At 57.2% G+C, this 54,045-nt stretch carries 64 protein-coding genes, 1 tRNA gene, 1 pseudogene and 1 riboswitch (1 of these 67 only partly in view); of the genes and pseudogenes, 35 read left to right on the top strand and 31 right to left on the bottom strand.

All coding sequences use genetic code 11. The annotated features are described in order from the left end of the window. The 3 genes from ABJO75_RS27230 to ABJO75_RS27220 all read right to left on the bottom strand — a co-directional run. Positions 1-68: the start of a Lin0512 family protein gene (locus tag ABJO75_RS27230; protein WP_348127965.1), read on the bottom strand. It extends 283 nt beyond the left edge of the window; the window shows 68 of its 351 coding nt (coding positions 1-68); it begins with the start codon at positions 66-68; its stop codon lies off the left edge, out of view. Positions 69-162: 94 nt separating this feature from the next. Beyond that, positions 163-2,688, bottom strand: coding sequence for an ATP-binding protein (locus ABJO75_RS27225; protein WP_348127962.1), 2,526 nt, complete (start codon positions 2,686-2,688; stop codon positions 163-165). Positions 2,689-2,730: 42 nt separating this feature from the next. Further along, positions 2,731-3,249 (bottom strand): oxidoreductase, encoded by a 519-nt coding sequence (locus ABJO75_RS27220; protein WP_348127960.1) that lies wholly within the window; start codon positions 3,247-3,249, stop codon positions 2,731-2,733. A gap of 286 nt (positions 3,250-3,535) precedes the next feature. Between ABJO75_RS27220 and ABJO75_RS27215 the strand changes: the two genes are divergently transcribed. Together ABJO75_RS27215 and ABJO75_RS27210 are read left to right on the top strand one after the other, a co-directional pair. Continuing rightward, positions 3,536-4,150 (top strand): response regulator transcription factor, encoded by a 615-nt coding sequence (locus ABJO75_RS27215; RefSeq protein ID WP_348127957.1) that lies wholly within the window; start codon positions 3,536-3,538, stop codon positions 4,148-4,150. A 118-nt stretch (positions 4,151-4,268) separates the two neighbouring features. Then, positions 4,269-5,297 carry an aldose epimerase family protein gene (locus tag ABJO75_RS27210; RefSeq protein WP_348127954.1) on the top strand — a complete coding sequence of 343 codons (1,029 nt, stop codon included), beginning with the start codon at positions 4,269-4,271 and terminating at the stop codon, positions 5,295-5,297. A gap of 165 nt (positions 5,298-5,462) precedes the next feature. Here the strand turns inward: ABJO75_RS27210 and ABJO75_RS27205 are convergent, their stop codons facing one another. The 7 genes from ABJO75_RS27205 to ABJO75_RS27175 form a co-directional block, all read right to left on the bottom strand. Next, positions 5,463-6,869: an efflux transporter outer membrane subunit gene (locus ABJO75_RS27205; RefSeq protein WP_348127951.1), complete on the bottom strand. Its 1,407-nt coding sequence runs from the start codon at positions 6,867-6,869 to the stop codon at positions 5,463-5,465. Between the two features lie 19 nt (positions 6,870-6,888). Beyond that, positions 6,889-8,034 carry an HlyD family secretion protein gene (locus ABJO75_RS27200; RefSeq protein ID WP_348127948.1) on the bottom strand — a complete coding sequence of 382 codons (1,146 nt, stop codon included), beginning with the start codon at positions 8,032-8,034 and terminating at the stop codon, positions 6,889-6,891. A 2-nt stretch (positions 8,035-8,036) separates the two neighbouring features. Beyond that, entirely contained in the window at positions 8,037-8,429 is a 393-nt protein-coding gene (locus ABJO75_RS27195) for a hypothetical protein (RefSeq protein ID WP_348127946.1), read from the bottom strand. Between the two features lie 464 nt (positions 8,430-8,893). Then, positions 8,894-8,970: transfer RNA gene (locus tag ABJO75_RS27190), tRNA-Met, on the bottom strand. 87 nt (positions 8,971-9,057) lie between these two features. Then, the gene (locus ABJO75_RS27185) at positions 9,058-9,864 is read right to left on the bottom strand and encodes a mechanosensitive ion channel domain-containing protein (protein ID WP_348127944.1); all 807 of its coding nucleotides are present in this window, start codon (positions 9,862-9,864) and stop codon (positions 9,058-9,060) included. 93 nt (positions 9,865-9,957) lie between these two features. Continuing rightward, complete coding sequence (gene mscL / locus ABJO75_RS27180; RefSeq protein ID WP_348127942.1) at positions 9,958-10,383, bottom strand: large conductance mechanosensitive channel protein MscL; 426 nt, start codon at positions 10,381-10,383, stop codon at positions 9,958-9,960. Positions 10,384-10,548: 165 nt separating this feature from the next. Beyond that, a complete protein-coding gene (locus ABJO75_RS27175) occupies positions 10,549-10,998 on the bottom strand; it encodes a YtoQ family protein (RefSeq protein ID WP_348127939.1) in 450 nt (149 codons plus the stop codon). Positions 10,999-11,253: 255 nt separating this feature from the next. Further along, a riboswitch (TPP riboswitch) is annotated at positions 11,254-11,353 on the top strand. A 55-nt stretch (positions 11,354-11,408) separates the two neighbouring features. On the opposite strand from ABJO75_RS27175, the gene thiD reads away from it, so the two are divergent. The 11 genes from thiD to ABJO75_RS27120 are packed head-to-tail and all read left to right on the top strand — an operon-like array spanning position 11,409 to position 19,510. Beyond that, the gene (gene thiD / locus ABJO75_RS27170; RefSeq protein ID WP_348127936.1) at positions 11,409-12,218 is read left to right on the top strand and encodes a bifunctional hydroxymethylpyrimidine kinase/phosphomethylpyrimidine kinase; all 810 of its coding nucleotides are present in this window, start codon (positions 11,409-11,411) and stop codon (positions 12,216-12,218) included. Further along, on the top strand, positions 12,215-13,210 hold the full coding sequence (locus tag ABJO75_RS27165; protein WP_348127934.1) for an FAD-dependent oxidoreductase: 996 nt from the start codon (positions 12,215-12,217) through the stop codon (positions 13,208-13,210). Before thiD ends, ABJO75_RS27165 begins: the two co-directional genes overlap by 4 nt. After that, positions 13,194-13,391 (top strand): sulfur carrier protein ThiS, encoded by a 198-nt coding sequence (gene thiS, locus ABJO75_RS27160; protein ID WP_348127932.1) that lies wholly within the window; start codon positions 13,194-13,196, stop codon positions 13,389-13,391. The genes ABJO75_RS27165 and thiS overlap by 17 nt, the downstream gene beginning before the upstream one ends. Positions 13,392-13,394: 3 nt before the next feature. Next, positions 13,395-14,168 carry a thiazole synthase gene (locus ABJO75_RS27155; RefSeq protein WP_348127930.1) on the top strand — a complete coding sequence of 258 codons (774 nt, stop codon included), beginning with the start codon at positions 13,395-13,397 and terminating at the stop codon, positions 14,166-14,168. Then, positions 14,165-14,761, top strand: a complete 597-nt coding sequence (locus ABJO75_RS27150) for a thiamine phosphate synthase (protein ID WP_348127927.1) — start codon at positions 14,165-14,167, stop codon at positions 14,759-14,761. The genes ABJO75_RS27155 and ABJO75_RS27150 overlap by 4 nt, the downstream gene beginning before the upstream one ends. After that, a complete protein-coding gene (locus ABJO75_RS27145) occupies positions 14,758-15,753 on the top strand; it encodes a HesA/MoeB/ThiF family protein (protein ID WP_348127924.1) in 996 nt (331 codons plus the stop codon). The genes ABJO75_RS27150 and ABJO75_RS27145 overlap by 4 nt, the downstream gene beginning before the upstream one ends. After that, on the top strand, positions 15,750-16,688 hold the full coding sequence (locus tag ABJO75_RS27140; protein WP_348127921.1) for an ABC transporter substrate-binding protein: 939 nt from the start codon (positions 15,750-15,752) through the stop codon (positions 16,686-16,688). Before ABJO75_RS27145 ends, ABJO75_RS27140 begins: the two co-directional genes overlap by 4 nt. Then, positions 16,685-17,365 carry a thiaminase II gene (tenA, locus tag ABJO75_RS27135; protein WP_348127919.1) on the top strand — a complete coding sequence of 227 codons (681 nt, stop codon included), beginning with the start codon at positions 16,685-16,687 and terminating at the stop codon, positions 17,363-17,365. The genes ABJO75_RS27140 and tenA overlap by 4 nt, the downstream gene beginning before the upstream one ends. Then, entirely contained in the window at positions 17,365-18,096 is a 732-nt protein-coding gene (locus tag ABJO75_RS27130; protein WP_348127916.1) for an ABC transporter ATP-binding protein, read from the top strand. Before tenA ends, ABJO75_RS27130 begins: the two co-directional genes overlap by 1 nt. Next, on the top strand, positions 18,087-18,836 hold the full coding sequence (locus ABJO75_RS27125; protein ID WP_348127915.1) for an ABC transporter permease: 750 nt from the start codon (positions 18,087-18,089) through the stop codon (positions 18,834-18,836). Before ABJO75_RS27130 ends, ABJO75_RS27125 begins: the two co-directional genes overlap by 10 nt. An 11-nt stretch (positions 18,837-18,847) precedes the next feature. Next, the gene (locus ABJO75_RS27120; RefSeq protein ID WP_348127912.1) at positions 18,848-19,510 is read left to right on the top strand and encodes a TenA family protein; all 663 of its coding nucleotides are present in this window, start codon (positions 18,848-18,850) and stop codon (positions 19,508-19,510) included. An 82-nt stretch (positions 19,511-19,592) separates the two neighbouring features. Here ABJO75_RS27120 and ABJO75_RS27115 read toward each other — a convergent pair whose 3' ends face one another. The 5 genes from ABJO75_RS27115 to ABJO75_RS27095 form a co-directional block, all read right to left on the bottom strand. Then, positions 19,593-20,279, bottom strand: coding sequence for a D-lyxose/D-mannose family sugar isomerase (locus ABJO75_RS27115; RefSeq protein ID WP_348127909.1), 687 nt, complete (start codon positions 20,277-20,279; stop codon positions 19,593-19,595). Continuing rightward, complete coding sequence (locus tag ABJO75_RS27110; RefSeq protein WP_348127906.1) at positions 20,276-20,518, bottom strand: hypothetical protein; 243 nt, start codon at positions 20,516-20,518, stop codon at positions 20,276-20,278. Before ABJO75_RS27110 ends, ABJO75_RS27115 begins: the two co-directional genes overlap by 4 nt. 138 nt (positions 20,519-20,656) lie before the next feature. Continuing rightward, on the bottom strand, positions 20,657-21,235 hold the full coding sequence (locus ABJO75_RS27105) for an ABC transporter permease subunit (protein ID WP_348128163.1): 579 nt from the start codon (positions 21,233-21,235) through the stop codon (positions 20,657-20,659). A 5-nt stretch (positions 21,236-21,240) separates the two neighbouring features. Then, entirely contained in the window at positions 21,241-21,597 is a 357-nt protein-coding gene (locus ABJO75_RS27100) for a hypothetical protein (protein WP_348127903.1), read from the bottom strand. Further along, on the bottom strand, positions 21,594-21,833 hold the full coding sequence (locus ABJO75_RS27095; protein WP_348127900.1) for a hypothetical protein: 240 nt from the start codon (positions 21,831-21,833) through the stop codon (positions 21,594-21,596). The genes ABJO75_RS27100 and ABJO75_RS27095 overlap by 4 nt, the downstream gene beginning before the upstream one ends. A gap of 565 nt (positions 21,834-22,398) precedes the next feature. Between ABJO75_RS27095 and ABJO75_RS27090 the strand changes: the two genes are divergently transcribed. From ABJO75_RS27090 to ABJO75_RS27075, 4 genes are all read left to right on the top strand, one after another. Continuing rightward, the gene (locus tag ABJO75_RS27090; RefSeq protein ID WP_348127897.1) at positions 22,399-22,635 is read left to right on the top strand and encodes a hypothetical protein; all 237 of its coding nucleotides are present in this window, start codon (positions 22,399-22,401) and stop codon (positions 22,633-22,635) included. Positions 22,636-22,933: 298 nt separating this feature from the next. After that, on the top strand, positions 22,934-25,621 hold the full coding sequence (locus ABJO75_RS27085) for an AsmA family protein (protein ID WP_348127894.1): 2,688 nt from the start codon (positions 22,934-22,936) through the stop codon (positions 25,619-25,621). Positions 25,622-25,657: 36 nt separating this feature from the next. Beyond that, the gene (locus tag ABJO75_RS27080; protein ID WP_348127891.1) at positions 25,658-26,755 is read left to right on the top strand and encodes an AI-2E family transporter; all 1,098 of its coding nucleotides are present in this window, start codon (positions 25,658-25,660) and stop codon (positions 26,753-26,755) included. Positions 26,756-26,993: 238 nt separating this feature from the next. Continuing rightward, positions 26,994-27,209, top strand: coding sequence for a hypothetical protein (locus ABJO75_RS27075; RefSeq protein ID WP_348127888.1), 216 nt, complete (start codon positions 26,994-26,996; stop codon positions 27,207-27,209). Between the two features lie 109 nt (positions 27,210-27,318). Here ABJO75_RS27075 and ABJO75_RS27070 read toward each other — a convergent pair whose 3' ends face one another. Beyond that, positions 27,319-27,654: a hypothetical protein gene (locus ABJO75_RS27070; protein WP_348127885.1), complete on the bottom strand. Its 336-nt coding sequence runs from the start codon at positions 27,652-27,654 to the stop codon at positions 27,319-27,321. Between the two features lie 302 nt (positions 27,655-27,956). On the opposite strand from ABJO75_RS27070, the gene ABJO75_RS27065 reads away from it, so the two are divergent. The 10 genes from ABJO75_RS27065 to ABJO75_RS27020 all read left to right on the top strand — a co-directional run bounded on the left by ABJO75_RS27065 (position 27,957) and on the right by ABJO75_RS27020 (position 36,156). Further along, positions 27,957-28,892 (top strand): helix-turn-helix domain-containing protein, encoded by a 936-nt coding sequence (locus tag ABJO75_RS27065; RefSeq protein WP_348127882.1) that lies wholly within the window; start codon positions 27,957-27,959, stop codon positions 28,890-28,892. 230 nt (positions 28,893-29,122) lie between these two features. Next, positions 29,123-30,832 (top strand): AMP-binding protein, encoded by a 1,710-nt coding sequence (locus ABJO75_RS27060; RefSeq protein ID WP_348127879.1) that lies wholly within the window; start codon positions 29,123-29,125, stop codon positions 30,830-30,832. A 552-nt stretch (positions 30,833-31,384) separates the two neighbouring features. Beyond that, positions 31,385-32,521 (top strand): amine dehydrogenase large subunit, encoded by a 1,137-nt coding sequence (locus tag ABJO75_RS27055; protein WP_348127876.1) that lies wholly within the window; start codon positions 31,385-31,387, stop codon positions 32,519-32,521. Continuing rightward, the gene (locus tag ABJO75_RS27050) at positions 32,505-33,053 is read left to right on the top strand and encodes a MauE/DoxX family redox-associated membrane protein (RefSeq protein WP_348127873.1); all 549 of its coding nucleotides are present in this window, start codon (positions 32,505-32,507) and stop codon (positions 33,051-33,053) included. The genes ABJO75_RS27055 and ABJO75_RS27050 overlap by 17 nt, the downstream gene beginning before the upstream one ends. 1 nt (position 33,054) lies before the next feature. After that, a complete protein-coding gene (locus tag ABJO75_RS27045) occupies positions 33,055-33,645 on the top strand; it encodes a redoxin domain-containing protein (RefSeq protein ID WP_348127870.1) in 591 nt (196 codons plus the stop codon). 30 nt (positions 33,646-33,675) lie between these two features. After that, the gene (locus tag ABJO75_RS27040; RefSeq protein WP_348127868.1) at positions 33,676-34,203 is read left to right on the top strand and encodes a methylamine dehydrogenase light chain; all 528 of its coding nucleotides are present in this window, start codon (positions 33,676-33,678) and stop codon (positions 34,201-34,203) included. Further along, positions 34,200-34,646, top strand: a complete 447-nt coding sequence (locus tag ABJO75_RS27035) for a cytochrome c (protein ID WP_348127865.1) — start codon at positions 34,200-34,202, stop codon at positions 34,644-34,646. The genes ABJO75_RS27040 and ABJO75_RS27035 overlap by 4 nt, the downstream gene beginning before the upstream one ends. Before the next feature lie 7 nt (positions 34,647-34,653). After that, positions 34,654-35,097: a cytochrome c gene (locus ABJO75_RS27030; protein ID WP_348127862.1), complete on the top strand. Its 444-nt coding sequence runs from the start codon at positions 34,654-34,656 to the stop codon at positions 35,095-35,097. Positions 35,098-35,161: 64 nt separating this feature from the next. After that, positions 35,162-35,791, top strand: a complete 630-nt coding sequence (locus ABJO75_RS27025) for a hypothetical protein (RefSeq protein WP_348127859.1) — start codon at positions 35,162-35,164, stop codon at positions 35,789-35,791. Then, complete coding sequence (locus ABJO75_RS27020; protein ID WP_348127857.1) at positions 35,788-36,156, top strand: cytochrome c3 family protein; 369 nt, start codon at positions 35,788-35,790, stop codon at positions 36,154-36,156. Before ABJO75_RS27025 ends, ABJO75_RS27020 begins: the two co-directional genes overlap by 4 nt. Positions 36,157-36,248: 92 nt before the next feature. Here the strand turns inward: ABJO75_RS27020 and ABJO75_RS27015 are convergent. The 10 genes and pseudogenes from ABJO75_RS27015 to ABJO75_RS26970 form a co-directional block, all read right to left on the bottom strand. Then, positions 36,249-36,473, bottom strand: a pseudogene (locus ABJO75_RS27015) (glycine betaine ABC transporter substrate-binding protein); the annotation flags it as partial. A 66-nt stretch (positions 36,474-36,539) separates the two neighbouring features. Beyond that, positions 36,540-36,779 (bottom strand): hypothetical protein, encoded by a 240-nt coding sequence (locus ABJO75_RS27010; RefSeq protein WP_348127854.1) that lies wholly within the window; start codon positions 36,777-36,779, stop codon positions 36,540-36,542. A 192-nt stretch (positions 36,780-36,971) separates the two neighbouring features. Next, positions 36,972-37,838: an ABC transporter permease subunit gene (locus ABJO75_RS27005; RefSeq protein ID WP_348127851.1), complete on the bottom strand. Its 867-nt coding sequence runs from the start codon at positions 37,836-37,838 to the stop codon at positions 36,972-36,974. A 144-nt stretch (positions 37,839-37,982) separates the two neighbouring features. Further along, on the bottom strand, positions 37,983-38,420 hold the full coding sequence (locus ABJO75_RS27000) for a hypothetical protein (RefSeq protein ID WP_348127848.1): 438 nt from the start codon (positions 38,418-38,420) through the stop codon (positions 37,983-37,985). A 95-nt stretch (positions 38,421-38,515) separates the two neighbouring features. Continuing rightward, complete coding sequence (locus ABJO75_RS26995) at positions 38,516-38,929, bottom strand: hypothetical protein (protein ID WP_348127845.1); 414 nt, start codon at positions 38,927-38,929, stop codon at positions 38,516-38,518. A gap of 44 nt (positions 38,930-38,973) precedes the next feature. Next, entirely contained in the window at positions 38,974-39,396 is a 423-nt protein-coding gene (locus ABJO75_RS26990; RefSeq protein WP_348127842.1) for an ATP-binding cassette domain-containing protein, read from the bottom strand. Positions 39,397-39,580: 184 nt separating this feature from the next. Beyond that, positions 39,581-40,057 carry a glycine cleavage T C-terminal barrel domain-containing protein gene (locus tag ABJO75_RS26985; RefSeq protein ID WP_348127840.1) on the bottom strand — a complete coding sequence of 159 codons (477 nt, stop codon included), beginning with the start codon at positions 40,055-40,057 and terminating at the stop codon, positions 39,581-39,583. 34 nt (positions 40,058-40,091) lie between these two features. Then, entirely contained in the window at positions 40,092-40,568 is a 477-nt protein-coding gene (locus tag ABJO75_RS26980) for a hypothetical protein (RefSeq protein ID WP_348127837.1), read from the bottom strand. 122 nt (positions 40,569-40,690) lie between these two features. After that, positions 40,691-40,858, bottom strand: a complete 168-nt coding sequence (locus tag ABJO75_RS26975; protein WP_348127834.1) for a hypothetical protein — start codon at positions 40,856-40,858, stop codon at positions 40,691-40,693. Between the two features lie 186 nt (positions 40,859-41,044). Then, positions 41,045-41,299, bottom strand: a complete 255-nt coding sequence (locus tag ABJO75_RS26970) for a DUF1989 domain-containing protein (protein ID WP_348127831.1) — start codon at positions 41,297-41,299, stop codon at positions 41,045-41,047. On the opposite strand from ABJO75_RS26970, the gene ABJO75_RS26965 reads away from it, so the two are divergent. Next, positions 41,244-41,957 (top strand): substrate-binding domain-containing protein, encoded by a 714-nt coding sequence (locus ABJO75_RS26965; RefSeq protein WP_348128160.1) that lies wholly within the window; start codon positions 41,244-41,246, stop codon positions 41,955-41,957. The two genes, ABJO75_RS26970 and ABJO75_RS26965, sit on opposite strands and share 56 nt — an antisense overlap. Positions 41,958-41,974: 17 nt before the next feature. On the opposite strand, the gene ABJO75_RS26960 is transcribed toward ABJO75_RS26965, so the two are convergent. Genes ABJO75_RS26960 through ABJO75_RS26950 form a run of 3 tightly spaced genes read right to left on the bottom strand, consistent with a single transcriptional unit; the run spans position 41,975 to position 44,877 of the window. Next, complete coding sequence (locus ABJO75_RS26960) at positions 41,975-43,285, bottom strand: TRAP transporter large permease (protein ID WP_348127828.1); 1,311 nt, start codon at positions 43,283-43,285, stop codon at positions 41,975-41,977. Continuing rightward, the gene (locus ABJO75_RS26955) at positions 43,282-43,824 is read right to left on the bottom strand and encodes a TRAP transporter small permease subunit (protein ID WP_348127825.1); all 543 of its coding nucleotides are present in this window, start codon (positions 43,822-43,824) and stop codon (positions 43,282-43,284) included. Before ABJO75_RS26955 ends, ABJO75_RS26960 begins: the two co-directional genes overlap by 4 nt. 36 nt (positions 43,825-43,860) lie before the next feature. Further along, positions 43,861-44,877 (bottom strand): TRAP transporter substrate-binding protein, encoded by a 1,017-nt coding sequence (locus tag ABJO75_RS26950; RefSeq protein ID WP_348127822.1) that lies wholly within the window; start codon positions 44,875-44,877, stop codon positions 43,861-43,863. A 319-nt stretch (positions 44,878-45,196) separates the two neighbouring features. Here ABJO75_RS26950 and ABJO75_RS26945 point away from each other — a divergent pair, with 319 nt between their 5' ends. The 7 genes from ABJO75_RS26945 (at position 45,197) to ABJO75_RS26915 (ending at position 51,617) form a co-directional block, all read left to right on the top strand. Further along, on the top strand, positions 45,197-45,886 hold the full coding sequence (locus ABJO75_RS26945) for a GntR family transcriptional regulator (protein WP_348127819.1): 690 nt from the start codon (positions 45,197-45,199) through the stop codon (positions 45,884-45,886). A gap of 121 nt (positions 45,887-46,007) precedes the next feature. After that, positions 46,008-46,751, top strand: a complete 744-nt coding sequence (locus tag ABJO75_RS26940; protein ID WP_348127816.1) for an SDR family oxidoreductase — start codon at positions 46,008-46,010, stop codon at positions 46,749-46,751. A 113-nt stretch (positions 46,752-46,864) separates the two neighbouring features. After that, positions 46,865-47,851, top strand: coding sequence for a tripartite tricarboxylate transporter substrate binding protein (locus tag ABJO75_RS26935; RefSeq protein ID WP_348127814.1), 987 nt, complete (start codon positions 46,865-46,867; stop codon positions 47,849-47,851). Positions 47,852-47,946: 95 nt separating this feature from the next. After that, a complete protein-coding gene (locus ABJO75_RS26930; RefSeq protein ID WP_348127811.1) occupies positions 47,947-48,420 on the top strand; it encodes a tripartite tricarboxylate transporter TctB family protein in 474 nt (157 codons plus the stop codon). Between the two features lie 6 nt (positions 48,421-48,426). After that, the gene (locus ABJO75_RS26925; protein ID WP_348127809.1) at positions 48,427-49,935 is read left to right on the top strand and encodes a tripartite tricarboxylate transporter permease; all 1,509 of its coding nucleotides are present in this window, start codon (positions 48,427-48,429) and stop codon (positions 49,933-49,935) included. 108 nt (positions 49,936-50,043) lie between these two features. Continuing rightward, positions 50,044-51,006, top strand: a complete 963-nt coding sequence (locus ABJO75_RS26920; protein WP_348127806.1) for a DUF1403 family protein — start codon at positions 50,044-50,046, stop codon at positions 51,004-51,006. Beyond that, the gene (locus tag ABJO75_RS26915; RefSeq protein WP_348127804.1) at positions 51,003-51,617 is read left to right on the top strand and encodes an SMC-Scp complex subunit ScpB; all 615 of its coding nucleotides are present in this window, start codon (positions 51,003-51,005) and stop codon (positions 51,615-51,617) included. Before ABJO75_RS26920 ends, ABJO75_RS26915 begins: the two co-directional genes overlap by 4 nt. 156 nt (positions 51,618-51,773) lie before the next feature. On the opposite strand, the gene ABJO75_RS26910 is transcribed toward ABJO75_RS26915, so the two are convergent. Further along, entirely contained in the window at positions 51,774-53,258 is a 1,485-nt protein-coding gene (locus tag ABJO75_RS26910) for an inorganic phosphate transporter (RefSeq protein WP_348127801.1), read from the bottom strand. 66 nt (positions 53,259-53,324) lie between these two features. After that, entirely contained in the window at positions 53,325-53,801 is a 477-nt protein-coding gene (locus ABJO75_RS26905; RefSeq protein WP_348127798.1) for an NUDIX hydrolase, read from the bottom strand. Positions 53,802-54,045 lie beyond the last annotated feature (244 nt).

Here is a 54,045-nt window from a genome sequence, read left to right as displayed (position 1 = left end):
GCCGCTTCGGTGTAGTCGCCACGCCGTAGCGAGGTACCCATTCCGAATTCAGTCAGCATCCGCTTCATCCCGCTCTCCTATCAATTTCCAAGTGACTTGTTGCAACCGTAAAGATCGCGCGCAAGCCTGCATTGCAGGTAGATCAAAGTGCGCTGCGCTGCGTCAGGGCTGCAGGGACAATTTGGTTTTTTCCCAGATCAGCCCCAATTCAGATAGATGTACCGCCATCGCGGCAGGATCGTCACCCTTTGCGGCGGACTGTATCGCTCTGAGGTTTTGCTGCATCGCGGTCGCTCCAAATATCGCGGCGCTTCCGGCGACCTGATGGCAGCGGCGTTCGATCTGAGCATTGCTCAGTTTGCCGTTCTTTGAAAGCTCTGCAATCAGAACCTTGCTCTCGGTGATGAATTTTCCAACCAGCTTTTCATAGGCCTCTTCACCAAAGGTCACACGCGTCTGGTGGTGATGATCTGCATCCGACCAAGGGGCATTTTCTGTGCGCTCGGCGACCGAATATCGCCCCGTGATCTCGGCCAGTGCTGAATCAGACAAGGGTTTGGTCAGGACACCATCCATCCCATCCTTGAGGAACGCTGCCTGCTCTTCGGCCATGGCATTCGCGGTGATCGCCACGATCGGTGTTTCCGCAGACTTGCCACCACCGTTTCGAATGGCTCGTGTCGCGGCGCGACCGTCCATGACCGGCATGCTGATATCCATGAGGATCAGGTCAAACCGTGTCTTATCCGCCAGTGTGGCACCCGCCCTACCGTCATGCGCTTCGGTGATCTTATGTCCGGCAGCTTGCAGCATTTCGCAGGCGACCACACGATTGATTTCGTTGTCCTCGACCACCAGAATGTTTAGCCCAATGGTGCTGGTTGGCAGGTCATTCGTCTGTTCTCGCGTCGTGGATTCAGCGATTGGATCAGTAGATCGTACCGGGATCCGGACCCAGAACGCCGCGCCCAAACCATCGGGTTCATCAAGCCCGATATCGCCGCCCATCGCGGTTGCAAAGCGTTTGGCAATGCTGAGCCCCAGACCGGTCCCGCCAAATTCCCGATCATAGGCGGTGTTGCCGGTCACGAAATCGTCGAATACCGTCGCGCGCAGCTCTGATGCGATCCCGATCCCGGTGTCCCGAACACGAAACAATACCTCGTGCCCTCCCTCATCGGTGTGCAAGGTCTCTGCCGTGATCGACACATGACCGTCATGGGTGAATTTCACCGCATTCGCGATCAGGTTCTGCAAAATGTGCAGCAAGCGGTCGGGATCGGATTCGACCCAGGGCATCGGTTCGCCGATCCATCGCCAACTCAATGTAGTGCCCTTTGTGGCGGCGATCGCCGACTGGCTGTCGATCAGATCCCTGACCAGTCGATCCAGATGTGTCGGGACATGATCGACACGCAGATGCCCGGTATCGTATCGCGTGATATCCAGTACATCCGAGACGTGCCGCAAAAGCAGTTCTCCTGATTTCTCCATGTTCTCGGCAATACGCTTTTGCCGACCATCCAGCTTTGTCGCATGCAACAGCGATAGGTTTCCCAATAACCCGTTCAGCGGCGTGCGGATCTCATGACTCATTGTGGCAAGGAACTCGGTCTTGGTGCGTTCCCCCGCAAGAGCCTGATCGCGTGCTTGAACCAGTTCAGTCTCCGCGCGGACCTGCGCCGAAATTTCCCGCAGGAAGATGATAAAGATGTGGCCGTCCTCGGTATGCGCCACCTGTACCGCAACTTCTGCCGGAAACCGATCTCCATTGCGGCGCATGCCCTGCAGCTCCATACGTCCACGACTCGCGAAACGTGGATTTTCACCTTCACGATAGCGTCTTAGCTGGTCAAGAAATCCGCTGCGAAGTTCCGGCGGGCAAGTGGTTTTCAAGAGATTCTTACCGATGACACCGGCAGCGGGATGATCAAATATGATCTCTGCAGCCCGGTTGAATTCGAGAATTCCTCCCTTGGCATCACATACAATTACCGCGTCAAGTGACGTGGAAATGATGGTGTTCAATCGGTTTGCCGTTTGCACCATGGCCTTCTGGCGCAATACTTTCTGCTTATTCAGGCGAAACAGATGAACGACAGACAACGCCAGTGCAACGATCAAACCGATGGCCACCACGGCCAAACGAAACAATGTAACCGCAACGTCCTTTCTCCGTTCTTCGGCAGTTTTCGAGAATTCAGAAAGACCCGCACTCGCGAGCTTACGCATGTTCTGGCGAATGTTTCGCGCGTCGGCAGAAATCACGGCCAAGGATGCGCGCAACGTTTCGTCATCTCCATCGATTAATGGAACCGTACGGTCAAGAAACCCCTGCGCGGCCTTGAGCGCAGTGCGATAGTCCTCGCTTTCAACTAAAGCCGAGGCTGACGGTGCTTCTTTGAGCGTCGCCATCCTGCTGTAAAAGATGTCGAATCGACGCGTCAGATCGTTCAGATCTGATGTTTCATGCAACCGAGTCCGATCAACCTCGACGAGCATGCCCAAATACTCGACTTCGCTCTGTGTGACCGTCCACTGCAAGTTGTCGGAGTTGGCTGTTTCAAGGAGTCGGAGGTCTCTCACCACGCGAATGGACATCAACGCGATGATGCATAAAGCAACAAGACCGGCCATGATCCCGAAGGTCAGACCGGCCCTGAAGCGTCCGTGAGTGGTGTTGGACAAGGGTAAATTCCGTTAGATGATGCCAATGCGATGCGGGCCGCTTTACTGGACTACCTCGATTCTGTCGAGTTGCCAGATACTGCGTGTGTAAATCTGCTCCGACTTGTACGCGACGTCAGTGTCAAATGGGTAGACGATCCAAAGGGGTCCCTTGTTTCGCAAGGGCATCTGCTCTCCATTCAACTCATAGGCGATAATTGGGCCGCCTTCGACGGCATCCGTTACCGGAATTTCGACCACATAATCATTGATTGCCTTAGCGCGGAGCGTGCCCGAACTGACGCCAAGCGCCTTGGTTAGAGCGGCAAGAGATACGCCCCTCAGATGCTGTATCCCATCGGTCCAAATCGTCGTAGTCTCGATCACGGTGCTGTCAATTGCCTCAAGCATGGCGAGGTCAAATTGTGCGGTTTCGCCCGCATTGGTTTTAGAGATTGCTCCGGAAACCGTCAGCAGCACGGTGCCTTTGGGTTTCTCGAGACCGTTTGCGTTGGCTCCGGCCGTGGCAATGATCACACCCACCAGAAAGGCCGTGATGGCTTTCCAGAATTGATGGATCATGCTGTGTCTCCTCAAATGGTTCGGAACATTATCGCCCGGAACGGATTGAGTTTGCACGAAAGATAATGGATAGAGAACTACCCCTTGGGATAGGTTTTTAGCGAACCATCTTGGCGACTGGCAGGAAATCGCGCGTCAGTCTCAATGGGTTTACCAAGTGTGCTTCACGAGATCAGCTTCACGCAACAGAACGGCAATGGCCTAAACGGAAGAGTTTGATGTGGATTTGCCACAAAATTGACAGCTTCAATATCTAGCAAGGGTTCGAACCAAGGGAGACAACGCAATGCGGGTTCTGATTGCGGATGATCACGAACTGATGCGCGACGCACTCGTTCTGTTCCTGCAGAACGCGGGTGGTATTGATGCCAATACCGCCGGTACCGTCGACGAAGCCTGCGACCGCATTGAAAAGGACGAGCCGTACGATCTCATTATGCTTGATTTCAATATGCCCGGAATGAACGGCCTGGCCGGCCTGACGCGCACCATGAAGATGGGTAGTGGTCAGCGCGTGGCATTGATATCGGGCGAGGCGACACGCGAAATCGCGGAGCAAGCGCTTGGTGTCGGCGCGGCCGGATTCATCTCCAAATCCATGCCTGCGAAATCGATGGTGAACGCCGTGCGTTTCATGGCAATCGGCGAACAATATGCCCCGGTCGAATTCATGACCACACCCGACGTTCCGTCTAGCAACCCACTCGCGGACAAGCTGTCCCGACGGGAAATGCAGATGCTCAAGGGGTTGACCGAAGGCAAGACCAACAAGGAAATTGCCCGGACCCTGAATATTCAGGAACCCACGGTAAAGCTGCACATGAAGAACCTTTATCGAAAAATCGGTGCCGCCAACCGAACACGTGCGGCGTTGATTGCACGCGAAGCAGGGCTGTGCTGACACGCTTGGCGTTCGGTCAGGATTCAGGGCACCGTGGGACGACCGCCGAGATCACCCTTGGCCATGGTTTACAGACCCTGACCGGGATATTATTGCAGCCGTATCTGACGATCACAGATTGCTTGAAGAACACGCAGATGCACCTGCAAGCCTCGCTTCAATGATGACGGTGGGGCGCACTCTGGACGGTGCTGAGGTCCGGCAGTTAACCCTTCGAGGCGGCGGTCTGACGGCAACTGTCTTGACCTATGGTGCGACCTTACAATCCCTGCGATGTGACGGTCTGCCCCGTTCTCTGGTTCTCGGCAGCCCCGACTTTGCGGCCTATCTGGTCGATATGCAGCACTTTGGGGCGATCGTCGGTCCAGTCGCGAACCGTATCGCAGGCGGCCGCTTTGAGTTGGACGGCACGATACACGAGCTTGACCGGAACGAGCACGGGAAAAATACCCTGCATGGCGGATCTACGGGTTTTCACACACGTGTCTGGGAAGTGTCCGATCACGGCCATGCGCATTGCACTCTGACGATCGTACAAAACAACGGGTTGGGCGGCTTTCCCGGTGATCTAGACGTGAAGGTACGCTACCGCCTTGAAGATGATCGGACGCTGCGCATCGACATCACGGGCGAGGCAAAATCGGTCGCGCTGTTCAATCCAGCGTTCCACGGCTACTGGAATCTTGATGGCAGCACCGATCTGTCTGGCCACGCTCTCGAAATCGCGGCGGACAATTACTTACCTCTGGACAGTGACCAAATTCCCAAAGGTACGCCACAGCCCGTTCATGGCACGCCGTTTGACTATCGCCGCCCGCGCGTTCCAGATTCCACGCTTGACCATAATTTCTGCCTTTCCGCCCGGCGTGGCCCTCTGCGCGAGGTTGCGCGGGTTACTGCATCTGGCCACCGTCTTACACTGGAAACGACAGAGCCGGGACTACAGGTCTATGCTGCGGGTCAAACCAATTCTGGCGACTGGCGTGGTCATGGTGGCGTTCCATACGGACTCAATGCCGGGATCGCTCTGGAACCGCAGCATTGGCCGAACGCCCCGAACCGACCTGACTTTACCTCTGCTCGGATCGATGCAGGGCAACGCATCACTCAGACCTCACGCTTTCGCATAGCCATGCGTGACAGTTGATACGAGGTTGCAGCGTTAAGAAGGATTGATGGGTGATGTACCGAGTCGAATCGTCATGATTGCGCTCATCTCCTCCATTCCCCGTCGCGTCGATTTGGCCCATCGGAGAAATCTGAAGCTCGGGCTGCAAACGAGTCAGCGCCTGCACTGAGCAGTCGCCAGCGCTCAGATACTTTCGCCCAATGCCATGTAAAGCAGAACCCGGTTGTTGAGCAGAGCCGCCTCGGTCTCGATCACATTCACCTGACGTTCAAGCTGGAACTGTTGCAGGATCAGCAGGCCGGTCATGTCGATCGTGCCCTGCACATACCGATCATTTGCGAATTCCAGTGCTTCGTTTGCGTCTTTCAGCGACTCGCGCCAGTTTGCCAATTCGGATCGAAGCGTCTTTTCATTCGCCAGTGCGGTTTCGACCTCGTTGAAGGCCTCAAGCACCGTCTGCCCATATTCCGCGACCGCCGCCGACTGTTTTGCCGACATCCTCACCACGTCGGCCTGCAATGCACCGCCGGCGAAAATGGGTTGGAGCAAATTGACGCCGATCCGCAGGAATTCAGGACCGGTGCCCAGCAGCGCCAGTTCAGGGTCGAGCAATTTACCACCAGCAGCGCTAAGCGAAATGCCCGGCAACCGGGCGAGCTTTGCGGTTTCCGATTTATAGAATGCGGCGATCACCTTGTTGCGGGCGGCGATCACATCTGGCCGGCGATCAAGCAGCGAGAGCGGCAGGCCTGAGGCAGGCAAGCTTGACGGCATCCTGGGAAAACTGGAGGCTGGTTTCAACTTGAGCGACGGATAGCGGCCCACGAGCACTTCGAGGCTGCCGATTGCCTGGTTTTGCGAGGTGCGGATCTGGCTGGTTGCGGCCTTGGCGGCGGCCACGCGGGACCGCGCCTGAACTACGTCGAAATCTGATACCTGACCGGCTGCGGCCTTCTTATCGGTAAGATCCAGTAGGTTGGAATAGACGGTGGTGGCCTGTTGGCTGACGGCGATCAGCCGCGCCAGTTCTATATTGGCAATCCAGCTGCGTGCCACGGTTGCTGCAATGGATTGCTGGAGATAGCGGGCGTCCTCGGCAATGGCTCTGGCCAATGCGGCGCTGGCCGATTTGTTGGCGCGCAATTTGCCCCACACGTCCAGCTCCCATGACGCGGCGATTGCACCTCCTTCAAGCGTGTTGATCCGGTCACGTTCCGTCAATTCAGATCGCTGGCTCCCGAGCCCAAGGCCGACCTGCGGCAGAATGGGCGCGCCCGCGATCACGACAGTTTGCAGGGCGGCCTCGACACGGGCAGCAGCAGCAACAAGATCGCGGTTGTTTTCCAAACCTTCTCTGACAAGGCTGGTCATGTTGGGATCGCGAAAACTGGCGACCCAGTTGCCCTTGACCGCCGATGTCGCAGCGCCCGATGTGGACCATGCCGCCGGGATCGCCGTCCCGGCAGGCAGCGCGTCATCAAGTATTGCGGTATCTGTCGGCACCGGTTGGAGCTCGCACGCGGCGAGCGCCAGAATACCGGAAACGGCGCCGATCAACCTCTTCGGTACGTTGTTTGCAACGAAATTCATACGGTTCCCCAAGAGAGTTCTAGATCGGCAGCGGATAAACCCAACGGGCCCATGTATAGGTCCGCAACGAGATTTGGCCCAGCCATGTAAAAGGATTGTCGCTGGTCAGGATCAGAGTGGCGCCACCGACCCCGATACCCAACCGAACTGTTGGGTCATCCAGTGTGATCTTGACCGGCAACCGGGCCTCTGTGTGCAAGGGAATGTCCGGAAACAGCGGCAGGTTTCCAGAAGGCGTGTATTGCCCCCGGCGACTCGCATACCAGATTTCTTCCACCTTGCCGCTGAAATGCTTGCCCGGATAGGTGTTGATCGCCACCACGACGGGTTGGCCAGGGCGCACATTCATCAGGTTTTCCTGACGGTAGGCGGCAATCAGATATGGGTCCTTGTCGATGATGAGGCTGGCAATCGCACCAACGCGCAGTTGACCCGACACCATGCCTTCCTGCACCTGAAGGTTGACGATCACGCCGTCATTCGGTGCCTTCATCTCGGTGTGGGCGAGATAGTATTGCGCCTGTTCCAGCGCAGCTTCGGCCTGAATCACCGCCGTGTTCACACCATCGATTTGCGATGCATAGGCAAGCTCGGCGCGCTTTTGGGATTCCTGCGCCTCTGCAAGCGAGGCCTGCGCAGAGTTGACGCGCGAGGTCCATTCATCCGCCGATTCCTGTGAGCCGGCGCGTTGTGAGGCGAGGGTCGCAAAGCGGTCTTGTTGTACAGTCGCAAAGTCGAGATCGGATTGCGCACGTGTTACCGAGTCCTTGGCAACGGCGATATCGGCTTCGAGAATCTTGGCGTTTTGCTTGGCCGCGACAACGGCGGCCTGCGCAGACTGAACCTGAGATTTGTAGATGCTCTTGTCGAAAACGAACAGCACATCGCCTTTCTTGACCGGTTCATTCTCCTTTACGCGCACCTCTGTCACCAATGTGGGTTCGGGCAGTCGCGGGATCAGTTGCACAGTGTGGCGCACGACTCGCACATCGGTTGAAAACGGTGACTGCATTCTGGTCCCGACCAGCGGCACGATCAAAAGGTGAAGAAGGAAAAAGGCAGAGATCAAACCCCATGTCGGGGTAAAGCGCAGCCATTTGAACTTTAGAAATACGACCCAGATGAATGCCAGATAGACAAGCGTGATCGCTACAACACCAAGCATGTTCAGGCCTCCTGATCTTTGGTTGGCGTAACGGGCTGCTCGGGTTCTTCGTCCTTACCGTAGGCATACTTTTTCAACCGGGCCAGATCTTCCTTGATGGCTTCGCGCTCCTCGTCGGGGAAACGCCGGATATCTATGACTTCTGTTGGCTTAAACGCCCAGGTAAAGGCTTGAATCCACGGGACAACCGCCAGAAACCCTGTCCAGCCCATCGCATAGACGGCTTCGGCTTCGGGGTGATTTCGCGCGACCGCGATACGGCCCGGCAGGCCCAGCAACCACGAAAGTGCCGCCAATCCGCCAAACACACAAATCATGCCACAGCCAAACGCCACAAAGTCCCAGAAATAGTAGGAGTTATGAATTGCGGATAGTCCGCTTTCGGTGCTTTCCATCGTGTTCCTCGTTTGTGGCCCATCACATTTCTAACTCGCCAGAGACCCGGCGATGGTTGCAACCTGCGGAATTCACGTTGCCTTGTCGCAAGACGTTTGTCCTCGCGTTGATAGCGCTTGTCTGAGAATCTGGTAAGGGGCTGCTCGTGATAATATCCTTGTCGCCGCCAAAATTGCCGAAATTTCCAATGCGGTCAATTTAGTTTGGGGTGCAATTGGCTGCGTTGCACAGGGCCAGTGATTTTTGGGCCGCCCCTTTCACCGGGCCGTAAAGCTTCAGATCTCTCTGGTGGGCCGACGCGACGCTACAGGAAATGACTTAAGACATCCGGGGGAGGTCGCATTTGTCAGAGGACTGTTCCGCCGCGCCGTCCAACCGCACGGCGTGTACATCTCGACTATCGGCCCCGGTTGGGCAACGATCGTCTGTGTCGTCAATTCCGTGTATCTTGAGGAGAAAGGTCTGGTAGCGTGAGGCGGACTTGAACCGCCGACCCCAGCATTATGAGTGCTGTGCTCTAACCAACTGAGCTATCACGCCAGACCGTGCATGGCCCATTAACGGCGAGTCGGGCCGGTGTCAATCTGAACCATGACATCCGGCCAAAACTGTTTTCATGCCGCCACGTCAGGCATCCTTTTTGATCTCGACCTGATGCGGATAAGGGATCGAGATACCCTGGGCGTCAAACGCTTCTTTTACGCCCCGCGTCATCTGGAATTTGAGGTCCCAATAATCAGCGGCATTACACCAGATACGGGTTGTCAGATCGACCGAGCTGTCTCCCAGATTGGTCACCCGCACCCAGGGTTCCGGGTCTTTCAGAACGCGGTTGTCTGCGTTCACCTGATCCAGAATAATCTGCATCGCCTTGCCCGCGTCATCGCCATAGTCGATGCCAAAGACTAGATCGACGCGGCGGGTGTCGTGATGCGAGTAGTTCTGAATGATCGCGCCCCAGGCCTGTCCGTTGGGAACGATGATTTGCACATTGTCCGGCGTCGCCAGTTCGGTGAAAAACAGATTCAGGTCCACAACGGTGCCCGAAGTTCCTGCCACATCGACATATTGGCCCAGCTTGTAGGGACGGAAAAGGATCAGCATGAAGCCAGCGGCAAGGTCAGCGAGCGTACCCTGCAGTGCCAGACCGATGGCCAGAGTTGCGGCGCCCAGCATCGCGACGAGGCTTGTCGCCTGGATACCAAAGATGCCCAGGACCGCGACCAGCACCATGAGCAGGATGATCCACCGCACCATGCTTGCGGCGAAATTGCCCAAAGTCTTGTCGATTCGCGGATGGCGGTTCACGCGGTTTCGAACAAAGCTCGAAATACCGCCAGCAAAGATCCAACCCACAATCAGGACCACCAGCGCCTTGGCTGCATTGATTACCAGCGGTCCGAAGCCACCCAATTGTTCCATCATCTGTTCCAAGACACTCGCCCTCTTTTGTGATCAATCCTGATCACGCTTAAAGAAAAAGGGCCTGCCTAAGGCAAGCCCTTTCCATTCGCGCGAGTGGTATTTTTATTGCTTTTTGAGAGAGTCGCGAATTTCGACCAGCAATTCGATCTCGGTTGGCCCCGCAGGTTCTTCGGGTGCCTCTTCTTCGGGCTTTTCGGACATGGATTTGGCACGGTTCACGGCCTTGACCAAAAGGAATACTACAAAGGCGATGATAAGAAAGTTGATCACGGCCATTACAAAGCGGCCCCACGCAAATACTGCAGCGCCGGCTTCTTCGGCTTCGGTGATCGATGCAAAACTGCCTTCGCCCAACAGGATGTATTGACCGGCGAAATCGATACCACCCATGAACAGGCTGATGAACGGATTGATCAGGTCGGCAACCAGCGAGCCGACGATTGCGGTGAACGCTGCACCGATGATGATACCAACCGCCATGTCCATGACATTGCCCTTGGCGATAAAGTCTTTGAATTCCTGGATCACTATCATTTTCCCTAGAATGAAGATCAAATTGAAATCACATGTCTGCGATGAATTTGATTCATACTCGGTGACAACCCGTGCCGTCACGGGGAAAGCACGCCTTTTTCTCCCCGAAACACGAATCGAGGATAAAGCAAAATATAATGTCAGTGATCTTCAGGCGGTTCAGCCGGGCAATTGGCCGGTCAATACATAGCGCAGAACATCGACAACTTGGCCCGGCTCTTCGGCAACAGCGAGCGCGGCTGCATGCACTTCTTTCAGCGCATGCTGATGTTCGGGCGGGTTCAGAACGATCAGCGATTTTCCCAACGCCGCAGCATAGCCTGCATCAAAGGCCGCGTTCCACTGTTTGTATTTGTCGCCAAAGCGGACGACCACGACGTCGGCGTCCTCCAACCCCTTGCGGGTGCGGATCGCATTCACCATCGCACCTTTGTGGTCGTGCCAGTATTTGTTCGGCTCCGCCCCAAGTATCGCAACCCCGCAGTCGTCGCTGGCGCCGTGATCGGTGACCGGGCTGTCGAATGTCACGTCCAGATCGTCAGAGCCTTTGACGATCTGCTCGCGCCAATCTGTATGAATTTCTCCTGAAAGATATACTTTCAACGTCATGGTCGGGGCCTCCTGCTGTATCTGTCACAGACCTAACGCAGGCAGGGAACAGCGGCAATCCGCGATTCAGATGAACAGGCGTCAGGGCAGATATATGGTTTGCTGACGACTTGGCTGTGCTTTCCCATCGGTCCCTTCAGTCGCGCGCCTTCCGCACCTGCTCAGGAAACTTGAGCATTGCAGTTTATGTAAAGCTGTCCTATTCACGCCAGCGACATAGGTCGCTACGGCCCCAGCTGGGGCAAGCGGCAAGACAATCATCCGTCGGGGGGCCCTTTGGGCTGAGAGGTGCAGGCACCGACCCGTCGAACCTGATCCGGGCAATACCGGCGTAGGGAACGGGTAGATCGTGCGAAGAACGCACAGGCTCATTCTCACGTTGGTACGTCCGCAACATTGGAGACGTGCCTGTGACTGCCAAGACCCCGATTGCACTGACGATTGCAGGTTCTGATAGCGGTGGCGGTGCGGGCGTGCAGGCCGACCTCAAGGCGATGTCAGCGAACGGTGTCTATGGGGCGAGCGTCATAACCGCAGTGACGGCGCAGGACACAACGTCTGTGACGGCCGTGCATGAAGTCCCTTCGGAGATCGTCGCCGCACAAATCGACGCGGTTCTGTCTGATCTCAGCGTCGACGCCATTAAGATCGGGATGCTTTTTTCCGCGGCAAACATCGAAATCACCGCCGAACACCTGACGTCGTTTGAGGGTCCGGTCGTGGTCGACCCGGTGATGATCGCCAAATCCGGCGACACGCTTTTGCAGGACGCCGCTGTAGAGGCGATGATCCGCCATATCCTACCCCGAGCTGCTGTCTTGACGCCAAACCTGCCAGAAGCTGCGCGGTTGCTGGGCGAACCCGAGGCGCAATCGCCCTATGAAATGGCGGCGCAGGGGCAGCGCCTTGTCGCGATGGGGCCAGCGGCTGTTCTAATGAAGGGCGGCCATGCATCTGGTGCAAGCTGTGTCGACGTGCTGGTCAATGCAACGGGCGTCATCGCAACATGCGAGGCGCCCCGCGTGGAAACGCGCAATACACACGGAACAGGGTGCACCTATTCGGCCGCGATTGCAGCACAGCTTGCGCGCGGGCTTGACCTGAGCGCTGCCGTCACCACCGCACATACCTATCTTCAATCCGCGATCGCGGCGGCGGATGATCTATATATCGGAAGCGGACACGGACCGGTCCATCATTTTCACGGGCAATGGACATGACCAAGGTTGCGGTCATAGGGGCCGGTGTTGCCGGTCTTTGCGTGGCGCGGGCCTTGCTGGATCGTGGTGCAGAGGTCACCGTGATTGATCGCCACGCAGACGTTGGGCCACACGCCTGTTCGTGGTGGGCAGGTGGCATGCTTGCCCCGTTCTGCGAAGGGGAAAGCGCCGAGGAGCCGGTGGTTCGGCTTGGTTCCGAGGCTGCAGATTGGTGGGCGGAAAAAACGAGTGCCGTGCATCGTTGCGGTTCGCTTGTTGTGTCTCCGACCCGAGACAAAGCCGATCTTGCGCGATTTGCACGCCGAACCGGGGGATATCGCGAGGTCAAAGGTGCTGAGATCGCTGCGCTTGAACCGGATTTGGGAGATCGTTTCGCAAGCGGGCTGTTCTTTGAATCCGAGGCTCATCTGGCCCCGCGCGCGGCGCTTGCAACGTTGCGTTCCGGTCTTGTCGCTGATGGTGCCGCCTTTGTCCAAGATACCGCTGATCCAGATGAGTGCGCGAAACAGGGTCTGACGATCGATTGCCGTGGGTTTCAGGCAAAAGATGCGGTGACCGATCTGCGGGGCGTCAAGGGCGAGATGCTCGTCCTGTCCTGCCCTGATATCGAGTTGAATCGCCCGATCCGGATGCTGCACCCGCGTGTGCCGCTTTACATCGTGCCGCGAGGTGATGGCATTTTCATGCTCGGTGCGACGATGATCGAGGGCAAGGCAGGCAAATACGTAACCGCTCGCGCGATGCTTGAGTTGCTCAGCGCGGCCTATGCGCTGAACCCTGCGTTTGGCGAGGCCGAAGTGCTCGAAATCGGCGTCGACAGCCGCCCGGCATTTCCCGACAACATGCCGCGCATTCGACGAGACGGAAACCTGATCCGTGCGAACGGCCTGTTTCGACACGGGTTTCTTTTGGCCCCTGCCATGGCGCGGATGGTGGCCGAATTGATCTTTGACAACAAAACGCCGGAGGTGATGGATGAAGTTGCAGCTTAATGGCGCGCCGGTAGAGATGCAGGGGGCCACCCTGACTGATCTGCTCGAGGCGGAAGGGTTCGGTGGGGCCAAGGTCGCCACCGCAGTGAACGGCATGTTTGTGCCTGCCCCTCTCCGTGCAGGCCATGTTCTGAACGATGGTGACAGCATCGAAGTCCTCGCCCCCATGCAGGGCGGATAAGGCATGCGTAGTTTTTACGGCACAACGCTGGAAAATGGCTTCATGCTCGGAACGGCGCAATACCCGTCGCCGGCAATCCTGGCCGAGGCGTTCAAACGCAGCGCCGCAAGCGTGGCCACCGTATCTTTGCGTCGCGAAAGCGGACGGGATCGACAAGGGCAGGGTTTCTGGCAATTGATCCGCGATCTAAACGTTCACGTCCTGCCGAACACGGCCGGATGCCACAGCGTCAAAGAAGCGGTGACAACCGCACATATGGCGCGCGAAGTCTTTGACACGAAATGGATCAAGCTCGAAGTCATAGGCGAGGAAGATACGCTTCAACCGGATGTGTTTGGTTTGGTCGAAGCGGCGCGCATCCTGTCGGAAGACGGGTTTCAGGTGTTCCCCTACACCACCGAAGACTTGGTTGTCGCCGACAAGTTGTTGCACGCGGGATGCGAGGTCTTGATGCCGTGGGGTGCGCCAATCGGGTCGGGATTGGGGCTGAACAATATCTTCGGATTGCGCGCCATGCGGGCCCATTTTCCCGACGTCCCGTTGGTGATTGATGCCGGTCTGGGCCTGCCCTCGCAGGCGGCGGCGGCGATAGAGCTGGGATTTGATGCAATCCTGCTGAACACGGCTGTGGCCAAGGCGGGTGATCCTGCTGCAATGGCAGAAGCCTTTGCAATGGCGATCAGGTCCGGTCAATTGGCGCAGGCTGCTGATCCGATGGAACCACGCGACATGGCGGCCCCTTCGACCCCTGTGATCGGAAAGGCGTTTCTGGAATGAGCCTTGATCGCTTTTATCCGATTTTTGACAGCGCCGACTGGCTTGAAAGGCTGGTGCCGATTGGGATCAAGCTGGTGCAACTCCGCATCAAGGACGTGCCCAGCGATGTCATCCGCGATCACATTCGCCGCGCAAAAACCGTTTGCGGGGCCAATGGGTGCACGTTGATCGTCAACGATTACTGGCAGATCGCGATCGAGGAAGGCTGTGACTATATCCATCTCGGTCAGGAAGACCTTGATGATGCCGATATCACCGCCATTCGTGATGCGGGCCTGCGTCTCGGGATCAGTACGCATGACAAGGCAGAACTGGCGCGGGCACAGGCGCTGATGCCTGACTATATTGCCTTGGGACCGATTTATCCCACGATCCTCAAAAAGATGAAGTGGCACGAACAGGGCATTGAAAAGCTCACGACGTGGCGCGGGTTGATCGGAGACACACCTCTGGTCGCGATCGGCGGCATGTCGATTGACCGCGCGCCCGGCGCGTACGAGGCTGGGGCGGATATCGTCGCTGCCGTCACCGACGTTACCCTGAATGCCAGCCCCGAAGACCGTGTACGCGCATGGCTGGCGGCAACGCGATGAGCAGATACGCACGTCAAATCTGTCAGCCCGAAGTCGGCGAGGATGGTCAGGCCGCGATCCGCGCTGCGCATGTGCTGATTGTTGGTGTCGGCGGGCTGGGTGCGCCAGTGCTGCAATATCTTGTTGGTGCAGGTGTAGGGCGGCTGACGTTGGTGGATGGCGATGTCGTAGCGCTGTCGAACCTGCATCGGCAAACCCTGTTTCGCGAACGTGACATTGACAGGCCCAAGGTCAACGCAGCGGCAGACACACTGTGCGCCCTGAACGGCGACTGCGTGATCAATGTTGATGAAACGCCGCTCGGACCTGCAAATGCCGCCACGTTGGTTGGGCACAGCACGCTGGTGCTGGATTGCGCCGACAGCTTTGCAACCAGCTATATCTTGTCCGATGCCTGCCAAGATGCGGGCGTGCCGCTTATCAGTGCCTCGGTACTCGGCTTCTCCGGATATGTGGGCGGGTTCTGCGGAACGGCCCCATCGCTGCGCGCGGTATTCCCTGACCTCCCGGATCGCGCCGCCACCTGCGCCACCGCCGGCGTCATGGGGCCGGTCGTGGGCATGATCGGTGCGGCGCAGGCACAAATGGCCTTGGGGTGTCTGATTGGTCAAACTCCATCGTCATTGGGGCAATTGATCAGCTTTGACATGCAAACTTTTCGAACGTCCGGGTTCCGCTTTGATAATGCGCCCGAGCCTCATGCGGACCTGAAGTTTATCGCCGCCAATGACATCATCGCCCCTGATTTCGTCGTGGAATTGCGCGACACGATCGAAGCCCCAGATCCGGTTTGCGCACATGCGCAGCGCCTGACCGTGGCGCAATTCGCTGGCCACATGCCTGTTCCGGCCAACGATCAGCGCGCCGTATTTGTTTGCCGATCCGGGCTGCGTGCCTGGCAGGCGGCCTCAACACTCCGGTCCTATTGGGACGGGGACATTTCGCTCGTCGCAATCGGCGATACGCCATCACATAAAGGACAAACCACATGAGACTTGCGTCACTGACCGTAGCCATCTCTCTCGCAACCACGCCATTAATGGCTGCGGATGAAATGACGGTTTTGTTGGATTGGTTCATTAATCCGGACCACGGGCCGATCATTGTCGCGCAGGAAAAGGGGTATTTCGCCGAGCAGAACCTCGAGGTTGAAATCGTCGCGCCTGCGGATCCGTCTGATCCGCCCAAATTGGTTGCGGCAGGTCAAGCGGAATTGGCAGTTTCCTATCAGCCACAACTCCACATGCAGATCCACGAAGGTCTGCCGTTGCAACGGGTCGGAACATTGGTCGCTACGCCGCTGAACTGCCTGTTGGCCTTGGCTGATGGACCGATCCAATCCCCTGCGGATCTGGCCGGCAAAAAGGTCGGTTTTTCGGTCGGTGGTGTCGAAGAGGCGGTTCTTGGTTCCATCCTGCGCCACCATGGCCTGTCGCTGGATGATGTCGAACTGGTCAACGTGAACTGGTCGTTGTCACCCTCGTTGATGTCAGGCCAGGTCGATGCGGTCATTGGTGCCTACCGGAACTTTGAGCTGAACCAGATGGAAATCGAAGGCATCGAGGGCAACTGCTTTTTTGTCGAAGAGGAAGGTCTGCCCGCTTATGACGAGCTGATCTATGTCGCCAATACCGAAACGATGGACAAGGACATGATCGCCCGTTTTCTGGCCGCGACCGAAAAGGCGACACAGTTCATTGTAAACCATCCCGAAGACAGCTGGACCGTCTTTTCCGGCACTTCTGCAGAGCTTCAGGATGAGTTGAACGCCAAAGCCTGGGTTGATACCCTGCCACGGTTCGCGCTGCGCCCTGCTGCGCTGGATGCCGGTCGCTATGCCACGTTCGAAAGTTTTCTGAACGAAGCGGGCTTGATCCCGTTTCCGAACCCTGTATCGACAATCGCAATCGATGTGACGGCAAATTGATGGCTCCTGATTACGGCAAAACCTTTGGTCTTTGGCGCGCGGGTGCGGCGGAGCCGTGGCATAACTATATGAACCACGCGTTCGTCGAAGGGCTGCGGGATGGATCACTCCCCCGTGCCTCATTCCTGCATTACTTGATTCAGGATTATGTCTTTCTGGTTCATTTTTCGCGGGCGTGGTCCTTGGCACTGGTCAAGGCCGAAACGCTCGCGGAAATGAAGGTCTGTGCAGGCATGGTCGATGCGCTCGTCAATCAAGAGATGGGGCTGCACGTCAAGACCTGCGCGCGAGAAGGCATCGACGAAGCCGCGCTGTACAACGCAACCGAGGCTGCCGAGAACCTCGCCTATACACGCTATGTCATGGACGCCGGACTGCAGGGCGATTTTCTGGATATGATGGCGGCCTTGGCACCGTGCGTCATGGGCTATGGCGAAATCGGCGTGCGGCTGGCGGCGGAAAAGGCCGCCGACACCCCTTATGCAGAATGGATCGCGACCTACGCGGACCCCGAATATCAATCGGTCTGCTCTACAGTGGGCGAAATGATCGACTCGGCAGTTGCCCGACGGATCGGCGATCTGTCCAGTTCTCCGCGCGCGCTCCAGCTGCAAGACCGCTTTACCCGGACAACGCAACTTGAGATCAGTTTCTGGCAAATGGGTATGAACGTCTGATGCGCGCCTCGCCGGGGATCGTGTTGCAAGGACAACATCGCATTGACGGTGAGGTTCTGTTTGACGTGAACCTACAGATCCCGGCAGGCAAGTGGACCTGTCTGCTGGGAAAATCGGGCGTCGGCAAATCGACGATCCTGCGCCTGATACTGGGGCTGGAAACCGGCGGAGAGTTTACCGGCACGTTCGAAGCGACGGATCGTGCGCCGCTGGATGGGCGAATCAGCTATATGGCGCAATCTGATCTGCTGCTGCCGTGGTTGTCGGTTCTTGAAAATGTCAGCATCGGCGCACGTCTGCGCGGCGAAGCGCCTGATACGGCAACGGCCAGCCGCCTGCTTGAGCGCGTTGGCCTTTCCAAACATGCGTGTCAAAAGCCCAGTACACTTTCAGGCGGAATGCGCCAGCGGGCCGCCCTTGCGCGGACTCTGTTTGAAGACCGCCCGATTGCCTTTCTTGATGAGCCGTTCTCTGCACTCGATGCAGGCACGCGGGCAGACATGCAGGAACTTGCGGCTGAACTGTTGAAAGGCCGCACGGTATTGTTGGTCACGCACGACCCCGCAGAGGCCGCGCGGCTTGCGGATCAGATTACGGTGATGTCCACGAATGGGGCCGAAAACTGGCCGGTTCCCGAAACACCTGCGCTGCGCGAGATAAACGAGCCTCGGACCCTGGCCTGTCAGGCGCAGCTCCTTAACTATTTGCGAGGACAGAAAGCATGCGCATAAGGGATATCCTTTTGGCGCTGTTGATCGGGCTGGGTCTGTGGCAGGCGCTGGTGGTCATCACGGATGCCCCCCACTTTATCCTCCCCTCGCCTTGGCGGGTGGCGCAGGCGGCATACAACAGCCGCGTGATCATTGCTGAGAATGCCTGGGTTACTGCGACCGAAGTGCTTCTGGGGCTTGTCATCGGCACCCTTCTCGGCGTCGCAACGGCAATCCAGCTCGCCTATTCCAAGACGGCCGAGCGATTGATGCTGCCAATCCTAGTCTTCACCCAAGCGGTCCCGGTCTTTGCATTGGCCCCGTTGCTCACCCTGTGGTTCGGCTATGGCATGGGGTCGAAAATCGTCATGGCGGTGCTGATCATCTATTTTCCGGTCACATCCGCGTTCCATGACGGCCTGATCCGGATCGACAGCGGCTTGCGTGATCTTTCAATTTCCATGCGGGCCGGAAAGTGGAATTTTCTTCGCTACGTCCAAATCCCCAATGCCCTGCCCAGCCTCGGAACGGGCCTTCGCCTCGCGGCGGTCTATGCCCCGATTGGCGCGGTGATCGGGGAGTGGGTCGGGGCGTCCAAGGGGCTTGGGTACCTGATGCTTCTGGCGAACGGGCGGGCAAAGATCGACCTGATGTTCGCCAGCCTGATCGTACTTGCCAGCCTGACCGTCATCCTCCACCTCGCGGTCGGCGTTCTGGCCACCCAACTCACCCGCTATGCGCGGGGCAATTCCCTCAAATAGAAAGCACACTCATGCGCGCCACTGATACTCTCCGTCAATCCGTACAAAGCGACTGGGATGCCGCGACGGATCATCCGTTTTGCAAAGAGCTGGCGGATGGATCGCTGCCGCTCGACAAAATGCGGTGGTATCTGGTTCAGGACTATAAATTCGTCGACCAATTCGTGCGTTTGCTGGCAACTGCCATCGCCCACGCACCGACCTTGGCGGATGGCGTGCCTGCTGCCCAGTTCCTGGCGCTCGTGACCAGCACCGAGAACACCTATTTCCTGCGCAGCCTAAGTGCGTTGGAGGTGTCGGAGCACGATCGGAATGCACCGGCTGCCCCTGCGACATTTGCGTTTCAGAATCTTATGACCGAAGCGCGGAACTCTGGCCGTTATGAGCAGATGCTGGCGGTTCTCGTCGTCGCCGAGTGGAGCTATTTGACATGGGCAGACCGCTACACCTCCTATGATGCCGCTCTGCCATTCTGGTTTGCAGAATGGATTGATCTGCATACCGGCATGGGTTTTGAATCTGTCGTTGCGTATTTGCGGGAGCAGCTCGACAGCATTTGGGTCGAGTTGAGCGATCAGCAACAAGCGGACGCCACCGCAATGTTTCAAAGGGCGGTGAGCTATGAACGCGCCTTCTTTGATGCGGCCTACGGTGTTGGCCACAAAGAGTGCTAGGGATTTCCAGGTTGTGCGGCAAACCCGGCGGTGAAGGCCCGCCGGGCAAGTCATCCGGATCCGTGAGGATGTTGGGTGCGGTTCAGGCCAGCCAAGTGCGGTAATCGCTTACCAGCAGATGGGTGGGGGCCACGTCTTCCTCAATATCGGCGAACCGGCCGATAGGTTCGAGAAAGATGTTGTCGGTCTCGTCGTCGTTGACAGTCGACACCTCGCCAATCAGCACGCTGCCACCTTCGCCCCAAAAGGCATGCCAGTCGCCGGGGCGCAAGGTCACGCTTTCGCCCGGGGCGAGGCGGAGTTTCTCGCCAGCCGCGAATTCGCGGCGGATACCGTCAAGCCAAACGGTACCACCCTTGTCTTCGGCAAAGTTGCCCTGATCGTCGGATCCGAACAGTTCGACCACCAGAGTGGCGCCACCGCGGTTGATGATGTCCTCGGCCTTGATCACATGGGTATGCATTGGGCTGAGCTGATCCTGCTGCGAAATCAGCAACTTTTCGGCATAGCACATGCCGCCGCCGCGTTGCAGATCAGCCAGAAGACCGTTGCGCAGGGTGAAGAGAAACAGCCCCATCTCGTCAAAGCGGCCGTCACCGTAGTCGGTGATGTCCCACCCACAGCGGGCGTCGATGACGTGGCGCGCGTCGTCCTTGCGGGCCATAAATTGGTCTGGCGTCCAGTTGGCAAACGGCGGCAGCGTAAAGCCATAGTGCCGGATCATTGCGTCGGACTCTGCGATGATGTCGTTGATACGGGAGCGTTTCATGCAGCAAACTCGTAGGTGTGGAGGATTTCGATGACCATGGCAGCGGTCCAGGTAAAGTGGGCGCCGCCGCAGGGTTCGGCGGTGATCGGATCGTGGTACTCGCCAGAGCCGATGATTTCAATCAGCGGCAGACAATCGCCCATGATACGGTCGATCATGTCGGGTACGCTTGCGTGTTCCAGACCGTCGGCGGCCATGTAGCTGACAATCAGCCAAACCGGCCCGCGCCAATAGCGCAAGCCCTCGAACTCTGGCGAGGTCGGCCACATCCTCGCAAGAACGGATCAGGATGGCGTTGAATCCGGGATCGACGACCTGAAACGGCGAAGCATCATGTAACTTGGTATTGTCCCAGTTCAGGTTGCGAAATTTTTTCACTAGCCAGATATAGCGCTTGTACTGCTGTCCGTGGGCCGGTGCGCCGGGTTGGCGTGGGTGGTATCGCGGCGGGTGAATGCACCAACACCCTCGGTGGGGACGCGACTGAATGCATCGTCCCAGTCTGCCGAGTTGTCGCGACCCGGTTCCCAAGGGTGCAGCAGGGACACCAGACCAGTGCCTTGTGGATCGCGGGCGCGGTAAAACCATTGGTGCCAGGCATGTATCCTCGGCAAAAGCGCCTTGGCCTGAGCGGCTGCCAGAGTCTTTTCCAGAGCGCGGTCATGGATGCGACGTATGGCAAACCCTGCTACAGGAGGCTCGGTGATGCCGGGGAGGATCAGTGGCAACACCACTTTGGTAAAGGCAGTGACCCGCGTACAGCCGAGCGTCCACGCGACCTCTTCCAGCTCGACAGGTATCCCCGAGAACAGCGAAAATGTGATCAGCACTGCGAAGGGAATGGCCAGCGTGGTGTGCATGAGGGCCAGACCAAACAGGGCATAGTCAAGGCCGGTCTGGATGAACATGACCGCCAGAGGCAGCGCCAAAAGCGGCAGTGGAAAGGCCCGTGTCAGCAGGATCAGCAGGCGGAATACCTCTTTGCCGCGAAAGTCGAAGCGCGAGAGGGCATGCCCGCAGGCGCGCCGATCGGGATCGACACGATCATCGTCATGCTGGCCACCAGAATGGAGTTTTTCAACGCCAAGAGCATCCCCGCAAAGCCCGTAAAGAGAGTCAGCGAGCCGAGGTCGAACTCGGGGGAGAAGGGCTTGAGAAAGCTGTTCACGGTTTCCGGAGACGACAGTGTGTTGATCGCCAGGAAGTAGTTCGGCGCTCGCACCCAGCCGCAGAGCAGGATGATGCCCGCAGTATAGACGAACCGTCCGGCGCCGAGGGTATCCTTGGCGGCGGGGACATCAGTGGCAGCAGCGGTCATATCGTTGCTCCTTTCGGGACGCGCAGAATGACAGGGGTTGCAGCAATCGAGATCGCTAGAACGATCAGCGCCATCACGGCAGCAGCACCGTTATTGAGCAGATCGAACTGGTAGGCATAGGTCTCTCCCATCAGTACCGGGAAGAGCGTGCCGCCAAGGGCCGCCACCACGGCAAAGACCTCGAACTCCATGATGACCCGCAAGACCAGCGCCGTTTGCAAGCTGGGTCTCAGCATGGGCAAGGTGATTCCGCAGAAAGCGTTTCCAAGGCGATGCGCTAAAGACTTCGGCCGACTCATAGTATTTCTTGTGGATCAGGCCGATGCCTGCCACGAGGATGACCAGCATGATCGCGGTCGCACGCCAGATTTCAGCCAGTGCAATCGCCAAGAAGACAGGGCCGGGGTTATGAAAGGTCAGAAAGTTGACCGGTTTGTCGATAGCGCCAACCGCATCCAACATCGAATTGAGAAAGTCCGACTGTTCGAAAATCGCGAGGCAGATGAGACCAGCAGCGAGATCGGAGGTGCCCAAGGAAATGGTCCAGACATACAAGATCAGGCCGCGACCCTTTTCCATCTTGGAAACCATGGTTGCCATCAACAGCGAAAGCGCCAGCTGGATCGACACGACAAGGCACGCAACTTGAGGCCTTCATTCGCAATGGGCGCGGCGGTTTGCTTTGGGTGTGCGCGATGGACACAACCGAAGAGACGTTTGATCTGTTGCAGGCGCACGTGATCCCTACCGTGACTTTCCTTCGACCTGCGTGTGATTGCTTTGATCATGTTGGCATCCGGAATGCAGTCGCCACTGATATCGCGACAAACCATCTGGCCCTCATACGACACTAAGCTGGCCGGGATGGAAGCGCTGATTGCATTGCGTGCAGACCATCCGCAGGTCACTGCGGTGGCCTGCAACGGTGATATGGTGGCTCTTGGGGCCTGTCTGGGACTCCAGAAGGCGGTGCTTGTCTCCGGACGCGATCTTTCGGTGATCGGTTTCGGAGATTTCGGCCGAACTGGTGATACGTGAGACCACCGGGGTCAATCCCACAGCAGTCGTTGCGAAAGACTGATCGCGCTAGCATGCTGATCGACTGCAATGAAGTTAGCTGGGAATAGGAAACCCAAACCCGCGCGGATCTGCGATGACACTGCCGTGGTCGATTAAGCTTTGTCGACAAGAAGTGAATACAATCTAGAGTGGCGACAACTGAGCGCTTGATCTAAGGCGTTCAATCAAGTCAATTTACCGAAAGTCCATCGGTCAGACGATTTGGCCAATCTGGCTTTGGCCTTGGCAGATCAATCGTCGTTAACGGGAGTGGGCTATGCTGCATTGGATCAAGTGGATCGTGGTCGCCTGTTTGGGGTTCATGCTGCTGGCGGCGTTGGTCGGCTGGTTTGTCCTGTCATCCTCGTTGCTGGCTGGTGTTCGTGGGCATCTTGTTGAAACAGTGTTGGCGAAAAAGCTTGGCAACTCTGTCCAGATTGACGGTGGCGTCTGGGTGGAGCCGGGCGAGACCCTGAACATCACCGCCGAAGAATTGGTGGTGGCCCGCCCGTCGACGCCAGACACACATCTTGCAACTGTTCAGAAAGTGGCGTTTGACGTGCCGCTCCGCGCGTTGTTGCGAGGTCGCGTGGTGTTGCACGACATTTCGGTCAGCGGTGCGGATGTCACGTTGGGCTCCCAGCAAGGTGGCAAGAGCCCATCGCCCGTTTCAAAGAGCAGCGCCGGAACCAAGGCTGCATCAGTTGGTCACAAGGCCATGACCTTTCTCGGCAGTCATCAGATCAACTTTGCCGATTCCAGTGTCACCTATCGGGATGCCGACAACGGGCTGGACCTGGCTCTGCAGCTCGAAACCTTTGGGCTGGGCAAGTCGAAAGACAGCGCTGAGGCGAGTGTCGCTGTTCAGGGAAAGGGTGCCCTAAACGGCCAGGATGTGACGTTAAGCGGGAGCTTTTCTGAAACGCAGCCGTTTTCGATTTCCGCGAGTTTCAGCGATGTTGATGTCGACCTGAAAGCCACGCCCGGCTCGGACGGAATAGACACTGGTTATGACGCTGATCTGACCGCAACAGTATCTGATCTCAACCAACTGCTGGCAATCTTCAAGCTTGCCGGAACTGTGAACGGCACCGGAAAAGTTACCGCTTCTGCGCAAAGGACACCCGCCGGTGGTTCGGCCAAAGGCGATATGGAATTTGAACTGACCACTGGCGAAAGCCTCACGGTCAACGCCGATATTGCCGATCTGACCAAGCCTAAGGATGCCACGGTCAAGACAAAGTTGAGATTATATGCCGAGGGCGACGAACCGCCAGCGACGCATTCGCGACGTGATCTCAAGCTGGTCGGGATAGATATGGACCTGACCAGCCGCCCCGGACAGCAACCGCTGCGATCGATGGTGATCACGACCAACGGGTTTGTTCTGGACACAGGTGGGGTCGGGCCGCCGCCGATTTCCGTGTCAGATATCTCGCGCACCAGTGACGGAAAGTTGAAAATCGGCAAGGCCGAGTTGCGTATCGGGCCGCCAGCCAGCCCATTCGTATTGCTGGAAGGGGTGATTGGCGATCTGCTCGCGTTAAGCGAGCTTGATTTCACCGGCACATTGGATTCACCCGGCGGCAATCTGATTGCGCCGGAACGGCTGCAAGGGGACGCGGCACTTGGCCGGATCGCGGGCTCGTTTGAATTGCTGGGTGATACCAAGACATTGAAACTGTCCGCGCTGCAACTGGCGCTGAAAGACACCGACCTATGGTCTCTGAACACAACGGGGTCGGCCGCGAACATCCTCAGGTTCGACGACGTGACGCTGGACATAAACGCAAAGATCGCCTCGGTCTCGGCGTTCCTGAAAGCGCTGGACCTTGAGCCGGGTGAAGACGATATTGCCGCCGGGCTGGAGCTCAAGTTGAGCAGCCATGACACCGACTGGAAGTCGTCCGCAAAGGTTACCGTTGACGACTCAGATCTGCTCGCAGACCTGACATTGCAGGCCCAAGCCGAGCATCCCACCGTAAAGGGCAGTATCAAAAGCGATCTGATACGGATCGGTCATTTGCGCGACATCGTCAAAGCATCCATCGAACTGAGCAAGCTGGACGAAACAACCGCTAAACCACAACCGGGCTCACAAAAGGACGCAGCGAAAGCGCCGGGGACTGATGACGCCGAGGAGGGCCCATTACGAGATGTCACGTTGCAGCCCATCGGTCAGGCCATTCTGTTGTCAGGCGTGGACGTGGACATCAAGATCGACCTCGAGAAGATCGAGATGCCTAAGGGCGAGGGCAGCATTCACAGCGAGCTGGTTGTCGTCGACCAAAAAGCAAAACTTGGACCGGTAAAGTTTGAATACGGCGGAGGTCATTTTGATGTCAGTGCCGCGATGGACATGGCCAAGAACCCTGATGTGCTGAGCCTTAAGGGATCGACGGGAGGCTGGGATTTTGGGCATGTTCTCAAGCTGTTGAAGTTCAAGAAACACGCGAGCGGCATTCTCGATGCCAGTTTCGAAGTCTCTGGCGAGCATGCCTCTGTTCGCCGATATTTGCGAAGCTTGTCGGGGTACGGAACGGTCTCCATGCGCAATGGCAGTGTCGATAGCCAATTGCTGGATCTGGCCGGGTTGGGTGTTGTCCCTTGGTTGTTTGAAAAGGGTCGGAAGAAGAACGCGGTGATTGTTTGTCTCAGAGCGCCGCTGAATGTGACCAACGGTCGTTTCACGCTCAAGAACGGCGTTGTCGAAACGCCCAAGGTGCAACTGGTTGTACAGGGGGATGTGAACATGAGAAACGATACACTGGACATATCAGGCCAGCCCCGAAGGATTGGCAAACCGCTATCACGCAGCCCCTGGCCGTTCACGATCAAGGGGTCGATCAAGGATCCCAAGGTCAAGGTGAAAGATGGCCATAACCGCGAGCATCGCGCGGATGGTGCATCGACGATGCCAGCGCGTCGGAAAATCTGTGTGCCGGACATACTGCAACTGAAATAACGTCAAAAACGGCGCTAGTTGGAACAGGGAAAGCCGATGTACGACCCAAATCGCCGTACCATATTCGGGAGCAGCGTGGTTGTGTTGGCAACCGTCGGAATGCTGCTGGTTCTTTCGCCATTCTGGGCGGCGATTTTCTGGGCCATCGTTCTGGCGATCCTGTTCTGGCCGCTGCGGCAAAGGCTCGTTGATCGGGTGCCGGGACGAACTGCGGTCACCTCGGGTCTGATTATTGTATTGATCGTGATTTTCATCCTGCTCCCGGCATTTCTTGTTGCGGGTCTTATTGCGGATGGTGCCGCCGCAGTCGTGTCTCAGATTCAATCGGGCGCGTTCAAGCCTGCTGAGGTCCTTGAAAAATTGCCCGCACAGTTTCCAAGGGTGGCGAATGCGCTGCCAAAACTGGGGCTCGATATAGATGTTGTCAAATCGATGGTCGGGCAGGGGTTTGTGTCGGCGGGGCAGTTTGCGGTTTCGAATATCGCTGTCATTGGACAAAGCGCGTCTGCCTATCTGTTTAACGTCTTTCTGGCGCTCTACGTGCTGTTCGCCTTGCTTCAGAACGGCGACCAAATCTATCGTTCATTTTACAACAGCTTTCCCGCATCTGAACACAGCAAGCAACGGTTCTTTGGCGCCTTCTCGGATATGGCGGTGGCGACCATCAAGGGAATGGTGTCGGTTGGAATCGTGCAGGCGATGCTGGGCGGCACAATATTCTGGATACTGGATGTTCCGAGCCCGGTGTTCTGGGGGGCCTTGATGGGCCTGTTCTCGGTGGTGCCCCCGTTTGGTGCAGGATTCATCTGGGGGCCGGCGGGTGTCATGATGATATTGAACGGAAACCTGCAAGGTGGGCTGATACTGTTGGCCTTTGGTGCGGGCGTGATCAGCATGTCTGACAATCTCGTTCGCCCCATCGTGGTCGGCCGCGCGAGCAGCGTTCCGGGGTACATGGTTCTGGTGACAACCTTGGGTGGGCTGGCCATGTTCGGCTTGACCGGGCTGGTTCTCGGCCCGGTCATTGCATCGCTGTTCCTGTCGGTTTGGCGGCTGTTTGACGAGGTCGAGCACGAGACCGGTAATTCAGCAGGGTCACAGGAGCGTGACGGTTCACCTTCGAATACGAGTTGAGGGCGATATGTTTCCCGGTCCGGCGCCCTGCTTGGGTGGCGCAATGCGGTGAACTGTAACCCGTTCCTTTGCGAGCGGGACGACTTTGGGCCATGCATTAGGCGCAAGACGGCATTGCGAAAACACTTGGCAGTTTCGCTTGCTTGTTCCGGGAAAGACACCCAAATGCCTCGTGACGGAGAGGTTTGGCATTGCTCCGCCTCCACCCGACATCATCATTCAAAATTCAGAGGCTTATATGTCTTACGCTACACTTGCCCCATCTGTCGACGAACGCCGTTTTGGCGTTATCGGCATGTTCATCCGCTCGGCCTTTGGCCAGCTCAAAAGCCAGCGCGATCCAGTTCCGGCCAATCAAGGAACCGGCGCGATGTCGGAACCAGAACTGGCCGATATCGGACATGCCCGCGGCGTGATTTCCGGTACCTCTCAGCAGGCAGCCGGGTCTCGCTGAAAAAAATATGCAGGGCGCGTGGGCGTAACGCTCGCCGCCTTGCCTGTCGGCCCAACGGTGCTTGCCAATGTGACGCCGTACCGGGTTGGTTGAAAGAATCGTATGTGGCCTAGCGGTTGCTGTCGATCCATTTGGACATCAGCATCTTGTCGCGAAAGCACTCTCGTGGCACGTCGCGGCGTTTTATGCGGGCGATCCGCTCGGCAAATGCAACCTGTTTGGACGACGGATAGCTGGAGAAGGGCGATTGGTCGGGTTTGCGGCACTGCGCTTCGATCCAGCGAGACAGCCGCCTCCGGTCCGCAGCGAGTTCTGACGGCAATTCCTCTTTGGTGCGTGACGCAAGACTTTGCGCAAACCGGATTTGTTTCTCGGTCGCCGGAAGCACGTGATAATCATTACTGCGCAGTGCGTTTTCTGTCGGGTCTATTGAAGCCGTTCGCATGAATGGGACCTCCACTTGTTTTGAAACATATTAGAACAAAAAGAGAACAATAGCAAGTGTTGTGGTAAATGACTGCCAAGTCACTGTATGTGGGTGCCTAGGACGTATTCCTGACCGCTAAAACCGACCCCTCTTGACTGCATGGCAATATGCGAATGTGATGGCGGCAATGCCAACACACGGTGAAGTCACTTCCAGCTCGACCACAATTATGTCGGGCGGAGCGAGGGAGGCAGGGATGAAGTTCGACTGACGTCAGTCAGACAGCGACTTTGTTTCTGCGATCGGAAGGAGCAACGTCAATGATGTGTCTAGACGAGTTTGATGAGGCAATTCTGTCGAATTGCGGCCGGTTCCACACAGAGCCCAAGCGTGGATCGAGAAAGCGCATCGGCAACTTTGCAAAGCGGCCCCGTCTGGGTGTCGATATTGCTGAGATCGACTGTACCATCGAACACATTCAACGTTCGCGTCTAGGCATTCGCAGGGATGATCAAGAGTATATGTTTTTGCTGTATCAAAAGACCGGTGAAACCGCGGTCTCGCACAACCAGCGCGACGAGGTCCTGAGGCCTGGCGAGTGCCTGCTGCTTGATTCCACCAAGACCGCAACGCTGGGGTTTAGCGGCCAGCATGCCAGCTTCGCTTCCGTGCATCTTCCGCGCGGACTGTTTCTGGATGACCGGAATTTCTTTCCGGCAGCGGGTCGCAAGATCGGTGCGGCCCATGCCCTGCACGGAAGCCTGAAGAAAGTCCTGTTCTCGGATGAATCCCGCCCGGAGATGGATTTTTCGGCGGACTACCTGTTTGATTTCGTCCGGATGATTTTCGGGTCAGAAGCCGGCACTGTCGAAGCATCGCGGTTCCGGAACCGCGACGACTTGTTCCGGTACGTGCAGGACACGATTGATCGCAAGCTGATGGATTCAGGCTTTACCATTGATTGTCTGGCCCGGCACGTCGGCCGTTCACGCCGGCAGTTGCAGCGAGATTTCAGCGACAACGGGACAAGCTTTACCCGGCAAGTGCAGCAACGGCGCCTGATGTTCGTCAAGTCCCGACTCGAGCGGAATGTGAGGCTCGGAACCCGGACACCGATATCCGAGATTGCGTTTCAGTCCGGCTTTAACGACCTGTCACATTTCAACCGGCTGTTTCGCAAACACCAGGGGATTTCGCCGCGCGAATTTTGTTCGCAGATGGCTGCGTCCGTCGGGGCTTTTGAAACACAACACTAATTTTGGCGCGGGCCGCAGGCTTCGTGGCGCATTAATCCAAGAAACGCCGCCATTATTATGATTGTATGCCGCTCGCTGCGTTGGAGGACCGGTTCTGCCCCAGATGGATGATGGATTGACCATGCTCTCGCATGGTCAGGTATTGCCAGTGTCATCGAGGGGTCGTCGGAGCAGCCGTCCGGAGGGGCCCGTAATCGCCCTAACCCGACCAAATCAGGAGGAGAAGTCGCTTGAATACCGCAGAGCTTGACCGAACGGCCCCGGAGGGGGGAAGGTCGCATGTCATAGGGGCGCTTCTTCCGGCACTCAAAGACGTCACCATCCCGCAGTTGTTCCGCGAAACGCTCGCCGAACATGGCGACCGCGAGGCGCTGGTGTTTTCCGAAGCCGGGATTCGCCTGACTTACCGCGAATTCGATCAGAAAATCGACGCCTGCGCCGCGGGCCTGCTTGCGCTTGGGGTGCAAAAAGGCGACCGGGTTGGAATTTGGTCACCAAACCGTTTCGAATGGGTCCTGACACAGTTTGCCACCGCGCGGATGGGCGCAATTCTGGTGAATATCAACCCGGCTTACCGCCTCTCCGAATTGGAACACGCACTCAACAAGGTCGGCTGCAAGGCATTGATCGCGGCTCCGGTTTTCAAAAGCTCGGACTATGTCGAAATGATCCGTGCGCTCGTGCCAGAGCTTGAATCGGGCACAACCGGCGATCTGAACGCCGCGAAATTACCGGATCTACGCCACGTGATCGTGATGAGCGCTGATCCCGGTCCCGGCATTCTATCATTTGATGCACTTGTGGACCTGGGTGGGCCGGATGAGCTCGGGCAGCTTGATGCAATCGATGCGACGTTGACGCCACAGGATCCGATCAACATTCAATTCACCTCAGGCACCACGGGGCTGCCTAAGGGGGCAACCCTGTCGCACTTCAACATCGTCAACAACGCACGCTATGTCACCGATCGTATTGACATGACCGATGCCGACACGCTGGTGATCCCCGTGCCGTTGTATCACTGTTTTGGGATGGTCATGGGCGTGCTTGGCGCGATCAGCAAAGGGGCCAGGATCGTGTTTCCCGGGGAAGCGTTCGATCCGGTGCAAACATTGGACGCAATTAGTGATGAACGCGCCACCGCCCTCTATGGTGTGCCGACGATGTTCGTCGCGATGCTGCAAGAACTCAACACCCACCCGCGTGATCTGTCCTGTTTGCGGACCGGCATCATGGCCGGCGCCCCATGCCCGATCGAGGTGATGAATCGGGTCGGCAGTGAAATGAACATGTCAGAGGTCACCATCTGTTACGGTATGACCGAAACCTCACCAGTATCGTTCCAGAGCTTTACCAATGATCCGGTCGACAAACGCTGTGAAACCGTCGGGCGTGTCCATCCGCATCTGGAGGTGAAGTTGATCGACGACGCCGGAGAGATTGTGCCGGTCGGCGAGCGGGGCGAAATCTGTACCAAGGGCTATTCCGTGATGACGGGATATTGGGGTGACGACGTTGCCACCGACAAGAGCATCGTGGGCGGCTGGATGCATACCGGCGATCTCGGCGTGTTTGACGAATTGGGTTTCTGCTCGATTGTCGGGCGGGTCAAAGACATGATCATTCGGGGGGGAGAGAATATTTTTCCCCGCGAGATCGAGGAATTCCTGATCCGCCACCCAAACGTCAGCGAGGCTCAGGTCTTTGGAGTACCGGATGAAAAACTCGGCGAAGTGGTCTGTGCCTGGATCATCGAGCGGCCTGGCAGCGGGTTGGTCGACAAAGACGTGCAGGAGTTTTGCAAGGGACAGATTGCCCATTACAAGGTGCCCAAACACATCCGGATGGTCGAGGAACTGCCCATGACCATCACCGGAAAACCGCAAAAATTTGTCATGTCCGAACAGATGCAAGAATTGCTCGCGAAAGAGGCTGGTTGATTTTGCGGCATCCCTGCTGTCGGGATGGATTTAGTGGCTGTTTTCAGGCGTACGAAACCAGCCACCCCCAATAAATGTATTGATCGGTTGATACTCGCTTCGTAGCATAATTGGGGGAATGACAACTGCCAGACTCGCCTGAGTTTTCTGAATAGGGGAAAGTCTCATTGAAACTAAAGGATAATTTTGGCGCAATCGCCACGGCTTTTGGCGCATCAGGCCAAGACTGGACCTTGTCGATATGGTGTCGTCAGGAAAGCTGTCGCCAAAGTTCTGAGATGGGGAAGCTCGGCAATGAGTTTGATGAGGTCGTCCCAAACGTGAAGTCGCCAATGCCCAAACCAAAGGTGCTTAACGCGCAGTCCATTGCGACAGTGGCACCTTGGTGCATGCGTGTGCGGCACGTCGAAAGACATGGATGCCCTTTGCCTCGTGCTGCTGCCGTCTCCTGCCGATCCGGTGGGTGTCACCGGTCGGCTATCCCACACGCGCCGCATGGCGGGCATCTCGAATGAGCCAAAATTCCATTCACAACATACCAGCAGGTTGCTTATGAAAAACAATGCTATAACCGCCCTCTCGCTCCTGTCCGTTCTCGGTGGTCAGGCCGTCGCTCAGGAAGTGGATCTTCAACCGGAAACGCTCATCGTTGAAGAGCGGATCTCGGAAGGCGAACATGTATATGTCATGGATATGGGGATATCCGGTCCCAGTTCGATCATGGTTCTGAATGCCGATGATCTGTCGCTGGAGGGCAATATAGGTGCCGGCAATTTCAGCCAGATGCTGATGAGCCCGGACAAGTCCAGCATCTATACGTCCTCGGTGTTCATGACCCGCTATACCTATGGCGACGTCGAGGCCGTGATTGGCGAGTGGGATTCCCAGGCGCTGACAGGTAAACGCGAGATCATCGTTTCCAACAAGCTGGCGCAGACCCTGAGCCAGAAAGGAGCTCTCAACCTCTCGGCAGACGGGGACTATCTTGTGGTTCAGAACGCGACCCCGGCAACGTCGGTCAGCATCGTCAGCCTGACCGAAAACAAAGAGGTTGTTGAAATTCCAACCCCTGGTTGTTGGACGGCCTACCCAGCGCTTGACAGCAGCGCTTTCTCGACCCTGTGCGGCGACGGTACCGTCGTCAAATACACCTATTCGGCGGACGGAGGCTTTGGCGATCCGGCGAGATCCGACAAGATTTTTGATCCTGACGCAAACCCGGTATTCGGCAACGCGGTCCGTGTCGGCGGCAATCTGGTTTATGTCTCTTACGCGGGCGCACTCTTGGTCGTTGATGACAGCGGCGATGTTCCTACACTGACTAACACGATCGAATTTGCCGAGGAGGGATGGGCGCCTTCGGGATATAACCTGATGGGCTATCACGAACCGTCGCAGACCTTGTTCATCACCATGCACTCGAACCCGTTTGACGGCTCGCACAAGCTTCCGGCCGAAGAAATCTGGGCGATCAACATGGAGAGCGGGACCGTCACCGGACGATCCGAGGCCCATGGCGAGGGCAACATTACCGTCAGCGGTGGTGAGGTTCCTACGGTATTTGGTGTCGATCACCTTGGTGGGATGCATCGCTATGAGGTGACGCTTGGCGATACCGTGAGCCTGACTCAGGCAGCGGAACGCGAAGGCGTTGTCTTCTTTGCGACCATCCTTGCCACTGACTATTGAAATGGAAGCGCTTGCCCCACTTGCATCGGTAACGATCACCACCTTTCTGGTGATCGTGATCACGCGGGCTGCTTGGCACAAAGTGGAACGGTATCTTGAAACCGTTGGCTTTGCGCAGGGTTACGGGCTGGTGCCGGATCACTGGGCCGCACCCATCGTCAGGGGGCTGACCGTGATCGAAATCGGCACAGTTCTGGCCCTGTTGATACCGGGTGTGCGGATGCTGGGCGGAGTGGCTGCCGCCATTCTGTTCACTGGCTATGGTCTGATTATGGCGATTGCGTTGATGCAAGGCCGGAGCCAGATCGACTGCGGCTGTGGTGGCGTTCCGCAAATCGTTTCAGGCTATACCCTGACGCGCAACGCTGTGCTGGCCGGTTTGGCGGTGATCGTGGCGGTCTTGCCCGCCCAAGCTATCGGGCCAGTTGATGCCGCCGCCGCAATCGCAGCGGCACTGGTCTTTGCCGCCATCTATGCGGTTGTTGAAAAACTCGCCTCGCACCTGCCAAATATTCGCGCGGGAGAAAGTTGATATGAACCTGATTATCTTTTCCAACGTCCTGCTTTGGATCATCGTGATCGTTCAGATCGGTGTCATCTTTGCATTGGCCCGTCAGGTGGGGATCCTGTTTGAACGGGTCTCTCCGGTCGGGGCGATGATTTCGGACAGCGGCCCGGCCCTTGGGGACAAAGTTCCTCAAATGGCATTGCCAAACCTGAACGGCGAGGGTCTGACGCTGGCCGCACAGAACGGTCGCGCGCAACTTGTTTTCTTCCTTTCGACAAGCTGCCCGATCTGCAAGGCGCTGGTCCCATCGTTGAAGTCAATCCAGTCCGACGAAGCCGCTTGGCTGGATGTCATTCTTGCCTCGGATGGTCGGGAAACATTGCATCGTCGGCTCATCGATGCCGAAGGACTGCAGGGATTTCCCTATGTCCTTTCATCAGAACTCGGAATGAGTTTCCGGGTCTCCAAACTTCCCTTTGCCGTGCTCATCGACAAGGACGGAAAGGTCGACGCCAAGGGTCTTGTGAACAGCCGGGAACAACTCGAAAGCCTGTTCACAGCATCCGAGACCGGAATACCCTCTTATCAAGCCGCCGTTGCCGGCATGACTTCGTAACTCTTCGCTCCATCAAGAAGGAAACCGCCCATGACCCGTATCATCGACAAACTTCTCGAACGTCTCGACAAAAGCGTCGAGTCCAATGTCCGCTCGTCCGCGCGCCAGCACGGTCGCCGGTCCTTTCTGGCCCGGACCGGTTCTGCGCTTTTTGGTGCCACTGTTCTGGCACCGGTACTTCCCTTTGACCGTCGCGCCCATGCGACAGAAGCCGGTGGCGCCGAAGACCCGTGCAGCTATTGGCGGCACTGCGCCATTGATGGCTTTCTTTGCGACCAATCTGGCGGTTCGCTGACCACCTGCCCGCCGGGATCCTCGGTGTCGGCCGTGTCCTGGGTCGGGACCTGCAACAACCCGGACGACGGCAAAGAATATCTGATCAGCTATAATGATTGCTGCGGCAAGCCGTTCATTCCCACGGCAACCTTCTGCAACAACAACAAGGGCGAGCGTCCCGGTTATCGCATGAGCCTTTACAACGATGTGAACTGGTGCACGGCCAATGCCGACAAGGGGTATCATTGTACCGTTTCGGTGGTCGTGGGAACCGCGGAATGAAGCGATGCGGCTTTCTTGGTGTTGCCGCCCTGCTGTGCAGTTTTGGCTCTGCACAGCAAGCCCTTGCTGATGGCGCGGAACTGTTCGCGGACAATTGTGCCATATGCCACAACGCGGGCGGTACAGGCACACCCGGGCTTGCCCCGGCGCTGAACCGCCCCGAGTTCTGGCAGGCGCTGGGCGATGATGCGCCAACCTATATCAGCACGGTCATGACCAAGGGTTTCAATATGCCGATTACGGTGCGCGGCGAGCGGTTTGCCGGGATGCCGATGATCCCGGTGTCGGCAGTTTCGGATGAGGACCTTGCCACCATCGCCACGTGGGTGCTGGCCAATCTGGGTGAGCTGGATCAGGGCGTCACTGCCGAAGACATCGCGGTGGTGCGCAGCGGTGCCTTGACCAATGCGGATCTCAAGGCGATGCGCCCCGAGACCGAATGAGGCGAGAATGACAAGAACCCTGCTTGTTCTGGCAGCCATTTTGGCAAATGCGATGCTCTTCGCGTCGCCCGCCAGCGCCGAGGCGCTATCGGCCCATGCAAACTACACTCTGCATTGTTCCGGATGTCACCGGCAGGACGGCGAGGGTGCCATCGAAGGTGGCATCCCCGCATTTCAGGATTCTGTTGGTCATATTGCCGGAACCGAAATCGGGCGGACCTATATCATGCATGTTCCCGGCGTCATTTCGACGAACATGACCGATGCTGATGTGGCGGGTGTTTTGAACTATATCCTCGACAAGTGGGGCGAGGGCGGCGAGGAGTTCACGGCTGAAGAGGTCACGCGTCGACGGGCGTTGCCGGTCGCGGATGTGGTCTCGTATCGCCGCCATGTTGTGGACGAGTTGAACAATAAAGGGGTTCAGATCGCAGAGTATCCGTGGCCGTGATCGACCTTCTGGTGGTCTGCGAATGCCGGGTGCGCGGCGTGCGACAGGATCGATAGACGCCGGTATGACTGTTCTCGCGATCCTGATTGTCCTGGTGTTCGCGACGAGTTTTTTGTTCACGGGCCGGGTCGGCGGCGGGTATTACTGGGATTTCGGCAATGCACTGGGCTTTCTGGCCCTTGCGGGTTTGTTGTTCCAGATGGTTCCATATCCCAGATCACTAACGGCGCGCAGGCACGAAAACATCGGGTATCTGGTACTGGCCGTGGCCATCGCACACGCTTTCTGGTTTCTTGCGGGCGATGCGGTGGTCCGGGTCTATCTGCAGCCGGGCGCTCCGCTCTACATGTGGGCCGGATTGGTCGGGATCATTTCGCTTGCCGCGCTAAGCATACTCGCCCGCATGCCTGATCGGATGCGCGTTCACAAACGATTCAGCAGCTTTAGGAACACCCATCGTGTTTTGGGTTTCATCGTCGTCGCGGCCACCGCGCATCACGTTCTGCTCAGTGGCATTTACCTGACGAGTTGGCCGCAATGGGTGCTGCTTGCACTGATCGGGCTGGGGGCCTGCTTTGGCCGCCAGTATTGGAGCCGACTTTCGCACCCACCTTCTGCCTCCAGCGTGGTCTATCTGTCCTTTGGAAGCATTGCGATCCTGCTGTTCGTTCTGGTTCGGAATGCCGGGTCATGAAATGGGTGCTGTTGGTTGTGATATTGATCGGCGTCGCGCTTGTCGTACTGGGGCCGCCGGGTGCGCCGAGTTCGGCAAAGCGCGAAACGATGTTTAAGACCGTCAGACCGCTCCTCCCCATGACGTTTGCGCATGCGGATCATTTTGATGTCGCCTGTGGTACCTGCCACCACGAATTTGTCGATGGAACGGCTGGCCTACCTTGCATTGCCTGTCATGCGACCGACGAAAAGGTGGCGCACCTGTTCGAACATCAGTTCCACACACTTTGCCGGTCCTGTCACGTGCAAGAACAGGCCTTGGGCAACACCAGCGGACCGGCACGGCGATGTGTCGATTGTCACCTGCCCGACGATGCGTTTTGATCGGGTCTAACGCCAATGGGTGTCATCACCAAAAACACCCGGCAGGGCCTGTCTGCCTTGCCGGGTGCGTGAGGGGTGGGCACCGTGTTGGCTCAGTTGATCGAGCTGTTCACGATATCCATGCTATCGGCGACGGGTGACAGATCATAGGCGGCATGGACCCATTCCGGCGTCCAGTAGTCGAAGAGGATCGGTTGCTCGCATTGCACAGCGGTCTTGAGCTGGGCCTTGAAGGTCGCATCGGGCAGGTTTTCGGCCTCCCACAGATCCGAAAGGCCATAGCTCTTGAACTTTACCTCCCACATCCGTGTGGATTTCCAGCCGACGTCGCCAGCCTAGTATTCGCCTTTGCCATTGCCGTCCTTGTCAAACATCGCCGCCACCTAGGGATCGGCCATGAACGCCTGAACATACAGTCTTTGAGTGCCTGCATAGGGTGCGTTTTGACCCACCGTCTTTGCGCCGTCGATGAATTCATCCCAGATGGCCGCGCGGTTCGGCATACAGAGGTCAGTGTAAACGTCGGCAGAACCGTCGCTCTTGTCCATGCCTGCGGCAATCACCGAACCGTCTGAGAGACCGGAAATGATGACGGCCTCTGTATTCAGCGGCCCATTGATCACCGGCTGTATGACATCGCTGGTGGCCGACGGGCCGGTTCAGGTCAAATCAGCAATTGCCACGGTGGCATCTTCCTGAGCGAGGGGGCCGTTTGCGGATGCGGCTGTCAGCCCGGCCCCTGTGAGTATGTTATTGATAATCTTTATGGGTTTCCTGTTGGCTGGAAAGGGTCACGCGAGACGCGCGCCCTGATTTTATTGTTCACGGTTGCGGTTGGTCTTTTGCACGATGCGGTCGATCATCATTGCCAACAGGGCAATGCCCAGACCAGCCATGATCCCGCGTTCGATTTCGGTGTTTTCCAGCGCCTCGACGACGATATAGCCCATGCCGCCCGCACCGATCAGCGCTGCGATCACTAGCATCGACGGGCTCATCATCACGACCTGGTTTACGCCAGCCATGATTGACGGCAGGGCAAGCAGAAATTCGACCTTGGCCAGCAACTGGCGTGGGTTGGCGCCAAAGGCGAGGGTGGCTTCCTTGGTGTTTTCGGGGGCGTGCTTGATGCCGAGGGCTGTCAAACGGACCATCGGCGGCATGGCAAAGATCACAGTTGCGAGAATACCCGTTGGCTTGCCGATGGAAAAGAACGCGATAGCAAGCAGCAGGTAGACAAACGAGGGGATCGTCAGCAACAACTCCAGAATCGGGGTCACAATACTCTGGCCGCGCGCGGATTTACCGACCAGAATACCCAGCGGCAAACCCAGCACTACACAGATGATCGAGGCCGCCATCACCAGTGACATGGTGTCCATTGCAGTCTGCCAAAAGCCGAAAATCGCGAGATAGAACAGTGATGCCCCTACGAATATGGCGGTGCGTGTACCGGCCATCTTCCATGACAGGAATAGCAGGATGCCCATGGTGATCGGCCAGGGTATTCCGACAAAGACCGAGGTGATCTCCCCCAGCATCCCGCGCAGAAATTGTGTGATCCCATCAAACAGGAAGCCGTAGAAGACAGTTGAATAAGAGACACCAGTGTCGATCTTTTCGGAAACGTATGTCAGCAAATTGACAGGTGGGGCATTTGGCGATGGCGGTGTGGCGAGCATGATCCGGTCGCCGTTGTCGTTGCGCGCAAAAGTGATTTCTTCGGGGCGGTCGATCCAGATCAGCGTCGGGAATTCGCCGATGAATGAACAATCGAACCGCTCTTTGAACCCGACGTATTTCCCTGCGGTGATGGCGCGATCCTGTCACAGGCATGTCCGTTCGTCCGGCGCGAATTGCGTCGCGCGATACAGCATCAGAGGCGCAATCACCAGAAAGATGACACCGCACAGGCTCAGGCGCTGGACGGACACACGGTTGTTGACCGCGTGATCGACTCGCCACCTGCTGTACTGGGTGGCATAGAACCGATCGGCCAGCCACCCAAACAGCAACCGACCGAGCGCAAAGGTGACAATCACCGCGATCAGATGGTTTGATGTCCATCCTTTGTATCGGACCATCAGGAAATCCTTGTCGGCGTTAGCAATCGCGGCTTTGGAGTATTTCCGGACCAGCGCCAGATTTAACGCTGTGGTTAGGTCGATCACGAAGCCTATGGCGAACAAGAGCCAGCTTCCGCGCAGTGCCGCCCAGACAAAATTGCCCAGCAACGCAGCCTTGTTGCTGTGCCACTGGCCCAAGGTTGATTTCTGGATTTTCAGAAAGATGTCAGTCTAATAGTCGCCGTTGGGTCCGGCGAATTCGACAAACGGTGCGCGCAGATCGGCTGCGCTGTTCATGTTCTCTGATCTCGCCCTTGATGCCGTGCAGCAATGCGTCCTAGGTGACGATGCCGACAGGGTTTCCATCGCTCATGATGATGATTGGATGTTCCTGATCGACCGCTCGGGGTGACTAGCACATCCAGATTATCCTCGGGGTCCGCAGTCGGACAGTCCGCAAGCGGCGGCAGCGTGACCCCGTTGCGGGTATAGGCCTCAGTCGGTTTCATCACGGTATCGGCGAAGAACAGTTTCAGTTTGGAGATCCCGCCGACGAAATCGGTGACATAATCATCCGCCGGATTGGTCGCGATCTCTTCGGGTGTGCCGATCTGCACGATCGCGCCGTCCTTCATGATGGCGATGCGGTTGCCCATGCGGATCGCTTCATCAAGATCGTGGGTGATGAAGAGTGTTGTCTTCTTCATCGTCCGGGCCAGTTCCAGAAACTCGTCCTGCAATCCGCGCCGGATCAACGGATTGAGCGCTGAAAAGGTTCGTCCATCAACAGGATGTCGGGGTCTGCGGCCATCGCGCGGGCCGATCCAACACGTTGTTGCATGCCACCGGACAGGTCAGCGGGCAGCCGATCCCCATAGCCTTGTAAGCTGACCAATTCGATGACGCGGTCGGCCATCTTGGCACGGGTAAAGGCATCGACATTGCGCAGCTCGAGGGCAAAGGCGATGTTGTCGCGCACCGTGCTATGCGGCAACAGCGCCATGTTCTGAAAGACCGTGCCGATTTTCTGTGCCTGGACCTGACGCAGGTCTTCGGCGCCCAGCTTGTCCGCATTGACCCCGTTGATCAGGATTTCGCCGCGGGTCGGTTCGGTAAGCCGGTTGATATGGCGGAAGAGCGTCGATTTGCCCGAACCGACAAGCCTATGATGCAAAAGGCATCGCCTTCGCCGACCGAAATCGACACTTCCCGCACGCCTGCTATGGCTTGGCACTGCTCAAGGACTTCGGCTTTGGTCAGGTTCTCCTTGAGGACGGCCTGCATGGCTTCCTCGGCGCGCGCGCCAAAGATTTTCAAGACATAGTTGGCGACGACAACTGCTTCAGAGCTTTGTTGGTTTATGCGCGCGCCTTTATGCGTTTTGGATCCAGGAATGGGAGCGGGGCTACCGTGCACAGCAACCGCTTCATGTGGCCATCAAGTTTGCCGACCTCAAGATTGCTATCAATCTCAGCGTTTTCGACAGTCATGTGGGCCATCGCAATTGGGTGACCCAACTGGGGCGAGTGGCAGGCGCTGGTGACGACGTCCACCTTCTCGCGACCCACAAGACAGCGTCTCCGTGACGGGGGCATGATGCCGGCAATATGCAGGCCCACCAGCACGCGGCGAGAGGCGGCCGCATTGCGTTCAGGGGCTGGTCTACCTACGAAGCTCTCTTTCTTTAAGTCGACGGAAAACTCTAACCCGGCTTCGAGCGCATCATGATCGGGGCCAAACTCGGGCCCCGCGATCATCAGCCCGGCCTCGATGCGCACCATGTTCAGGGCGGTGCCGCCCATTGGCACCAACCCGTGCGGCGCGCCTGCCTGCATAAGCCCGTCCCAGATTTCCAGCGCGTCGTCGCGATCACAAAAAAATTTCGTAGCCGAGATCGCCGGTAAAGCCCGAACGGCAGAGCATAAACATCGGCCCATCCCGGTCGCGAAGCCGTGCAATGGTGAACCCGAACCATTTGACGTTGTCCAACGCCGGATGTGACGGTTGGGTGAACACCAGATCACGTAGGATATCGCGCGATTTCGGCCCCTGAAGCGCCAGATTCACCATCCGGTGGCCCAGCGACAAAACGCGGGCGTTCAAGCCCAATTGCTCGGCTTGTTCGCGCAAATGCTCTGCAGAATGATCCGACCCGCAGCACCAGCGAAACGCAGTTACCTCAAGCCTGAACAGCGTACCGTCATCCAGCAGCCCGCCGCGTTCGTCGCACATCAGTGCGTAGATGCCACGATACTGCGCCAACCGTGACACATCCTGCGTCAGACAATGTTGCAACAGCGCTTCAGCATCCGGGCGGACAACATTATATTTGCGCAGACCGGACATGTCTTGCAGGGTGACGGCATTCTTGCAGGCCCAATACTCCTCGATCGCGACTTACAGGTCGCGTGAGGCATGAAAGCGTCGAGTCAGAGCAGAGGTGCGGCGGTGAAAGGCCGAATGGCGCGTCAGACTTCCAGCATCATCCGGCTGGGACGCCATGAGACTGAATGAGCGATGGATGTATCCTTTTGATAGATACGGACATGGACGTCCGTGGGTTTCCAGCCATTGATCGGGTCGATATCATCCGGGCAGGCGGTTGAGACACAGACCAGATCGGTCAAGGCCTCCATCACCACATGATCACCGGAGCGCGACTAGGCTTCATCGCCGGCCAGACTGTGCTGTTGCCAGTTGATCCATGAGTTGAAGAAGAAATTGATCGCAGGCTAGGCGCGCCGTGATGCAATGCCATAGGGGGCAAACGCTTTGGTAATGTTGTCCGAGCAATTTACGTGACCGGGAAACCCGCGATTCTCTTAGCCGCTCCCTGTGCAGACCAGAGCGAACGTATCGTGGCGACCAACGCTATCGCGCCGCACGGCCTGCAACGGGCGAATGTCCTGATCATAGAATTTATCGCCCAGACCGGAATGCGCCCGGCTTCGCCGCATCCGACATGCAGCTTCAGATGGTCGGCCTGCCCAATCCCGCGATAGAGGGCGCGCGGTTGGATCGCTGGTCCTCGCGGTTTGCCACGTTGATCCGGAACAGGAGTTTCTGGCCGCGCGCAAGCTTCTTGAGATGGGCGCCGAAGCCTTTATTCTCAGCGGGGCGGCGCATCTGGGCGAGCTGACCGGAACGTTGACGCACCGGCAGGTTCCCTATGTCTTTACGTCGATCTGGGACGCAGAAAGTCCGACGCCAACAATCGGATACGACAATTTTGAGATCGCGGCCAATTCGGTGCGATATCTCGCCGAGGAGGGGCATCGACGGCTGGGGATCATCCACGGTCCTTTGGCTGAGAGCGACCGAACCGCCGCGCGGCGGGCAGGGGCGCTGTCAGCTGCAACTGATTCACTAGCATTGGATTGTGTGGAAACCGATCTGGCGGTCGAAGTTGGCAAACGCGCAATCGCCAAAGCTTTGGCACGCGATGCCGGTATAACCGCAGTCTTCTGCATGTCCGATGTGCTGGCGCTCGGCGTTTATTTCGGCCTGTCCGAGGCGGGTTTGCAAGTGGCGGACGATGTTTCGGTCATGGGATTTGACAAGTTGGACTGGGCCAAGGACGCCGTTCCCCCGCTAACCATAAATGATCTGCCCGCCGGATTGATGGGACGCGAGGTTGCGGCGCAATTCGTGGATCACTTGAAAGACGGCGCCGTCCTGATGCCCCGACTACTTCCCGGTCGTATTGTGGAACGTGCTTCGGTCCGGACTCTCTGACGGCGCCGCCTGAACGTTTACTGGAAGGTCATCGGCATCAGCGTGCGTGGTAGCCAGAGGGCGATTTCCGGAAACAGCATGATGAGCAGCAGGATCAGCAGCATCGGCGCAAGGATGATGCAGACATCCCTCATGACACTGACGACATTCATTCCGCCGATCGCGGCCGATATCAGCAGACATAAGCCATAGGGCGGCGTCACCAGACCGAATGCCAGCGAAATGATCCCGATGATCGCAAAGGCAATCGGATGAATCTCTGCGGCCGTTGCAACGGGGAGCAGAACCGTGCCCAGAATGATGATCGTGGGAATTGCGTCGATGAACAGGCCAAAGAAGAGAAACAGCGCAGCAATGACAAGAGATGTCCCGAGCATGCCGAACTGATACGCGGTCAAAGTTTCAACGATGAGGCGAGGCACATTGTAAAAGGCGAGCATCCAGCCAAATGCAGATGCAGTGCCAATTGCAAACAGGGAAATCGAGGCAAAGCGACCGGTGTCGTAGAATATTCCGCCGAGATCCTTGATGGTCACGGTCCGATACACAAAGACTCCTAGGATCAAGGCATATCCGGCAGCGATGATGGCGCTTTCAGTAGGTGTTACGATTCCGCCGACGATGCCACCGATGACGAGGATGGGTGTCAGCATCGCAAGTGCCGCGCCTTTGAACACGCTCCAGAACTCGGCAAGTGTGGGCTTGAGGGCGATTGGATAGTCATAGACCTTGGCGTATCCATAGACTGTCGCCATCAACGCAAAACCGATCAGCAGACCCGGGATTGCCCCGGCCAGAAACAGGGCACCCACCGATATCTGCATGACGCCACCCCAGACGACCATCAGGATGCTGGGGGGAATGATCACGCCCATAACCGAGGAACAGGCCGTGATCGCGATAGCAAAGCGGGTGTCGTAGCCTTCCTTGACCATGGCAGGGATCAGGATTTTGCCGCAACCGGCAGCATCGGCAGTGGACGACCCCGAAATACCCGCGAACAGCATCGAAACCGCCACGTTCACATGGCCCAACCCACCAGGCATCCATCCGGTCAGAACCCGCGCCAGATCGATCAGTTTTGTGGTGATCTTGCCGGAATTCATCAGGTTGGCAGCAAGAAGGAAGAACGGTACGGCCAAGAGGATGAAAGAGTTATAGGATTGAAACATCCGGTCCAGAATGATGAATGGAGTCAACCGGATGTCCAGTATCACGATTGGTATCGTGGCGATGCCAAGGGCGAAGGCGACCGGGACCCGGATCAGGATCAGTGCGAGAAACCCACCGACAAGAATTGCGCAGGCGACGCCTGTTGTGACGATCATGACGTTGCCCTCTTGCTGAGTTGATATGTGGTGAGGGCCTCATACAGGCGATACCCGCTGAACATGGCCCAGACGACCCCGGCAACCGGGACGCTGATGTAGATCCACAGCAGGTTGGCCCGCATCATGACCGAACTCTGGATTGAACCGACCTTGGCATATTCGATCCCGTACCAGGCGAACAAGAGCGCGAATATCGTGATAAAAATATAAACGACCCATGTCTGGATCAGCTTGCCCAACGGACTTTGGGCATCCGGTGTAATGACGACATCAAAATGTGTTCCGTCCCAGACCGCGACCATCGATCCGATCATGACAACCCAGACGAAAATGAAGGTCGCCAGTTCCTCGGTCCAAAGAAATGTTGGGATGATGCCGGTGTAGCGTGATATCACCTGCATCCCGACCGGAACCGCAAGTGATGCCATGAGGCATCCGAGAAGAATGCGCAGGCCATTGCAGAAGGTTTCGAGAAAGCGCCCGACCATGATGATACCGCCTTGTTGCTGCGGGGCAGTAGCCCCAAGAAAGCTCAAGGAGCCCCCCAGAGAAGGGGGCTCCCGAAATGCGTATCACATGCCCCGCACAGTATTGAGCAGATCGGTTGCTTCGATGTCGGCGGCGAAAGAGTCCTGAACCGGAACCACCATCTCAAGCAGATCTTCGCGGCCTTCGAATTCCTGCACCTGAACCTGGCCAGCATCTACCATTTGCTGAAGCTTCAGGGCGTCTTCGCGCGATTCCAGTTCGCGGCCATATGCACCCGCTTCGGCGCCGGCCTTCAGGATCGCGGCTTGCAGATCTTCGGGCAGCTTGCGGAAGGATTTGCCGCTCATGACGATCGGACGCACGGTGATCGTATGTTTGGTCAGCGTGACGTGGGGTGCAACTTCGTAGAACTTGAGGTTCTGAATGCTGGCTGCCTCGTTTTCAAAGCCCGCGATCACGCCGGACTGGATGGCGTTGTAAACTTCGTTATAGGCGATTGCCGAAGGCGCCGCGTTTAGCGCAGAGAAGATTTGCGCCTGAATGGGCGCACCCATGACCCGCATTTTGTGGCCCGTCAATTCGTCCATGTTGCCAACAGGTTCGCTGGACACCAGGTTGCGCACGCCGCCACCGGTATAGCCGATGATCATGATGTCAGCGTTTTCGGCCAGTTCCGCTTCCAGCGGCGCGAAGGCATCGCTCGACAGAACCGTGTTCCAGTGATCAAGGTCACGGAACAGGAATGGCATGTCCATCAATGGAATCGCTGGCGCAAACTTGGCCATATTGGACGGTGCCATGATGGTATAGTCGATCGCCACACCTTGCTGCAGGAAATTGACATAGTCTTTTTCTACGCCCAGTTCACCATTCAGGCGCAGGTCAAACTCAACGTCGCCATCGTAGTTTTCTTCGACCAGTTCGGCAAATTTCACCATGGTTTTGGTGAAGGCATGATTTTCATCAAACATGCTTGCGCCGCGCAAAGTCACTTCCTGCGCCTGGGCCGCAGTCAGCGATGCCGCGCCAATCCCGGCTGCCAGAGCCAAGCTTGTTGTAAGGCGAGTCGCCTGTTTTGTGGTGATTCCAAAAAACGTCATTTCGTTCCTCCCGTTATATATTTTTACGCCCATCAGCAGGTCAGGACGGTCAGATTCAGTGTAAATCTGGTCCGAGATAAGCTGGTGAATGTCGATCCGTCAAGAAAAATGTAGACTAGTATGTTACTTTTCGATGTATAACATTGGTTGTGCCGTGGGTGGTCAAACGCTCGTTCTTGATGGTCAAGACGACTGTATCAACAGCAAGCCGACCAGATGTAAGGGAAGTTGAAAATGAGAACGCATTTGCCCTAAATGACTGGCGAAAGCGGGCGCGCGGACGCATCACATTGGGATTAACAACGTATCGGATAATCGAATGATTGCGCAGCAAACGTCCTATGACGCGACCCGGCTGACAACGACGGAAGAACTTTTCCGTCAGCTCAAATCGGATATCATCTCGCTCACACTGACGCCCGGCTCTAAAATTTCCGAAGTCGAAGTTGCCAAGGCCTATGCTGTGTCCCGGCAACCGGTCAGAGAGGCGTTCATGCGGTTGGGGGAGCTGAATCTGCTCGAAATCCGGCCGCAAAGGGCAACACGCGTTCGCAAGATTTCGCATCAGGATTTGCACAACACCCGGTTTATCAGGGCGGCGTTGGAGGTAGAGGTTGTCCGTGCGGCCTGCAGGGGTGCATCTCGAAAAGGCCTAAAGGCGATCCGGGATAACCTCAAAGAGCAAGAACTGGCCGTCAAGGCAGGCGACGCAAGCGCGCTGCACCCGCTGGACTATCAATTTCACAATCTGATCTGTATCGCAGCGGACCGTTTGCCGGTGTTCAAGATCATTGCAGAGAACAAGGCACATACCGATCGGGTCTGCATGCTCGAACTGGCTGATGCCGCTGGAATGCAGGAAGTTCTTGAGGGGCACACTGGCATGTTCGATGCAATCAGCGCGCGGGACGAAGAACTGGCGGTGGCGAAAACCCGTGGCCATTTGAAACACCTTGATGCCACCCTCGCCAGCGCCAGCCAGAAATATCCCGATTTCTTCGAAGACTGATTCTAGGACACGCTCAGGTAACAACAACGTTGACAGAAGAGGGATACTACCATACTAGTTTGACTCTCTGACGGGCCGATGGACGCCCGCAATGTTACAAATTCGAGGACTCCTTATGGGAATGAATGGAAAAACGGCGATCGTTACCGGTGGTGGCCGCGATATCGGTCGCGCCTGTGCGATGCGGCTTGCAGAAGAGGGTGCAAATGTCGCGATCAACTATCATTCGAGCAACGAAGGCGCCGATTCTGCCGTAGCGGAAATCACCGCAGCCGGTGGCAAAGCCTTTGCTTTGCAAGGGGACATGACCAATCAGGCGGATGTCGAAAAGCTCGTCGAAAAGACCCGGTCAGAATTTGGCGGCAGCATCGATGTGCTGGTTCACGTGACGGGCGGTCTGGTTGCTCGCAAGACAATAGCCGATATGGATGTCGCGCATTGGAATGCGGTCATGGACCTGAACGTCACGTCGTTGTTCTATCTCGCAAAGGCGGCAACGCCGCACATGCCTGATGGCAGCAGCATCGTCACCTACGCGTCCCAGGCCGGTCGTGATGGCGGTGGCCCCGGTGCGGTCGCCTATGCGACGTCTAAGGGTGCAGTGATGACAATGACCCGCGGCATGGCCAAGGAATTTGGCCCCGGTATCCGTGTCAATTCCGTTTGCCCCGGCATGATCGACACCGACTTCCACAACATCTTCACCAAGGACGAAGTGCGCAAGGTCGTGGCTAACGCGACGCCGCTCAAACGCGAAGGGTTGTCGGAGGATGTTGCCAATCTGACCGTGTTCCTGGCGTCCGATCAGGCCGCATTCATGACCGGTGCCTGTGTGGACATCAACGGCGGCATTCTTTTTTCGTAACCGCCGGACTTCAAGACATGCGAAATACCTTCATCCAGCCCAAAGGGGCTGGTTGAGGGGGAGGAACCGCGCCATAGTTGCGGTATAAAACAGACAATCTGGGAGGAATGTTAATGACCAAGCCAAAGACTCTAAAAGCCATTGCGCTAAGTGCAGCCATGCTGGGCGCGGGACTGATCGCATCAACTGCGCCCGCTTATGCGGAATACCCCGAACGCCCGCTCACGTTGATCGTGCCATGGGGCGCTGGTGGCGGTACAGACGCGACAGGGCGGATGATCGCGAGCCTGTTGCAAGAAGAGCTTGGCCAGCCGGTCAACGTCGTCAACCGCACTGGCGGCAGCGGCGTGGTCGGACATTCCGCCATCGCGACCGCAGCGCCGGATGGGTACACCATCGGCGTTGTCACTGTTGAAATCGGCATGATGCACTGGGCCGGGCTGACAGAGTTGACCAGCTTGGATTACACTCCAATCGCGCTTTACAACTATGACGCTGCGGGCATTCAGGTGCGCGCCGACAGCGAATGGGAAACCGCAGGTGAATTTCTGGAAGCGGTCAAGGCCGAGCCCGGAAAATACAAAGGGTCCGGGACCGGTCAGGGCGGCATTTGGCATCTGGCGTTGGCGGGAATGTTGAATGATGCAGGCGCTGGCGCAGACGCGGCACCATGGGTTCCTTCCAAAGGCGCAGCAGCGGGTCTTCAGGAACTGGTTGCCGGCGGCGTTGATGTCGTCACAAGTTCAGTTGTTGAATCCGCAGCCTTGATCAATGCAGGCAAGGTAAAGTCCCTTGCCGTGATGGGCGACGAACGCCTCGGCGCGTTTGAGGATGTCCCGACGTTGAACGAAGCCACCGGTTCTGACTGGAAAATGGCGGCATGGCGCGGAATCGCTGGTCCCAAGGGCATGCCGGAAGAAGCCGTAACCACGCTTACCGCTGCCCTAGAAGTTGTCTGGAACTCGGCAGAGTTTCAGGAGTTCATGGAAGGGCGCGGCTTTGGTCTGGTGTGGAAGCCGGGTGACGAATTCGCAACATGGATGTCCGATAGCGATGAAGCATTGGGCACTGTCATGAACGCTGTTGGACTGGCCAAATAGTCGGGCTTTCCCACAACCGCATTTGAAAGGGTCCGCGACGAACTGGTCGCGGTCCCTTTTCCTGTACTTGATTCATTCACATGATGGGAACTGACATGCGATTCAACAATGCCGTCCCCGGAACCCTTTTGATCTTGTTCGCAATGGCTGAAATTGCCTATGCGATGACCTTTCCCCGACTGCACGGCCAGAATTACGGGCCGGATCTTTTCCCGACACTCATCGGTATCGGGCTGATTGTCTGCGGCGCCATTCTGATTTTTCAGGGCATCGCCGACCGGGCAACTGTGCCGATGGTCGAAATCGGCGACTGGGCTCAGGACCGGGACAACGTTTTGAACGTCGTCATCGTCTTGGGCTGCATCGTATTCTATATCCTGTTGTCCGACAGCTTGGGGTTCATTCCCTGCTCGCTGCTCATACTGACGACCCTTCTGATCCGTTTCGGATCGACGTGGCGTCTGAGCCTCTTTGTTGCGGTCCTGACCACGTTCGTCATCCACACGGTGTTCGCCAAGGTCCTTTTGGTGCCGCTTCCTTGGGGCATCTTGTTGCCCGTGGCATGGTGATCTGAAATGGACACCCTGATCAAATCATTCGAACTGATTGTTGACCCGCAGACGCTTGGCGTGATGGTGCTGGCCGCCATATTTGGCTTGTTTGTCGGTGCAATTCCCGGCCTAACGGCGACGATGGCGACGGCCCTTCTGATCCCGTTTACATTCTTCATGGACCCGGTCCCGGCAATTGCCGCAATCGTTACCACTGTCGCGACTGCGATATTCGCGGGTGATATCCCCGGTGCATTGCTGCGCATTCCCGGTACGCCCGCCTCGGCAGCCTATTGCGACGAAGCCTATGCGATGACCAAGAAGGGGCTGGGTGAACGCGCCCTTGGCATCGCTTTGGTGACCTCGGTAATCGGCGGTCTTACCGGCAGCATCGTGTTGTCTCTGAGTGCCCCCATGCTTGCGGAATTTGCCATTCAATTCTCGTCCTTCGAGTATTTCTGGCTCGCCTGCCTTGGCCTGTCCTGTGCGGTGATCATATCAACCGGGTCGACGCTGAAGGGGTTCGTCTCACTATTCATCGGTCTGTTCATTGCGACCATCGGCATTGACGGCACGGCAGGGCACCCCCGGTTTACCTTCGGCAGCGTCGAATTGATGGGGGGCGTCAGCTTTATCCCCGCGATGATCGGCATGTTCGCGATATCCGAGGTGCTGCGGTATGTCGCCTCGAACCGCGTCGTGACCCAAGTGCCGCAACGATCGGGCGGCAGCGTTTTCAAGGGGCTTGGCCCGATCTTGAAAAAGTACAAATTCAATATCGCGCGTGGGTCTACCATCGGTGCGGTTGTCGGGATTCTGCCCGGTGCCGGTGCCGATATCGCGGCCTGGATATCCTATGCCATTTCCAAGCAACGCTCAAAGGAGCCTGAGAAATTCGGCACCGGCAATCCCGAAGGGCTGGTCGATGCAGGCGCTGCCAACAATGCAAGCCTGGCCGGCGCATGGGTTCCTGCAATCGTGTTCGGCATCCCCGGAGATTCCATCACGGCGATTGTCATTGGCGTGCTTTACATGAAGGGAATGAATCCGGGTCCGATGGTTTTCATCGAACGCCCCGAGTTGATCTATTCGGTCTTCCTCGCGTTCTTTCTGGCGAACCTCGCGTTGCTTCCGCTGGGATTTGGCGCAATCAAGCTCTCGCGATACATCCTGCGCATTCCTCGTCAGGTCCTGATGCCGATCATTCTGGTGTTCTGCATGGTCGGCGCGTTTGCCATCAACAACTCTGTCTTTGGCATCACGGTCATGCTGGTGCTTGGCGTCCTCGCCTATCTGATGGAAGAAAACGGTTTTCCGGTGGCGCCTGCGATCCTGGGGATCGTGCTCGGCAATATGGTCGAGGACAATTTCATGGCTTCGATGATCAAGGCTGATGGCGATCCGCTTGGCTTCTTCTCGCGGCCTATTGCGGCGACTTTGGGGATTATAACTATCCTACTCTGGCTCGCTCCTCTCGTGGCCATGCTGTTACGGTGGCGAACCCGGCGCATGAACGGAGGTGCGTCGTCCTGACCAAAGGTCTTGTTACGCCAGCAAGGAAGACCTCTGTCACTTGAATTGGTGCAGCGCCCAGCCTGTCAATTATGGCCATAGTCGGCGGCGCAGTTTACAGTCGCCTCCATGAGGCAGCAAACCAAGATCCGGACCGAGAATAACCCGCGTTTTCCCAAACTCCCGGTCTGGGCAAAATCAACGTTGCCCAAGACCGCGGAGAACATCGCATTTCTCTCTGGTGCGAGCCTGTCGGTATTGGACACGGCGCTGAATGATCCGGCCGTTGCTGTGCCACAAAAACTGCTGGCCAACACTTTGGCATTGCGGGCGGCGACGGCGACATCAAAGCTCGAAGGTCGGTTGGCGCGGGAAACTGATATCCGGGATGCCTTCCACCTCACACCTCCCGGAGAGGCGCGTGGACCCGATGGCGACCTGCTCGCCTACTGGCGCGATGCGGCGCGGCTTGCTTTGAGCGGATCAAACTGGCGAGCCAAAATCTGTGATATTGCGGGAATAGAGTATGAGGCTGACATCGCCCCCAGGCTCAACGAGGCGCTCAATCACGCTCGGGAAAATGGCCCCATCGGTGGTAGTGTTCACGCCCTTCACGCAGTTCTTTCGGCTGACGACCGCGCCGAACGTTTGGCGTGCCTTCTTTCGGATCTGGTATTGGCGCTTTCATTGAACTGGAAGGTGGCGCTTCCGATCACATCACAACGGCTGACGAAGGCTGGTTTGCGCGCTCTGGTTGCGGACGAGCCCGGAGCATCAATTGCCGTTCAGGCCCGGATGCTCGACTCTGCTCATGATACAATCCATCTGGCGCGCGATCTGGCGCTGAGGGCCGCCGCACTGAAAGCGATTGCGCCAAAACTTCGCTCCAAGGCTTCGGACGCTGCTGTCGATCTGTTCCTGTCCCAGGATGCGATTGCCGCTTCTTCGATGCTCTCGCCCCGTGTTCAAGGGACCAAAGTTCCGATGACAGATCGCGCGGCGCGGCGACTTTGCGACCGGCTGGTTGAACTCGGCGTTGCGCGCGAGTTGACCGGGCGTTCGACATTCCGGCTTTACGGGATTGGTCCATGACGACGAAGTCGCAACCGCAGCAAGAGCAGTTTGATCGCGAACTCGAAGACCGGCCAGCAGAATTGCGCTGGCGCGAATGGATGGGGCGTGTCGAGGCGGTGCTTTTTGCCAGCGCATCTCCAGTAGATCGAGACAGCCTTGCGCGGGTCATAGGGCAAGGGGCTTCGGTCGATCTTGTGATCGAGGACATCCGCGCGGAACTTGGCAATCGCCCTTACGAGTTGGTTCAGGCGGCTGGCGGCTGGATGTTTCGCACGCGAGGGCAATTCGCTGATGCGGTCAAGGCTGCGGCCGATCTTGGAAATGGGGCGATGGAATTCAGCGAGATGGAGATGGCTGTCCTTTGCGCCATCGCCTATCACCAACCGATTGACCGGTCTGGCCTTGCCGAGATATTTGGCAAGGAGATCAGCCGCGATCTGCTGTCGCGTCTGCGGCTGAGAGACCTGATCACCACCGGGCCACGATCGCCACGACCCGGTGCGCCGCACACATTTGTTACCACCAACGGATTTCTGACGACCTTTGATTTGCAAAGCCTGAGGGATTTGCCGGATCTGGGGCTGGAGGATTTCGACCCTACGCCAGACCCGGTAGTGAAATCGGGCTAACGCGGTCGCCACAGGCTCTCAACTTACAAACTCGACAGTGTTGCGCCTAAGATGCGATATCTTGCTATGTAGGCGCCGAAGACGTTTATGCCGAATAAAGCCGACCTGTCCGAGGTGATGTACGCGCGCGCGTCAACCGGGCAATGCGCGAAACCTTCAGGCCATAAACGTATTGATGAGATAAAAGATGGCTGCCGACAGGGCTGCGGCGGCCGGAACCGTAATCACCCAAGCGGCTACGATCGTCATGAAATGCGATCGACGCACCAGTTTGCGCCGTCGACGTTCTTCGGGCGCGTATTTCGGGCGGTCCGGCATCTCGAGGCGCGCTTTGCGGATACGGCGTTCGGCGTCCCATTCGCGAAAGAAGCCGACGCCAAACACTCCGCCAACGGCGATGTGGGTCGAACTGACCGGCAAGCCAAGCCAGCTGGCCACAATGACCGTGATCGCGGCTGACAGGGCCACACAATAGGCCCGCATCGGGTTAAGCTTGGTGATCTGGCCACCAACCATGCGGATCAGTTTTGGCCCGAAAAGGAACAGGCCAAATGAAATGCCAAAGGCCCCGATGATCATGACCCAGGTGGGAATACTGATGGCGGCGCCGATATCTCCGGATTGCGAGGCGTGGACGATTGCGGCAAGAGGTCCAACGGCGTTTGCGACATCGTTTGCCCCATGGGCAAAGCTCAGCAAAGCCGCCGACACGATCAGCGGAATGCCAAACAATGTCTTGAGCGATTTGTTCCGATTTTCCAGTCCGATCGATTGTTTGCGAATTATCGGGATCATCACGATCCATATTATGACGCCAATCACGGCACCGATTGCCAAGGCCGATGTCAGGTCTATCTTGACGACCTTCTTCAGACCTTTCAGGGCCAGATATGAGGCAAACGCGCCCGCCATGATCCCCACAAGAACAGGGACCCAAACGCGTGCAGCCGCGATCTTGTCATCGCGATAGATGATCCGGGATTTGATCAACCAAAGAAACAGCGCAGCAACGGCCCCGCCCAGAACTGGTGAGATTACCCAGCTGGCGGCGATTGCGCTCATGGTGGGCCAATTGACGGCTGAGAATCCGGCCGCAGCGATGCCTGCGCCCATGACGCCGCCAACCACAGAGTGCGTCGTGGAAACAGGAGCGCCGATCCAAGTCGCCAGATTAACCCAAAGAGCGGCGGACAAAAGTGCCGCCATCATCGCCCAGACAAACACCGACGCGGTCCCGATGCTTTCTGGCGCGATGATGCCTTTGGCGATCGTGGAAACGACATCGCCACCCGCGATCAGCGCACCCGCACTTTCAAAGACAACCGCGATGCCGATTGCAGCGGCCATGGAAAGCGCCTTGGCGCCGACAGCCGGACCCATGTTGTTGGCCACGTCGTTGGCACCGATGTTCAGTGCCATATAGGCCCCGAGGCAGGCCGCGATAACCACGATCATCGCGTCGCTGTCTTGCCCGAAAAACGACAATGCAGCGATGCCGGTCAGTAGAATGAAACACAGCGATACACCCAGACCCACCATCGGGCGGGATACATAGTTGGTCGCCATTTCGAGGTTGGAATAACGCGCAAGATCGCGATCAAGCGTCTCTAGGTGGCGCGGATCGCCCTTCTTCTCGTCCATATATGTCATCTCCTGCCCGAAAATGACGAATATCGCTTATCTGGCGCAATTGCCAGCAGTTCAAATTTAGCTCAGAGAAATGGCCTGTTGGTGGCGAAAGATGTGCTTCAGTTCTTCTTCGTTCACCATTTCGGCGGCTGTTCCCGCATCGACCCAGATGCGTCGACGCTGGTGCGATTCAGGAAAATCATCCACCAATCCTCCGACTGACACCGAATACACCAGCGTCTCAACCGGAGTTGCCCAGCCGCTGGCCAGTCGCTTGTCATAGGTATAAACGCCGATGGGCTCATCATCAGCTTTGCTCGCTGTGACGCCAGCTTCTTCCCAAGCCTCGCGCAGGGCAGTTTCATTCGACTTGAGGCCCCGGATCGGCCATCCCTTGGGGATAATCCAGCGGCCCGTATCCCGGCTGGTTATAAGCAGGTACTCCCTGTCGGCACCCTCACCGCGATGGCAAAGGGCTGCAAGCTGAAGCCTCTTGGGACGTTGCAGCAAGGGGCCGGGAAAAAACTCCCAAACTGAATTTAAGACTGAATGCATTCTGAAACTACTCGACGTCTATTCTTCTTTTGCCGACCAATATAGGCGATCTAGCGCGATATTTCAAATTTCGGAACGTCGGAGGGCGTTTACCAGCTGTTTCCCTAGGGTCTGGACCCATTGATTTCAGGCGAGCATCATGATTCACCGCCGGAAAACTGAGCGGTGATATGTCTGATCTTTTCTGGTTGAGCGACGCGCAGATGGCGCGTTTGAAGCCCTATTTTCCGAAGTCGCACGGCAA

The organism is Sedimentitalea sp. (assembly GCF_039973035.1).
Classification (GTDB): domain Bacteria; phylum Pseudomonadota; class Alphaproteobacteria; order Rhodobacterales; family Rhodobacteraceae; genus Sedimentitalea.
Note: the sequence above shows the minus strand (reverse complement) of the source record. Positions and strands in the feature narration are given on the sequence as shown.

Excerpts from the sequence above, each read along its gene's own strand:
- ABJO75_RS27220 (WP_348127960.1), bottom strand. The coding sequence starts at position 3,249 with ATGATCCATCAATTCTGGAAAGCCATCACGGCCTTTCTGGTGGGTGTG.
- ABJO75_RS27215 (WP_348127957.1), top strand. The coding sequence starts at position 3,536 with ATGCGGGTTCTGATTGCGGATGATCACGAACTGATGCGCGACGCACTC.
- ABJO75_RS27205 (WP_348127951.1), bottom strand. The coding sequence starts at position 6,869 with ATGAATTTCGTTGCAAACAACGTACCGAAGAGGTTGATCGGCGCCGTT.
- ABJO75_RS27200 (WP_348127948.1), bottom strand. The coding sequence starts at position 8,034 with ATGCTTGGTGTTGTAGCGATCACGCTTGTCTATCTGGCATTCATCTGG.
- ABJO75_RS27195 (WP_348127946.1), bottom strand. The coding sequence starts at position 8,429 with ATGGAAAGCACCGAAAGCGGACTATCCGCAATTCATAACTCCTACTAT.
- ABJO75_RS27175 (WP_348127939.1), bottom strand. The coding sequence starts at position 10,998 with ATGACGTTGAAAGTATATCTTTCAGGAGAAATTCATACAGATTGGCGC.
- ABJO75_RS27165 (WP_348127934.1), top strand. The coding sequence starts at position 12,215 with ATGACCAAGGTTGCGGTCATAGGGGCCGGTGTTGCCGGTCTTTGCGTG.
- thiS (WP_348127932.1), top strand. The coding sequence starts at position 13,194 with ATGAAGTTGCAGCTTAATGGCGCGCCGGTAGAGATGCAGGGGGCCACC.
- ABJO75_RS27155 (WP_348127930.1), top strand. The coding sequence starts at position 13,395 with ATGCGTAGTTTTTACGGCACAACGCTGGAAAATGGCTTCATGCTCGGA.
- ABJO75_RS27150 (WP_348127927.1), top strand. The coding sequence starts at position 14,165 with ATGAGCCTTGATCGCTTTTATCCGATTTTTGACAGCGCCGACTGGCTT.
- ABJO75_RS27145 (WP_348127924.1), top strand. The coding sequence starts at position 14,758 with ATGAGCAGATACGCACGTCAAATCTGTCAGCCCGAAGTCGGCGAGGAT.
- ABJO75_RS27140 (WP_348127921.1), top strand. The coding sequence starts at position 15,750 with ATGAGACTTGCGTCACTGACCGTAGCCATCTCTCTCGCAACCACGCCA.
- ABJO75_RS27130 (WP_348127916.1), top strand. The coding sequence starts at position 17,365 with ATGCGCGCCTCGCCGGGGATCGTGTTGCAAGGACAACATCGCATTGAC.
- ABJO75_RS27125 (WP_348127915.1), top strand. The coding sequence starts at position 18,087 with ATGCGCATAAGGGATATCCTTTTGGCGCTGTTGATCGGGCTGGGTCTG.
- ABJO75_RS27120 (WP_348127912.1), top strand. The coding sequence starts at position 18,848 with ATGCGCGCCACTGATACTCTCCGTCAATCCGTACAAAGCGACTGGGAT.
- ABJO75_RS27115 (WP_348127909.1), bottom strand. The coding sequence starts at position 20,279 with ATGAAACGCTCCCGTATCAACGACATCATCGCAGAGTCCGACGCAATG.
- ABJO75_RS27100 (WP_348127903.1), bottom strand. The coding sequence starts at position 21,597 with ATGACCGCTGCTGCCACTGATGTCCCCGCCGCCAAGGATACCCTCGGC.
- ABJO75_RS27095 (WP_348127900.1), bottom strand. The coding sequence starts at position 21,833 with ATGCTGAGACCCAGCTTGCAAACGGCGCTGGTCTTGCGGGTCATCATG.
- ABJO75_RS27090 (WP_348127897.1), top strand. The coding sequence starts at position 22,399 with ATGCAGTCGCCACTGATATCGCGACAAACCATCTGGCCCTCATACGAC.
- ABJO75_RS27085 (WP_348127894.1), top strand. The coding sequence starts at position 22,934 with ATGCTGCATTGGATCAAGTGGATCGTGGTCGCCTGTTTGGGGTTCATG.
- ABJO75_RS27080 (WP_348127891.1), top strand. The coding sequence starts at position 25,658 with ATGTACGACCCAAATCGCCGTACCATATTCGGGAGCAGCGTGGTTGTG.
- ABJO75_RS27075 (WP_348127888.1), top strand. The coding sequence starts at position 26,994 with ATGTCTTACGCTACACTTGCCCCATCTGTCGACGAACGCCGTTTTGGC.
- ABJO75_RS27070 (WP_348127885.1), bottom strand. The coding sequence starts at position 27,654 with ATGCGAACGGCTTCAATAGACCCGACAGAAAACGCACTGCGCAGTAAT.
- ABJO75_RS27065 (WP_348127882.1), top strand. The coding sequence starts at position 27,957 with ATGATGTGTCTAGACGAGTTTGATGAGGCAATTCTGTCGAATTGCGGC.
- ABJO75_RS27055 (WP_348127876.1), top strand. The coding sequence starts at position 31,385 with ATGAAAAACAATGCTATAACCGCCCTCTCGCTCCTGTCCGTTCTCGGT.
- ABJO75_RS27045 (WP_348127870.1), top strand. The coding sequence starts at position 33,055 with ATGAACCTGATTATCTTTTCCAACGTCCTGCTTTGGATCATCGTGATC.
- ABJO75_RS27040 (WP_348127868.1), top strand. The coding sequence starts at position 33,676 with ATGACCCGTATCATCGACAAACTTCTCGAACGTCTCGACAAAAGCGTC.
- ABJO75_RS27035 (WP_348127865.1), top strand. The coding sequence starts at position 34,200 with ATGAAGCGATGCGGCTTTCTTGGTGTTGCCGCCCTGCTGTGCAGTTTT.
- ABJO75_RS27030 (WP_348127862.1), top strand. The coding sequence starts at position 34,654 with ATGACAAGAACCCTGCTTGTTCTGGCAGCCATTTTGGCAAATGCGATG.
- ABJO75_RS27025 (WP_348127859.1), top strand. The coding sequence starts at position 35,162 with ATGACTGTTCTCGCGATCCTGATTGTCCTGGTGTTCGCGACGAGTTTT.
- ABJO75_RS27020 (WP_348127857.1), top strand. The coding sequence starts at position 35,788 with ATGAAATGGGTGCTGTTGGTTGTGATATTGATCGGCGTCGCGCTTGTC.
- ABJO75_RS27005 (WP_348127851.1), bottom strand. The coding sequence starts at position 37,838 with ATGCTCGCCACACCGCCATCGCCAAATGCCCCACCTGTCAATTTGCTG.
- ABJO75_RS26995 (WP_348127845.1), bottom strand. The coding sequence starts at position 38,929 with ATGAAGAAGACAACACTCTTCATCACCCACGATCTTGATGAAGCGATC.
- ABJO75_RS26985 (WP_348127840.1), bottom strand. The coding sequence starts at position 40,057 with ATGCAGGCAGGCGCGCCGCACGGGTTGGTGCCAATGGGCGGCACCGCC.
- ABJO75_RS26980 (WP_348127837.1), bottom strand. The coding sequence starts at position 40,568 with ATGTCCGGTCTGCGCAAATATAATGTTGTCCGCCCGGATGCTGAAGCG.
- ABJO75_RS26975 (WP_348127834.1), bottom strand. The coding sequence starts at position 40,858 with ATGGAGGCCTTGACCGATCTGGTCTGTGTCTCAACCGCCTGCCCGGAT.
- ABJO75_RS26960 (WP_348127828.1), bottom strand. The coding sequence starts at position 43,285 with ATGATCGTCACAACAGGCGTCGCCTGCGCAATTCTTGTCGGTGGGTTT.
- ABJO75_RS26950 (WP_348127822.1), bottom strand. The coding sequence starts at position 44,877 with ATGACGTTTTTTGGAATCACCACAAAACAGGCGACTCGCCTTACAACA.
- ABJO75_RS26945 (WP_348127819.1), top strand. The coding sequence starts at position 45,197 with ATGATTGCGCAGCAAACGTCCTATGACGCGACCCGGCTGACAACGACG.
- ABJO75_RS26940 (WP_348127816.1), top strand. The coding sequence starts at position 46,008 with ATGAATGGAAAAACGGCGATCGTTACCGGTGGTGGCCGCGATATCGGT.
- ABJO75_RS26935 (WP_348127814.1), top strand. The coding sequence starts at position 46,865 with ATGACCAAGCCAAAGACTCTAAAAGCCATTGCGCTAAGTGCAGCCATG.
- ABJO75_RS26930 (WP_348127811.1), top strand. The coding sequence starts at position 47,947 with ATGCGATTCAACAATGCCGTCCCCGGAACCCTTTTGATCTTGTTCGCA.
- ABJO75_RS26925 (WP_348127809.1), top strand. The coding sequence starts at position 48,427 with ATGGACACCCTGATCAAATCATTCGAACTGATTGTTGACCCGCAGACG.
- ABJO75_RS26920 (WP_348127806.1), top strand. The coding sequence starts at position 50,044 with ATGAGGCAGCAAACCAAGATCCGGACCGAGAATAACCCGCGTTTTCCC.
- ABJO75_RS26915 (WP_348127804.1), top strand. The coding sequence starts at position 51,003 with ATGACGACGAAGTCGCAACCGCAGCAAGAGCAGTTTGATCGCGAACTC.
- ABJO75_RS26910 (WP_348127801.1), bottom strand. The coding sequence starts at position 53,258 with ATGGACGAGAAGAAGGGCGATCCGCGCCACCTAGAGACGCTTGATCGC.
- ABJO75_RS26905 (WP_348127798.1), bottom strand. The coding sequence starts at position 53,801 with ATGCATTCAGTCTTAAATTCAGTTTGGGAGTTTTTTCCCGGCCCCTTG.